The sequence below is a fragment of the Mucilaginibacter sp. P5_A6 genome, assembly GCF_056400585.1.
The window spans coordinates 57,672-105,455 of the sequence record NZ_JBFUKZ010000027.1 but is presented as its reverse complement, the minus strand read 5'-3'; the positions used below and the strand labels follow the sequence as shown (position 1 = coordinate 105,455).

At 40.7% G+C, this 47,784-nt stretch carries 47 protein-coding genes, 1 tRNA gene and 1 pseudogene; 28 read left to right on the top strand and 21 right to left on the bottom strand.

Annotated features, from left to right (window positions below; all coding sequences use genetic code 11):
* The 3 genes from AC1DO4_RS23915 to AC1DO4_RS23905 all read right to left on the bottom strand — a co-directional run.
* On the bottom strand, positions 1-1,395 hold a 1,395-nt coding region (locus tag AC1DO4_RS23915; protein ID WP_477420079.1), incomplete at its 3' end, for a tetratricopeptide repeat protein.
* 12 nt (positions 1,396-1,407) lie between these two features.
* A complete protein-coding gene (locus tag AC1DO4_RS23910) occupies positions 1,408-1,656 on the bottom strand; it encodes a hypothetical protein (protein ID WP_477420078.1) in 249 nt (82 codons plus the stop codon).
* Between the two features lie 38 nt (positions 1,657-1,694).
* Positions 1,695-2,996 (bottom strand): metallophosphoesterase family protein, encoded by a 1,302-nt coding sequence (locus AC1DO4_RS23905; RefSeq protein ID WP_477420077.1) that lies wholly within the window; start codon positions 2,994-2,996, stop codon positions 1,695-1,697.
* Positions 2,997-3,297: 301 nt separating this feature from the next.
* Between AC1DO4_RS23905 and AC1DO4_RS23900 the strand changes: the two genes are divergently transcribed.
* The 4 genes from AC1DO4_RS23900 (at position 3,298) to AC1DO4_RS23885 (ending at position 6,165) form a co-directional block, all read left to right on the top strand.
* Positions 3,298-3,855 carry an REP-associated tyrosine transposase gene (locus AC1DO4_RS23900; protein WP_477420076.1) on the top strand — a complete coding sequence of 186 codons (558 nt, stop codon included), beginning with the start codon at positions 3,298-3,300 and terminating at the stop codon, positions 3,853-3,855.
* A gap of 160 nt (positions 3,856-4,015) precedes the next feature.
* Positions 4,016-4,381 carry a hypothetical protein gene (locus tag AC1DO4_RS23895; RefSeq protein ID WP_477420075.1) on the top strand — a complete coding sequence of 122 codons (366 nt, stop codon included), beginning with the start codon at positions 4,016-4,018 and terminating at the stop codon, positions 4,379-4,381.
* 84 nt (positions 4,382-4,465) lie between these two features.
* Positions 4,466-5,452 carry a helix-turn-helix domain-containing protein gene (locus AC1DO4_RS23890; RefSeq protein ID WP_477420074.1) on the top strand — a complete coding sequence of 329 codons (987 nt, stop codon included), beginning with the start codon at positions 4,466-4,468 and terminating at the stop codon, positions 5,450-5,452.
* A gap of 98 nt (positions 5,453-5,550) precedes the next feature.
* The gene (locus AC1DO4_RS23885) at positions 5,551-6,165 is read left to right on the top strand and encodes a YdeI/OmpD-associated family protein (protein ID WP_477420073.1); all 615 of its coding nucleotides are present in this window, start codon (positions 5,551-5,553) and stop codon (positions 6,163-6,165) included.
* A gap of 1,184 nt (positions 6,166-7,349) precedes the next feature.
* Here AC1DO4_RS23885 and AC1DO4_RS23880 read toward each other — a convergent pair.
* The 5 genes from AC1DO4_RS23880 to AC1DO4_RS23860 all read right to left on the bottom strand — a co-directional run bounded on the left by AC1DO4_RS23880 (position 7,350) and on the right by AC1DO4_RS23860 (position 11,072).
* Complete coding sequence (locus tag AC1DO4_RS23880; protein ID WP_477420072.1) at positions 7,350-7,778, bottom strand: hypothetical protein; 429 nt, start codon at positions 7,776-7,778, stop codon at positions 7,350-7,352.
* 175 nt (positions 7,779-7,953) lie between these two features.
* Positions 7,954-8,817 (bottom strand): carboxypeptidase-like regulatory domain-containing protein, encoded by an 864-nt coding sequence (locus tag AC1DO4_RS23875; protein ID WP_477420071.1) that lies wholly within the window; start codon positions 8,815-8,817, stop codon positions 7,954-7,956.
* The gene (locus AC1DO4_RS23870; RefSeq protein ID WP_477420070.1) at positions 8,774-9,160 is read right to left on the bottom strand and encodes a hypothetical protein; all 387 of its coding nucleotides are present in this window, start codon (positions 9,158-9,160) and stop codon (positions 8,774-8,776) included. The genes AC1DO4_RS23875 and AC1DO4_RS23870 overlap by 44 nt, the downstream gene beginning before the upstream one ends.
* 339 nt (positions 9,161-9,499) lie before the next feature.
* Positions 9,500-10,495, bottom strand: a complete 996-nt coding sequence (locus AC1DO4_RS23865; RefSeq protein ID WP_477420069.1) for a DUF4407 domain-containing protein — start codon at positions 10,493-10,495, stop codon at positions 9,500-9,502.
* A 1-nt stretch (position 10,496) separates the two neighbouring features.
* Positions 10,497-11,072: a hypothetical protein gene (locus AC1DO4_RS23860; RefSeq protein ID WP_477420068.1), complete on the bottom strand. Its 576-nt coding sequence runs from the start codon at positions 11,070-11,072 to the stop codon at positions 10,497-10,499.
* 777 nt (positions 11,073-11,849) lie between these two features.
* Between AC1DO4_RS23860 and AC1DO4_RS23855 the strand changes: the two are divergent.
* Positions 11,850-11,975: pseudogene (locus AC1DO4_RS23855) on the top strand (peptide-methionine (R)-S-oxide reductase); the annotation flags it as partial.
* A gap of 706 nt (positions 11,976-12,681) precedes the next feature.
* On the opposite strand, the gene AC1DO4_RS23850 reads toward AC1DO4_RS23855, so the two are convergent.
* Positions 12,682-13,011, bottom strand: a complete 330-nt coding sequence (locus tag AC1DO4_RS23850; protein WP_477401809.1) for a hypothetical protein — start codon at positions 13,009-13,011, stop codon at positions 12,682-12,684.
* A 403-nt stretch (positions 13,012-13,414) separates the two neighbouring features.
* Here AC1DO4_RS23850 and AC1DO4_RS23845 point away from each other — a divergent pair, with 403 nt between their 5' ends.
* The gene (locus AC1DO4_RS23845) at positions 13,415-14,470 is read left to right on the top strand and encodes a HAMP domain-containing protein (RefSeq protein ID WP_477420067.1); all 1,056 of its coding nucleotides are present in this window, start codon (positions 13,415-13,417) and stop codon (positions 14,468-14,470) included.
* A gap of 405 nt (positions 14,471-14,875) precedes the next feature.
* The gene (locus AC1DO4_RS23840) at positions 14,876-15,613 is read left to right on the top strand and encodes an EcsC family protein (protein ID WP_477420066.1); all 738 of its coding nucleotides are present in this window, start codon (positions 14,876-14,878) and stop codon (positions 15,611-15,613) included.
* A gap of 35 nt (positions 15,614-15,648) precedes the next feature.
* On the opposite strand, the gene AC1DO4_RS23835 is transcribed toward AC1DO4_RS23840, so the two are convergent.
* From AC1DO4_RS23835 to AC1DO4_RS23815, 5 genes are all read right to left on the bottom strand, one after another.
* Complete coding sequence (locus AC1DO4_RS23835; protein ID WP_477420065.1) at positions 15,649-15,849, bottom strand: DUF2683 family protein; 201 nt, start codon at positions 15,847-15,849, stop codon at positions 15,649-15,651.
* 144 nt (positions 15,850-15,993) lie between these two features.
* Complete coding sequence (locus AC1DO4_RS23830; protein ID WP_477420064.1) at positions 15,994-16,494, bottom strand: VOC family protein; 501 nt, start codon at positions 16,492-16,494, stop codon at positions 15,994-15,996.
* A gap of 114 nt (positions 16,495-16,608) precedes the next feature.
* Positions 16,609-18,132 carry a Gfo/Idh/MocA family protein gene (locus AC1DO4_RS23825; RefSeq protein WP_477420063.1) on the bottom strand — a complete coding sequence of 508 codons (1,524 nt, stop codon included), beginning with the start codon at positions 18,130-18,132 and terminating at the stop codon, positions 16,609-16,611.
* 3 nt (positions 18,133-18,135) lie between these two features.
* A complete protein-coding gene (locus AC1DO4_RS23820; protein ID WP_477420062.1) occupies positions 18,136-18,819 on the bottom strand; it encodes a 3-keto-disaccharide hydrolase in 684 nt (227 codons plus the stop codon).
* 313 nt (positions 18,820-19,132) lie between these two features.
* A complete protein-coding gene (locus tag AC1DO4_RS23815; protein ID WP_477420061.1) occupies positions 19,133-19,366 on the bottom strand; it encodes a hypothetical protein in 234 nt (77 codons plus the stop codon).
* Between the two features lie 29 nt (positions 19,367-19,395).
* Here AC1DO4_RS23815 and AC1DO4_RS23810 point away from each other — a divergent pair, with 29 nt between their 5' ends.
* The 9 genes from AC1DO4_RS23810 (at position 19,396) to AC1DO4_RS23770 (ending at position 28,835) form a co-directional block, all read left to right on the top strand.
* Positions 19,396-20,430 (top strand): sensor histidine kinase, encoded by a 1,035-nt coding sequence (locus AC1DO4_RS23810; protein WP_477420060.1) that lies wholly within the window; start codon positions 19,396-19,398, stop codon positions 20,428-20,430.
* A complete protein-coding gene (locus tag AC1DO4_RS23805; protein ID WP_477420059.1) occupies positions 20,427-21,131 on the top strand; it encodes a LytR/AlgR family response regulator transcription factor in 705 nt (234 codons plus the stop codon). Before AC1DO4_RS23810 ends, AC1DO4_RS23805 begins: the two co-directional genes overlap by 4 nt.
* A 201-nt stretch (positions 21,132-21,332) precedes the next feature.
* Positions 21,333-24,134, top strand: a complete 2,802-nt coding sequence (locus AC1DO4_RS23800; protein ID WP_477420058.1) for a TonB-dependent receptor — start codon at positions 21,333-21,335, stop codon at positions 24,132-24,134.
* The gene (locus AC1DO4_RS23795; RefSeq protein ID WP_477420057.1) at positions 24,125-24,934 is read left to right on the top strand and encodes a DUF4249 domain-containing protein; all 810 of its coding nucleotides are present in this window, start codon (positions 24,125-24,127) and stop codon (positions 24,932-24,934) included. Before AC1DO4_RS23800 ends, AC1DO4_RS23795 begins: the two co-directional genes overlap by 10 nt.
* 558 nt (positions 24,935-25,492) lie before the next feature.
* Positions 25,493-26,098, top strand: a complete 606-nt coding sequence (locus tag AC1DO4_RS23790) for a hypothetical protein (RefSeq protein ID WP_477420056.1) — start codon at positions 25,493-25,495, stop codon at positions 26,096-26,098.
* A 65-nt stretch (positions 26,099-26,163) separates the two neighbouring features.
* The gene (locus AC1DO4_RS23785; RefSeq protein WP_477420055.1) at positions 26,164-26,685 is read left to right on the top strand and encodes a hypothetical protein; all 522 of its coding nucleotides are present in this window, start codon (positions 26,164-26,166) and stop codon (positions 26,683-26,685) included.
* Positions 26,686-26,700: 15 nt separating this feature from the next.
* On the top strand, positions 26,701-27,360 hold the full coding sequence (locus tag AC1DO4_RS23780; protein WP_477420054.1) for a hypothetical protein: 660 nt from the start codon (positions 26,701-26,703) through the stop codon (positions 27,358-27,360).
* Positions 27,345-28,160, top strand: coding sequence for a sensor histidine kinase (locus tag AC1DO4_RS23775; protein ID WP_477420053.1), 816 nt, complete (start codon positions 27,345-27,347; stop codon positions 28,158-28,160). Before AC1DO4_RS23780 ends, AC1DO4_RS23775 begins: the two co-directional genes overlap by 16 nt.
* A gap of 6 nt (positions 28,161-28,166) precedes the next feature.
* Positions 28,167-28,835 (top strand): response regulator, encoded by a 669-nt coding sequence (locus tag AC1DO4_RS23770; RefSeq protein ID WP_477401829.1) that lies wholly within the window; start codon positions 28,167-28,169, stop codon positions 28,833-28,835.
* Positions 28,836-28,909: 74 nt separating this feature from the next.
* On the opposite strand, the gene AC1DO4_RS23765 is transcribed toward AC1DO4_RS23770, so the two are convergent.
* A complete protein-coding gene (locus tag AC1DO4_RS23765; protein WP_477420052.1) occupies positions 28,910-29,272 on the bottom strand; it encodes a hypothetical protein in 363 nt (120 codons plus the stop codon).
* A 294-nt stretch (positions 29,273-29,566) separates the two neighbouring features.
* On the opposite strand from AC1DO4_RS23765, the gene AC1DO4_RS23760 reads away from it, so the two are divergent.
* The 4 genes from AC1DO4_RS23760 (at position 29,567) to AC1DO4_RS23745 (ending at position 33,878) form a co-directional block, all read left to right on the top strand.
* Complete coding sequence (locus AC1DO4_RS23760; RefSeq protein WP_477420051.1) at positions 29,567-30,358, top strand: CHAD domain-containing protein; 792 nt, start codon at positions 29,567-29,569, stop codon at positions 30,356-30,358.
* 127 nt (positions 30,359-30,485) lie between these two features.
* Positions 30,486-31,166, top strand: coding sequence for a vWA domain-containing protein (locus AC1DO4_RS23755; protein ID WP_477420050.1), 681 nt, complete (start codon positions 30,486-30,488; stop codon positions 31,164-31,166).
* Positions 31,163-31,945, top strand: coding sequence for a PP2C family serine/threonine-protein phosphatase (locus AC1DO4_RS23750; protein WP_477420049.1), 783 nt, complete (start codon positions 31,163-31,165; stop codon positions 31,943-31,945). Before AC1DO4_RS23755 ends, AC1DO4_RS23750 begins: the two co-directional genes overlap by 4 nt.
* Positions 31,926-33,878, top strand: a complete 1,953-nt coding sequence (locus AC1DO4_RS23745; protein ID WP_477420048.1) for a protein kinase domain-containing protein — start codon at positions 31,926-31,928, stop codon at positions 33,876-33,878. Before AC1DO4_RS23750 ends, AC1DO4_RS23745 begins: the two co-directional genes overlap by 20 nt.
* Positions 33,879-33,902: 24 nt before the next feature.
* Here the strand turns inward: AC1DO4_RS23745 and AC1DO4_RS23740 are convergent, their stop codons facing one another.
* Both AC1DO4_RS23740 and AC1DO4_RS23735 read right to left on the bottom strand, forming a co-directional pair.
* A complete protein-coding gene (locus AC1DO4_RS23740; RefSeq protein ID WP_477420047.1) occupies positions 33,903-35,006 on the bottom strand; it encodes an acyltransferase in 1,104 nt (367 codons plus the stop codon).
* A 238-nt stretch (positions 35,007-35,244) separates the two neighbouring features.
* Positions 35,245-36,108 carry an ice-binding family protein gene (locus AC1DO4_RS23735; protein ID WP_477420046.1) on the bottom strand — a complete coding sequence of 288 codons (864 nt, stop codon included), beginning with the start codon at positions 36,106-36,108 and terminating at the stop codon, positions 35,245-35,247.
* Positions 36,109-36,867: 759 nt separating this feature from the next.
* Between AC1DO4_RS23735 and AC1DO4_RS23730 the strand changes: the two genes are divergently transcribed.
* Complete coding sequence (locus AC1DO4_RS23730; protein WP_477420045.1) at positions 36,868-37,275, top strand: acyl-CoA thioesterase; 408 nt, start codon at positions 36,868-36,870, stop codon at positions 37,273-37,275.
* A gap of 277 nt (positions 37,276-37,552) precedes the next feature.
* Here AC1DO4_RS23730 and AC1DO4_RS23725 read toward each other — a convergent pair whose 3' ends face one another.
* The 3 genes from AC1DO4_RS23725 to AC1DO4_RS23715 form a co-directional block, all read right to left on the bottom strand.
* Positions 37,553-38,665, bottom strand: coding sequence for a hypothetical protein (locus AC1DO4_RS23725; protein WP_477420044.1), 1,113 nt, complete (start codon positions 38,663-38,665; stop codon positions 37,553-37,555).
* On the bottom strand, positions 38,665-39,300 hold the full coding sequence (locus AC1DO4_RS23720; RefSeq protein WP_477420043.1) for an ABC transporter ATP-binding protein: 636 nt from the start codon (positions 39,298-39,300) through the stop codon (positions 38,665-38,667). Before AC1DO4_RS23720 ends, AC1DO4_RS23725 begins: the two co-directional genes overlap by 1 nt.
* A gap of 114 nt (positions 39,301-39,414) precedes the next feature.
* Positions 39,415-40,395 (bottom strand): D-alanine--D-alanine ligase, encoded by a 981-nt coding sequence (locus AC1DO4_RS23715; protein WP_477420042.1) that lies wholly within the window; start codon positions 40,393-40,395, stop codon positions 39,415-39,417.
* A gap of 288 nt (positions 40,396-40,683) precedes the next feature.
* On the opposite strand from AC1DO4_RS23715, the gene AC1DO4_RS23710 reads away from it, so the two are divergent.
* The 7 genes from AC1DO4_RS23710 to AC1DO4_RS23680 all read left to right on the top strand — a co-directional run bounded on the left by AC1DO4_RS23710 (position 40,684) and on the right by AC1DO4_RS23680 (position 45,992).
* Positions 40,684-41,475, top strand: coding sequence for a PASTA domain-containing protein (locus tag AC1DO4_RS23710; RefSeq protein ID WP_477420041.1), 792 nt, complete (start codon positions 40,684-40,686; stop codon positions 41,473-41,475).
* On the top strand, positions 41,456-41,761 hold the full coding sequence (locus tag AC1DO4_RS23705; RefSeq protein WP_477420040.1) for a rhodanese-like domain-containing protein: 306 nt from the start codon (positions 41,456-41,458) through the stop codon (positions 41,759-41,761). The genes AC1DO4_RS23710 and AC1DO4_RS23705 overlap by 20 nt, the downstream gene beginning before the upstream one ends.
* A gap of 22 nt (positions 41,762-41,783) precedes the next feature.
* The gene (gene mltG, locus AC1DO4_RS23700) at positions 41,784-42,836 is read left to right on the top strand and encodes an endolytic transglycosylase MltG (protein WP_477420039.1); all 1,053 of its coding nucleotides are present in this window, start codon (positions 41,784-41,786) and stop codon (positions 42,834-42,836) included.
* Positions 42,836-43,243, top strand: coding sequence for an acyl-CoA thioesterase (locus AC1DO4_RS23695; RefSeq protein WP_477420038.1), 408 nt, complete (start codon positions 42,836-42,838; stop codon positions 43,241-43,243). Before mltG ends, AC1DO4_RS23695 begins: the two co-directional genes overlap by 1 nt.
* A 10-nt stretch (positions 43,244-43,253) precedes the next feature.
* Positions 43,254-44,228: a YihY/virulence factor BrkB family protein gene (locus tag AC1DO4_RS23690; protein WP_477420037.1), complete on the top strand. Its 975-nt coding sequence runs from the start codon at positions 43,254-43,256 to the stop codon at positions 44,226-44,228.
* 105 nt (positions 44,229-44,333) lie between these two features.
* A tRNA-Ser gene (locus AC1DO4_RS23685) sits at positions 44,334-44,420 on the top strand.
* Between the two features lie 429 nt (positions 44,421-44,849).
* The gene (locus AC1DO4_RS23680; protein WP_477420083.1) at positions 44,850-45,992 is read left to right on the top strand and encodes a site-specific integrase; all 1,143 of its coding nucleotides are present in this window, start codon (positions 44,850-44,852) and stop codon (positions 45,990-45,992) included.
* A gap of 770 nt (positions 45,993-46,762) precedes the next feature.
* On the opposite strand, the gene AC1DO4_RS23675 is transcribed toward AC1DO4_RS23680, so the two are convergent.
* Positions 46,763-47,653 carry a hypothetical protein gene (locus AC1DO4_RS23675; RefSeq protein ID WP_477420036.1) on the bottom strand — a complete coding sequence of 297 codons (891 nt, stop codon included), beginning with the start codon at positions 47,651-47,653 and terminating at the stop codon, positions 46,763-46,765.
* Positions 47,654-47,784 lie beyond the last annotated feature (131 nt).

Genomic DNA, 47,784 nt, shown 5'->3' with positions numbered 1-47,784 from the left:
CCTCCGGGCTTGTATTCCTTTGTTGAAATATAAGACGGCCTCGCTGTGGAAATTTTCCGTTTGCAAAGTAATCGCATATCCATAGTAGTTATTTGCCGTAACGTGGCTGTTTATTCCATAATATTTTTCATCAAGTTCAATGGCTTTTAATAAATAAGCTTTTYTGGAATCGAAGCCAAATGGCTTATAGGCGCTCAAGCTTCCTAAAAAGCTATAATATCGTGCTATTCCGTAGTGATCCTTGCCAAAGATCTTTTCATCCAGCTCAATTCCATATTTTATTAACCTAATCCCTTCTTCGAAATCATTTAAATGTGTCTTCGCACAACCAAGATTGAAATAGATGCTCCCTCCGATTAGCACGTCTTCTGCTTTACTTTCTTTTTCGATCGACAGAGACATTTCAAAGTATCGTAAAGCCTCAGAGAAATTATTTAGCTGGAAATGTGCGGTGCCCATACTTTCATAAAGGTCAGCTAAATAGACTTCTTTATATTCTGCTTTTTGAATCACTTGTAATGCTAATTCCAAGTAATTCAGATTTTGTTTATAACTAAAATGCATTTTAGCCAATTTTCCAAGTCCGAAATATGTTTCAATCAAAATTTCGTTGTTGTTTAAATATAGGCCAATGGCAAGGGATTGCTCAAGGTATTCTTTTGCTTGCTGCACTTTTCCAAGAGATATGGAAACTTCTGCCAATCGCTCATATTTGATACCAACAGATTCTGATTTTGGCTCATTAAACAACATTTCCAGTTTTAAACTTTTTTGTAAAGCTTCAAACGCATTTTCAAATTCCCCTATATTGTTGTAAATGACGCCGAGCTTATTCCAATAAGAAGACTGATTGGGGTCTAGTTTAATAGCGTTTATAATATTTTGCTTTGCTTCCTGATATTCAAATATCAGACTAAGTACAAATGCTTTGAAAGCAAATGTTTCCGCGAGCTCTTGTTTTTTTATGAGGAGGCGTTTTTCTTCATATTCCAAGGCATCAAGTTCTGTTTCGAGGTTTGTTTTATTCAATATCTCCAGGCTTTCCGCAATTTTACCGGACATGAATAGCGAAAAAGATACCTGGAAAAGGTGGCTGGCTTTTGAAAAATCTTTGTTATCAAACTCGATGAGCATATCTGAGATCCTTTTTTCCAAATGCGATTTTTCCATTCTGATTACACTCAGGTCAGCGGAAAGCTTGATGATCTCTTTATCATTGAAGAATTGTATTTTTTCTTTATCGACAATGGTCTTTTCTAAGAGTCTGATTTTGTCGGATAATTCCGTTGTTCTTTGTTCAATGAAAGCTGATATTGTAATCTCTACGATATCGCCATTAGCCTGCTGTATGACAAGATTGTTCTCGCCTACAATTTTAATGTAATTGATGGTCACGCTTGTTCTGTTTTAATCCTGTTCGATCCGGTTATTTTCACCGTTTACATTTGCTGAATTGTTCGAGGCATTTTTAGTTGCTCCTCCTGTATGTTGAATCACCTGATTGCCGCCTCCTTTCACCTTCGCCCGGTTTCTTCCGCCAATAGGCTCTGAATTCATGTTGAAAAACCGGGATTTTAAAACGATCTTCCTTCCGAAAATAATCCCTAAAATAGCGATGATCCCTATAACGATGATCGCGATATCTTTTGTTTCCATGGTATTTGGATTTAAGTGTGTTTTGCTGTTTATGGTTATCAGTTCCCCAGCACCACAAGCGAGTCCGCATCCCAGTATTGTCCACTGTTCCCGAAGGTTTCCGGATACCTGTTATGCCGATTGTGTACGACCCGGTTGTTAATGGTTGTGAAATCTACCCATCTGTCGAATTGATCTCTCGTCCTGAACCTGGAAAGGTTTTCGGCTAGCTGAACAGGATCCGTTGATCCGCGACCGATGGCCTCTTCGACTGTTTGGTGGTTGTTCCATTGGTTCTGCGGGTTGTTGAGGTCAAAATACCATGTTTCCTGATTGCTTATTGTCTTATTTACTGAATCAATACCGGCGACAATGAAGGCGGGGTTGTTATAGAATATGGGGCTGACGGATGGCACGACACGAATGATATTGATGGGTACATTATTCTTATAAATGATCCTGAAGTCATTGCGGTGGGTATGTCCGGCGATCATTGTTTTGATCGTTTGGTTACCTGCGGCGCCGGAATATCTGCCAATAGCTGTAAGAAACCTTTGAGTGTAAACAGGCTGCCACAGCGGGCGACCGGTATTTCCGTCCATTCCTGGCGGTATGTGCATGAGGATCCAGACCTTTTTCCCATTCTGATTCGCTGTATTGAGCTTTTCTTCGAGCCAAGTCATCATGTTGTCACCTGCATGCTCCGGTGCAGTGGGGTTAACCAAATTCGTGTTCATGATCAGGATATCGGGGCCTGCATTTATGGCTGACGCGTAGTATCCGGTTTGGCTTAAACTTGTGTCGAAAGCTTCCGGGGCATTCGTTTGCCAGGCTTCTTCAAAGGCATTTAAAAATGGAGCGCTTTGGATTTTATTATCACCTTCGTCGGTGTCGTTATTTCCAAGTACCGGCAGCACAAGGGTATTTGGAAACCTGCCCCGAATTTCAGCGGCAATGAATTTCAGGGCTTGTTTCTGTAGCAGGATGATATCGGAAAGCGGTTTAACCGGACCAGCATGCCAGAGCATGTCCCCAGTTATGATAATGAAGCGTGGCCGGGTGTGCTTATTGTCGAAAGTCTTTTTCATGGCATCCAATGCTGATTCCAGGCTTTTATAATTGATGTCTGATTTGAATTTCGCGTAATTGTTCGAACTCAGCGGAGAAGCTGTAAATGTTTGTTTCCAATTTGCGACATCAGTACTCAATAGTTGCTGTTTGATGACCGTGTCATAAATGGGATTGAAATGCAGATCGGATATGATCAGGCATTTTTCCTGACTGTGTGCTTTTAGGGTTAGTAATGCAACAATAAGCAACAGTATTTTGCTTAGTTTTCGGCGGAAGGTTAGGTTGATCATGGGGAAGGAGGATAAAGGTTAACTAAATATATATCATATTTAGTCAAAATGCAAATTATCAGTATTTTACTTGTTTTTAAGGGTAAGCGTTTCAATAAAAAGAATTTTCACGGGGTTGAATGGAGATTATCAAAAAAATATTGGATTTTATGTTTTGATTTTATATCTTGATTTCATAAATAACTGTAAACCAACCTTATTATACCCTCCCTTAGCGCAAGTCTTGTGTGTCGGAAATGTGCGCAGATGACTTGTGATTTTTTTTTAAATTTAGCTCCATCTTATTTTATATTTTTAAGCAATGAGCACAAAATATAAATTTAATAATCCCGAAGGAATTTACTTCGTAACCTTCGCGGTAGTAGAATGGATAGATGTTTTTACACGCCAGTTTTATAAAGATATTTTATTGGATAGTTTTCGGCATTGTATAAAAGAAAAAGGATTAGCCGTTCATGGATATGTGATCATGAGCAACCATGTTCATTTAATTATCAGCAGCAAGGGCGAGCAAAATTTATCTGCAATAATGCGCGATATGAAAAAGTTTTCTTCGGTTAAAATCATACAGGAAATTATAGAAAACCCGCAGGAAAGCAGGAAACGTTGGATGCTCCGGTTATTAGCTGATGCGGGCGAAGCCAATTCTAACAATATAAACTATCAATTTTGGCAGCAAGACAATCATCCAATCGAGCTCCATCCGAACTCCAACCTGTTTGCACAAAAGTTAGATTACATTCATCAAAACCCGGTTAAAGCAGGTTGGGTTAATGAGCCCGGCGACTATATTTACAGCAGCGCCAGTAACTATATGAACAAAGGCGGCATTCTAATGGAGGTAGAGCTTTTGGATTAAAAAGTCACAAGTCAGCCACCACACTGCCTCAACACACAAGACTTGCGCCAAGGGGGGGCAAGTCGTTCAGCGAGCCTTCTGCGAATAGAGGAGAACATCGCTTTGAAGATTCCCGAATAAATAAATTTGTACATTGCATTTAAAATACATCAATACACTCATGCTCGTTGAAACCGTTTTGAAAAAGTCATTGATGGCGATGCCATTCTTATTTTTTGTATTCTTGGTTTATGGGATAAATCATGAGCATGGAGATAGTAATGCAGGCTCGATGTATCCAATAGCTTTTGCATTGCCCGGTTTAGGTTTCACTGTTGTTTCCTACATCCTATACTTCTATACTGACAAACTTACTTGTAATTCAAAACTCAATGTACTAAAAAATTTCGTGCACTTGATTTTAGTAATAAGCTTTTTTGCCTTTCATGACAAAGGTGCTTTTGTGGTGATCAGTCTAACCTTAACTACAATATTAGCAGTAAATCTGATAATGATATTTGCAAATACTCTAAAGAAAGATATTTAATCTAAAAAGTCACAAGTCAGCCGCCACACTGTCCTAACACACAAGACTTGCGCCAAGGGCGGTGAAAACTATATAATAATATTAGTGGTTCCAGACGGCGATTTTTTGGTATCAGTAGGTGAAGAGATTTTCTTTCTCTATTTTAGGATCAACCCTTATGCGATGTATTTTATGGAGAAAATGAAAATTACTCTTTCTTATTACACAGAAATTAACGATTTCCTGGCCTCTATTCCATGGCCGGGACGAACAACTGATCCAGACTTTTACTGTTTGAGGTTAAAGCCACTCGATCAGGACTTGCAGATATACAGGCCACCTTTTAAACGTTCATTTTATTTTTTTGCCCTGCTATTCAATTCCGGTAAGATCGAAGTTAACTATGGCGATCAGACCATTCATGATCCTGATTCCTATCTCGTCTTTCATTCGCCCAATCTTGTGTATAGCTTTGCTCATAACAATGCACTGGAGGGTTATGTGATTTATTTTAAGCCGAAATGCTTCTCATTCTTCAAACCAGACTTTCACCAGCAATTTCCCCTATTTGATGTGTTACACACCAACCTGTTTAAGTTTGACCACGCCGCATTTAAACAGTTAGCACCACATTTTGAAGCTGTATTTGCTGCCTATGAAGGGTCGGCCAAAGCACAACATATTGAAGCAAGGTTAAAGTTGCTCGGTTTGCTCTACTACCTGGAAGACTTTGCGTTGGAAAAGAAAAAGGATATTCCAATGGCTACAGCGCAGCAAATCCTGTTGCGTAAATTTATTCAGTTAATTGATAACCATTATATCAATAAGCGCACCGTGCAGGAATACGCAGATCTGCTTTCGGTTACCGCTAATTATCTCTCCCAATCTGTCAAACATGTTTCGGGCAAAAATGCACTTACTTTTATTGCTGAACGCCTGGCCAGCGAAGCCAGGTCGCTTATTCAATACACCGATTTTGCGGTAGCCCAGATTGCCTATCAACTCAACTTTTCAGACCCTGCTAATTTTGGCAAATTCTTCAAAAAGCATGTAGGCTTGTCGCCTTCGGAGTTCCGGAAACAACGCAAGTAATTAAATTGACCTGTTTATCCAAGTTTTCGACCAAATCTTCTGCTCCTGTTTAAGTTTTTTTGTTCCGATAATCGTAAACACTTAAAAAATTAAATGTTATGAACTACAATTCAGCTGTGGATGCTTACATAGTTAACTCGGAAGATTTTGCAAAACCGATTCTTGAGCACTGGCGCCTACTTATTCATGAAAATTGCCCGGATGCCGAAGAAACGATAAAATGGAGCCTGCCTCATTTTGAATATAACGGCGATAATATGTGCGTAGTGGCATCCTATAAAAACCATTGCTCTTTCACGTTCCTGAAGGCCGAACTGATGACCGACCCGCGTTTGAAGGTAAACAAGGACTTAAAACCGATCCAAAGATTTTTAGGAAAGATCAGCAAAATAAGCGACCTCCCACCGGACGATGAATTTATAGTGATGCTTAAAGAAGCCGTGCAGTTAAACGAAAAAGGCATCAAGATAAAAAGGAACAAGCCGGAATCTGATAAACCCAAGATACTTGAAACGCCCGATTATCTGCTGGTCGCATTAGTATCTAACCCCAAAGCAAAAGAAGTTTTTGAAAGCAAATCCAACTCTTTCCGCAAGGAATATATTGTTTGGATTACCGACGCCAAAACCGACGAAACACGACAAAAAAGAATAAAAGAAGCTTTAGAATGGATAGCCGAGGGAAAAGGCAGGTTTTGGAAACACCAAAAATAGACATCCTAAAATACCATACCACCTGGCCTCAAAACTATTGGGAATTAAAAACAAGACCAGACTGATCATTCCTTGTTTTTATTTCCTGTATTGTCTTTGATTATTGCGGGAATCCCACCTTAGCGCAAGTCTTGTGTGCGGAAATGCGGGCAGATGACTTGTGATTTTCTACCGAACACCCATTTTGACAGATTAATTCAAATAATGCCATTCTGTTCACTGCATACTATTCGTTATGGAGTCATTTTTTTTATTTATCCTAATGAAAATCCAATCTTTAAGAAATATTAAGACCAAAGTGGTTGAAACACTATTCAGGGATAAGGCATCGGCGATTTCATTTCTGTTGTAAACAACGTTGTTAAAACAGATCATAAGCATAGTAGCGAGAAATAAACAAAACACGTCCAAAGCCAAAAGATATAGTATCATATATTCTTTAAGCATGCTTTTCCGAATGATCCTGTAATCAGCCCAGTAACATATTATTGAAAAAAACAATAAACCATTAAATACGTATTGTGACACCGATGCCGGGGTTACGTAGCGGTGGATTGATAACGATTCCACCAAAGCCTGCTGTGCGGGAAAATACGAACGGTCAACGATTATGTAAAAAAGAATGAAAACTGTGATATGAAATCCATATCGAAGCAAGGTCATCACTAAAAAATTATTTTTCAAACTGTCCATAAATAAATTTAGATAGCTGGCTATCTGTGGGTATGGTAATAGGGTATGCAGTTTTTGTGTTCAAATATTACTTTTTGTTTTACTGTATCATAAATTTGTTCAACCCTAATAATAAAAATAGAAACCCAAACTTTTTCCTCCGCTGTCGCAAGGCTCTTGCCTTGTGATCCGCTACCTTTAGGACTGCACGATGTTAGGCAATCAAAATATTGCAGCCTTACAAAAAACATCTATCCAAAAAACGGTTGCAAAACTTACAAAATATAATCCTTCCGGATTTCTGAATTTATAATTGCGGCTCATACGCTAAAAATACAAAATCCCGGATGAAACGTACATCCGGTATTTGCATATTCAATACTTAGCACGCGGGCCACAAGGCTGGAGCCTCATATCTTTGTAAATATTAATAAACAGGACTAAGGGCCGCACTTTGACGGGAGCCAGGGGGTGCATCTCATACCGGCTACTAATGAAGAACGTAGCATGAACTATTTAAGATTAGATATAACATCTTCCTTTTCTAATTTTTCTTTAAAAAGCTTATTGATTTGAATGAACTTCTCCCGCTCGCTGGGAACTTCTTTTACTTTATATATTTCTCCATTGAAATGAATCCTAATCCAAAAAAAAGGGTTATCACTCCAATAAGTAATTAACACGGTTTCTTTCAAAATTTCGCATATATAAATGGCAAAGTCAATTTCCTTTAACTCGGCCATTAAGTCATCACTTTTATATACTGATAATCGTGTAGCAAAATCTCCATCCAAATAATCGACATCAATATTTACATCTCCGCCAGGGCCTAAATCATAAATATTACCAATTGAATTGACGCTGATATTTAAAAAATCAGCAACCACGTTCTTGAGTCGATCTCCTGAATATCTCTTTCTTATTAATATATCATAGCTCATCACAGCGCAATTTTATTATATACCACTTAGCGAAAGTCTTGTGTGTAACAGTGGGCTTTCCTAACTGAGTTTATAGACAGATTCATTAGACGATCTGTTAAACGACAAATCGTTTATATACMCTCCAATCGAAATAAACAGTAAGCACCATCAGTATATGCACTCATGCAAAGTACTACTTAAAATAACCTAAGATTATCTTAATCCCTTTCCCTCGATTCTTTTGTAGAAAAAATCTATTTGATGTGTCGATCCATATACCATTGATCATCGGACCGTTAGAAGAAATAATCCCAGAACCGATGCTATATCCCCTTTCCTTAAAATACAAAACAATTTGACTAGAAACTGCAGGAGCATTGGAGTATTGTTCAGCCATAACCGTGATGTTATTCTTATTGAACCCTTTATTTTTTACCAAATCATCTACACTAGTGTATACTAACGAAAGAAAATCATCAGCAAGTTTCTTCTCAGTAGTTATATTTAAATCACCATTAATGCCTACAGAATTGCCAAATCCGCCAACAATATGACTATTATCCCCAACTATTGATGGACTAACGTCACCAAAACTCTTGTTGATATTTGGAACACCACCAATTGATGAAGATGGAATTTTCTGTTCACCTAATTTGACATTTGCGGATAAATTAGTGGGTGTCGTGATTGTAGCGGGTTTAACGTAATGCGGCAGTCTGCTTAACCTAATAGGTATAGAAATTGGTGATATAGTAATAAGCCTGGTACTGGTCTTATACCCTTCTTTTGAAACCCGTATAGTAAGTTGATCGCCTTTCTTAAAGTCCAAAGGCAATTTAATTGCAAATAACCCATTGTCATCTGTAGTAGTAGTAATACTATTGCCAACAAAGTTAATTGTAGCCAAGGAAATGGGGGCGTTCTTTAAATCGGCAACCTGTCCGGTGAGCGTTACTTGTTGAGCGTAAACCTGACCGGAGATTAAAACAAAAAGTATAACCCGAAGGCAGTCATTAATGGCTCTTGTTTTTCTTAAGTTGGATAAATATGTTATCATTTGGTAGGTTAAATGTTTTGTCATAAGGAAGGTAATCGGCTTTGTGAACTCTAATTCTAACTTCGGGCAAACTATCCTTAAGTATAATCTTAAAATTTCCACTTTGGTCTGTAGAGCACTGTTCATTCCTTCCAACTAATGTAATTTCAGCAAGGTTGATATTTCCATTGGTTGCTTCATCAACAACTATGCCTGCAACTATAGTTTGCGGTCTTGCGACTTCAGCCTTGCTGTCTTTGATTGACGGAAAACTACACTTGCCTATAAGTGCTGCGATAACAAGAGCTATTGCCCCTATGATAGCTACGGTTAGCTGTGTTTTTTGTGCAGGGCTTCGTTCCATAGTTAAGAGTTAAGGTATCTCCGTATTTCTAGGCCGAGAGACTGCAAAGGTAACCGGGCTGTCTTCTTTTCTAAGTCTCTCATTTCTGCATAATGCCAGTTACCACTATTGTCCTCTACAATCCTTTGATAGCTATCATTAAATGTTATATCGAAGAACTTCTTCTTGTCACGGTCTTGACTTACAATATAAAAGGTGCCCTTAAATTCAATAGTAAAACTCATTTCTAAAGATAGGTATGTCGTATGATAAATAAAAAGTATGTGTAAATACGCTAGTGTCGCAAATAGTTAGTATGATTGGAAAAATGATAATAAACTGTACTTGGTCTAAAAGCAACTAAGTGTTGCTACTGACTGCTAACAACGCAAGTTTTTTCTTTTGTATTTCCATTTGGTGGGTTATGGTTGCGTCATAATCATTAGGCTCTTCTCCAATTTTGCTAAACATAATAAAAAGTTCTATACACATTAAAAATATAAACCATAGTAGCCATACGGCTAATGCCACTCCCGATTCAGTTATTAAAGTATACATGACCTGTAATTCGTCTAAAAAGCCAACTTTAGATTTAATTTCGTTAGCAATTTTAGGTCTTAAGGCGAGTATTGCATTGTCTTTATTTGATTTTTGACTTCTCAACGATGCAATTTGTACATCTAATGGGGTTAATAAAGCCATCTTGGGGTTTTGGATAGAATTTACAGTAAAAGTAGTGGCACTCACTAACCGTGTGCTCGTTGTAGAAAGTTTAGAAGAATCTGTGGTAGTCGTTTTTAATTGCTGAGGCGAGCTTTGCGATGTTACGGCTTTAATCAATGGGTGTTGAGAAATATCTTCAACTATAGCTTTTCTTTCATATTCTTTTTTTGCGATTACTGAATCTAATTGATTGGCTTGTGCACGCAGCTCTTCTGCTTTAGCAGGTAGTACCCTATTAACTTTAGCATCAAGTAAATAAATCTGTTTTTGATCAATATCCTCTTTAAAAATTATTTGGTCTATAATAACGGACCCAATCATAGCCATTGTAATTGCGATTATACCTCGAAACGCAAATAACTTCCAGTTTTTATGACCAGCAAGAATTATCTGTCTTTCAATTTGAATTATGATTACGCAAAGAATTATAGCGCCGAGTGAGCACCCCAACAAACCAAGTTTTAAATAACGCTCAGTGAAAACATATCCTATAAACGACCATAGTATACATACGATTAATAATGCGGATGTATATCGTTTCACAGCCTTAGCAGAAATTTCACTTGAGGCATTCAAGATATTATAGTTGTAGCCCGTTAAAAAACATCCGGATTTTAGCCACCAATTTCCCATCTTATAATCTCCTTTTTAATACAGCATGGTGAGAGATTGCTGCTAACCCATTTCTAAACCCTTTTGCATAACTCAATAAAATGCCTTGGCTATCGCCGGTATTGTTGATTGCACTGGCTTCTATATCTAAAACCTTTCGAATATGGTTTTCCGCAATTTCTTTTTTCATCTTCAGTTCCTCAACAGTATCGACCATACCACTGCGACTTCTACTATCTATGTGATAATCAATTTCCTTTATAAAGTCCTCGTAAAACGTTTTTACCTTATTTACCGTACGGATGAGTTCGTTACGCAAGGCATCTAAATTTTGATTTAAATGATGTACATCGGGGTTTACTAACGCATCTTCGTAGCCTCTATTTTCGTGGTTTCTATCTAAAAAACTGAATAGTAAGTTGATATTGTTATCAACGGTTTGTTGAGTTGACGCTTCTGGTGTTGGACTTACATTTTCATTTGCTATGAAAATTCTTTCAGGGATATCTGGCTTTTCCTGCTGAATGTTTGTTATAATCGGCGTTGAAGTTGAATCTTCAAATGACTTATTTTTATTTAAAAAGTTAAAAATTCCCATATTATTGTATTGATATAGTTGGTACTTTAAATTTGCTATGCCCCTTATTATGGCATCCTTTACACAGAGTGATCAATAATCTGTCATCATAGTCCCAAGGCACTTTGAATTGATTTTCCATTTTAGAAAAATGGTACTGTCGATGATGTACTTGAAGTTCGTTTGACTCAGCGCATACTACACACTTGAAATTATCTCTCTTTAATATAGAAGCCCTTTTAGATCGCCATCTTTCGTCAAATAATAAGTGTCCATAAGAGCCATGAGATTGAACCGATGCTGAGTTAGAAGTCGGTATTTTTACCTTTATTGGAGTTTCAAGCCGATTTAAATTGCTAACAGTACGAATTTGACTGGTTATTTGCAGGTAAGGATACCTGCATTTACTTTCATTGTTCATTTATTGTGAGGTTCAGGTTTCAAATTAGCAAGATTACTTACTTCACTTTTGTTAACTTTTACGAAAAAAATTAGAAATAAGTTCATGAATATAGAAATAATATCATCTGGTTAAGACTAAAGTCGCGAGCCAGCTGCGAATAGAGCAATCCGTCTGTGAAGAGATATCTGCAAAGTAGCGGCATCATAGAATGCTTCACAAGAAAGTGGCGGAACGTTTGATAAATGACTTATGCGTTGGGACTTAAACGGTGTGATGAAAAGGATAGAACAGGCTTGTGGTTAATGACTTTTAAAAAAATTAATTAAATTAATTATATCCGAAGAAGAATATAACTATACTACATTTAGGTGTCAGGTGCTGAAATGCACCTGATTATTATTTGTACCAATTGCGGCGCGCATTTGGGTCACGTTTTTGAAGGCGAATACCTCACTCCAAAAAATACCCGCCATTGTGTAAATTCTGTGTCGATGAAATTTGTATCGGCCGAGAATGTTTAAATAATTTTTAACCCATTCAGTGATATCCGGGTAATGATTATCGTCCCGGATATTTTATTTTTCCACAACCGGGTTTTGAGATCGTATTTGAGACCTATTTTCGAAATCCWTGTCAACCTTTAGCAAAGGCGTTATGCATTTTTCAATAACCGCCTGTGTTAAGTAAAGTAAATTATAATGTTAAATTATTTTATCCGGCAAGTTTTTACACTACGCATTTTAGCGTTCAATCTTAATTAGCTGTAATCAAGTTCTATAATTTTCTGTTTCGTTAAATGGTTTCAAAAGTTATTGTGCTAAGTGTTAATAACTCAGGCCTTTGTTAAAAGATTGCATTAACGGCTTTCCAACGCAAACATTAACTTTGTTCTGTAGCAAAAAGGAGCTCACGCTCCCTTTTATGTTTTAGACAATAATATCAGCTCAGCAAGGCTGGTAGAAAAGAGAGTAAACATATCACAAGCAAGTAATATGGCAATCTTGGTTAACCCTGAAGTTCGTAGCTTCGGGGTTTTCTTTTAATTGCTCTTTCGTGTAACAAATGTACGGTACTATTGTCATTTGCCAATAGAATGTCTACACCTTTTTTCCACAGCATTTAATGCATTTTTGTGCCTGTAGGAATAAAATATAGCGTGAGTGTTGAAAATTATTGCCTTTGAGGAATGTTCTATTGTCCTCCTTATCCATGGATATATAACGCTATCTACCACTCTTCCCGCCACTCTTCCGTTACATCTCCATCATAAAATAAGCCTGCTGCTTCGGCTGCTTTTTGAATGTATTCGGCCAGGTCTTCGCGCTCCATGGTGTCAATAAAGTAGTCAAGGTCTATATTAAGTTTGTCAAATGCTTTTACCACAGCTTCAATGGCTTTCCAAATGGCATGTTCGTTTGTGGCTTTTTGTAATGCATCCAGGTAGTTATCTATCAGCTTATCGCTTTCAATAATAATCTCCTCGGTAAAAAACGCGCTGCCGTCATCCATTTGTTCTTTCCAGTTTATTGTGGGTCGTGGTATTTGTATCGGCTCCATAAGGCTTAAATTATATTTCTAATATACAGTGATTAGCAACACTTATGCAAAATAAAATCGGGGGTAGCAAATAAAGTGGGGAATTTTTTGCCGGGATAACACAAAGTGCAGCTGTGGGGGTTGTTTTATCAGGCAAACGATTTATAAATGCATGGGAATCGCTTTTTTAATTAAATTAAAACTTTCACCATAGCGATGGGTTTCAAACCCATCGCTATTTGCCAATATGCTGCGCCAAACAGTTTCATTTAATTGTTTTTTCCGGCGTTTGACCCTTTAAATATTAAAAAAGCGATTTCCTTGAATAAATGCCCCTATAAACAGCACATATTTTTAATTATCTTTACTTAAAATCCTTCTGCTGCCTAAATTAGGGTTACGTTTTAAATACATTATAATAGCTATGAAAATCAAAAATAAACTGCTGTTTGGATTTGGCCTGTTATTCTTCGTAGTGCTTATTTTTGGCCTTGTTTCTATATATTACATCAAGGTGATATCAGAAACCTCCAGCATTACTTTGAAGGATAACTATGCAACATTAAAATTCACCCGGCAAATGCGCGCCGTTTTAGATGAAAATGATTTGCCCCTACCCTCGCAGGCAGTTAAAACTTTTGATGAAACACTAAAAAAACAGGAAAACAACATCACCGAACCTGGTGAAAGCGTGGCAACAGGCAACCTGCGCAAAGCCTTCAGCTTACTTACCGACTCCTCATCGGCATTAACCCAAAAACAACAGGCGGAACGGAATGCGCGCTTACAGTTGAAAAATATTGAAGGGTTAAACATGCATGCCATTGAGCTTAAAAATAACTATACCCATTCAACTGTAGATAAGTCGGCCTTTTTTTTGGGGAGCATGGTATTTATCACCTTTTTAATCCTTTTTATTTTAATTGTCAATTTTCCGGGCTTTATACTGAATCCGCTGCAGCAACTGGAAAACGGCCTGCTGCAGGTGAGTCAAAAAAGATATAATACCCGGCTGTTTTTTAAAACAAGCGATGAGTTTACCAGTTTAGCCGAGGAATTTAATACCATGGTGACCAACCTTAGCGAACTGGAAAATGCCAACCTTTCGCAATTAATAGCGGCCGAATTGCGGATTAAATTACTGATAGAAGAAATGCCCGGGGCGGTAATAGGGCTTAATGAAAAACAGGAAATATTGTTTATTAACCAGGTGGCGAAAAATATATTAAACCTGGGCAACAAGTCTGTTACCGGCCAATCTGTAGCGGAGTTATCAAAAAGCAACAAATTGCTTAAATTGATACTGGAGAATAAGAATACCGAAAACCCTTTTAAAGCCAACCTGTTCGACAAAGCCTCGCATTTTCAACAAAAAACACTCGAAATTGTGGTACCCAATTTAAACCCCGACATGGACGGCCTGGCGATTGCAGGTTACTCTGCCGGCACTATTTTGGTTTTCAAAGAGGTGAAGGCTTGATTGGTGTCGTGTTAAGATTGAATTGATACGTATATCGCATGGCAGCGAGTCGACTCACCCCGACGAGGCTACGCCCGTCTGCCCCTCTCTCCGACTGCGTCGCATAGAGGGGCAATAAAACAAAAATTGAGCTTCACCCTCTTTGCGGCACAGCCGGAGAGAGGGTCGGCCAGCGAAGCGTAGCCGGGGTGAGTCGTGGCCAGCGTTTAAGCGGATGTTTGTGTAATACCAAACACGTCATGGGTAGGCACGAAGCAATCCCCCCTTACAGAGTAGCTTCGCAAATCCGATCTGTATTTTGGGGGTTGCTTCGTCGTACCTCCTCGCAATGACGATCACGAGGAGGTTGTGGCATCCACATTACCGTTTAATAACGCTCCTACTACTAAAAGTAATGTTAACTGTATGACCGCCTACGAAGAAAAAGCCTATTTACTGCTGAACGACTGGCAGCAAAAGATGCAAAAGAAACCATCTTTTACCAACCGGATAGCAAAGGGCATACAGAACAGGATCAACAATTTAATACCCGAAAAGGTTCACAAGGTAATAACAGTAACTATCGAAAAAATGGTTAAGGCAGTACTTTTCGGGGCTAAATACACAACCACCCAAAAGCTTGCTGCCGATGCTTCCTTCCGATTAAGAGAAAGTTATATAAAACGACAAATAAACTTTTATCAAAAAACTGCCACGGTAGAAGGCGCCGTTACAGGTGCAGGAGGCATACTAATGGGATTTGCTGAGTTCCCTATCCTTATTGGTATTAAAATGAAATTGCTTTTTAATATTGCGGCTTTATATGGTTTTGATGTAATGGATTATAAAGAAAGGCTATATATACTTTACATTTTCCAGCTTACCTACTCCAGCCAGCAACGGCGAAACGAGATTTACCATTTATTACAAAACTGGGAAGCCTACAGCGTTCTGCTGCCTGCCAACGCTGATGAGTTTGACTGGCGCACCTTTCAGCAGGAGTACCGCGACTATATCGACCTTGCAAAAATGGCCCAGCTAATCCCCTTAATTGGAGCTGCCGTTGGCGCCATTGCCAACTACCAGCTAATAGCCCAATTAGGCGAAACCGCTATGAACTGCTATAGAATGCGCATGCTGAAACCGGGGGAAATAGGGAATTAAGGCTTTTAAAATTTTGGTGTTTTTTGTGGCCGATTCTATTTCCATAGATTCTCAACATCAACCTTTACACCCTTGCCAGCTTTAGACGCTTTTTCACCTCTTTTAACTTTTGCAACAAACTCAGGGTTATAAGGACTTGAGGGTTCTTTTTTGAAAGAAACATCCAATGCCTTTAAAAATGCTTTAATAGCTATTAATTGCTTCTGATCTTTAGGATGTACAATTAAACTTTCCATAAATCAAAAATAATAATAATTCAACATATCTGCATTATCAACCTTTTTTTCCTTTCCCCGCGCAAGTATGAAGCAACGACACGTGGATTGCCGCATTTCTGTGTGCCGGATAGTCCCCCTTCCTTGTTTTGACAACATGAGTAGCTATTTCGTGGTAATCGTACCCATCTTGGCATATTCCACATCATTGGGTTCCCAAAGTTCAATCTTATTGCCTTCCGGATCCATTAGATGGACAAAATTACCATAACTCACTCTTTCTACCGAATCTGTAGGTAAGATGCCGGAGGCTTTCAGTTTGATGAGCAACGCATCCAGCTGTTCAACCCGGTAATTGATCATGAATTGCTTTTCTGATGGCTGGAAATACTTGGTCGTTTCTTTAAATGGCGCCCATAACGTAAAGCCTTTTTTTGTACTGTCGATACCCTGGTGCCATTCGAAGTTAGTACCAGTTCCCACCATACGCATCCCCAGGTTTTTTTCATACCAGGCCTTTAGTACCGCCGGGTTTTTAGCCTTAAAGAAGATTCCGCCGAGCCCTGTTACACGCGGACCAGCGATAGGTTGGCGGGTTAATTGACTGAAGCCATAGCCCAACAAAAAAGCAACCGACAATAAAGCGACGAGTGTGATTTTTTTCATCAGCAATAATTTTATTATTAAAGATAGTTAAATAATGCGCCGTTTAGTGCAGGTCTTGTGTGCCGGGAAATACGGGCAGCTGACTTGTGATTTTAAAAATCTATGTCATCTCCCCTACAGCTTCAACTCCCCCCACCCCTGCCGGTACGCCCGGCGGATGTACTGGTTGGCGGGTTCAAAGTTGGTAACCTTCATATTTTCGCCGTCCCAGGTTAGGCCGGTATAGCGGCCGGTAAATTTGTAGCCTTCCATGTTGCCGTAAACGGGGTCGTTGCGTTTTATTTTTTCGCGCAGGTTAAAGGTGCGCAGCAGCAGGTTGCCCATCAGTACAGTCTCGGTAAGCGGCCCGGCGTAACCCACAAATGGCGAGTCGACCTCCATTTTGCCATAACCGGCTATACTGGCATCAATCCATTGCCACCAGTGGCCATCCATACCACCGGGTACCCGCGGGTATTTCTCGGGAACATGTACATCCTTATTCAAAGCAAGCGGCAATAACCGGGGGTGGCTCCCTCCCCATCCGCAGGAAACCTTGCCTTTGGTGCCTATAAACAGCGTGCAGCCCTCAAAATCATTTTCGGCGGGCACATCGCCAAGGGCTTCGTTCATATTTAAAGCAGGGTCAAGCTCTGCAAGGCGTTCGGGTGTAATGCCCCCGTCCATCCAGTACAAATCGAGGTCCTTACCGCTTTGCTGTTTAAATTTAAATTTGATGGAGCTTGATACAGGGCCGCTTTCGGGGTAAATACCTTCTTTAAAGATGCCCTGGTAAACCGTGCTGGCACTGCCCGATATTTCGGTTGGGTAACCCAAACCCAGCAGTTTAAATGGCGGCCCCATAATGTGGCAGCCCATATCACCCAGCGCGCCGGTGCCAAACTCCCACCAGCCCCGCCAGTTAAAGGGCACCAGGTTATCAATATAATTGGTTTGTTTGGCGGTACCCAACCACAGGTCCCACTTCAGCTCTTTAGGTACGGGCGGACTTGCCTTTGGCCAGGCTATGCCCTGCGGCCACACGGGGCGGTCTGTCCAACAGTATACTTTTTCAATCTCACCAATCAGGCCGGCTTCAAACCACTCACGCATGGTACGCATGCCATCGCATGATGCCCCCTGGTCGCCCATTTGGGTAACCACCTGGTATTTTTCTGATGCCTGGGTTAATATCCGGGCTTCGTAGATATCATGTGTTAAGGGCTTTTGCAGGTACAGGTGTTTTTTAAGCTGCATGGCGCTTAAGCCTACCGGCGCGTGGTTATGATCGGGTATGGCTACGGTAACGGCATCAAAGTTTTTGTGCTGTTTATCAAACAGTTCGCGCCAGTCGTGGTAATAAGGCGCCTTCGGGAATTCTTTGCGGCGTGGGGCTGCCTCGCGGTCGTCAACATCGCACAAAAAGGCAATAACGGCATTCTTTTTAGGGGTACCTGCCAGGTGGCGAATATCATTTTCACCCTCGCCGCCGCAGCCTATGGCTGCAATGTACAGCTTATCGCTTGGTGCGGTGTAGCCATTGCCGCCCAGCACAAAACGGGGTACAATATAAAATCCGGCAGTGGCTATGGCCGCTTTTTTTATAAAATCGGCCCGGCTTATGCCGTTGGCACCGGTTGTTTCCTCAGCTTTTTCCATAAGTTATTTACGCAGCGGTTTAACAGATACCTCCTTAAAAAATACTACATCATCGTCGCCATGGTTTTGTATACCGATATAACCTTCATTGGGGCGGATGCCGCGATAGGGCTCAAAATCAAACTTGCGTGCCGGCGTTGGGTCGCCCTCTTTATAATCAGTCACTTTTTGGCCGTTCACGTATACAATAGTGCGCGGGCCATCCAATGTTATCTCCATGGTGTTCCATTGCGGCCCCGGTTTACCCGGCTTGGCCAATGGTTTGGTTAACGAGTACAAAGCACCGGTAATGTGATAATCATCCTCCTTTGATGTTTCGGGGTGATTATCTATCTGTACCTCGTAGCCGTAAAATACCGGCATCCACTCCTCCCTGGGTTCCAGCGGAATGCGGATAAAAACCCCGGCATTACTGTTAAACTTTTGCATTTTGTAAACCAGCCGGATGGTGCAATTGCTGAACTTTTGTTTGGTGTAGTATAACAAGCCCATCCCTCCATGACTGCCGGTTACGCCGTCTTTTACATACCGGCTGCCCTTGCCTACCTGTTTCCAGCCGTTAAGGTCTTTCCCGTTAAAAAGTTGTCGCCAGCCGTCCTTGCTTTGCGCATAGGTATTGCTTGTGGTAAATAAAAAAAATACAGATAAAGATGCCACCAGGCATTGTTGCAGGTGTTTTTTGATCATGGCAGATGGGAATAGATGGTTTATAATTGGTAATACTAATTTAGAAATATTTATTTGATAAAAAACAGGTTTATCGGCTAAGGGGCAATACAGGGGATAATAGAAACGGGGGATTAAGAAATATGTTTGCTAACCGATTTCTCTCCGGCCCAGCCGGTACAAATAAAAAAGGCCGAAAAACTCTCGCAGTTTGTCGGCCTCTACATCTACCTATGAAAAACAATCCTTTTGAGAAGGATATTAAGTTAAATTCAAATGCAGTGCCAACTATTAAATACTGGTTAAAACGCATAAAACGGCACTTAATATTAATTTAATTATTGGTTTGTGGAAATAATTCCACTTTAATCGTGTAATAATGACTCAGGTTGTAATTGGCAGACCCTTTGACGGTAAACAACCTGATAATAAGCAATTTTGCAGGATTGACTTTATATTGGCGATAAGCCTGCATTTGCAAACCGCAAAATGCCTGCTTCAATTTAATAGCCCCTAAAAAACGTCCTTCGTCGGCACAATTAAGCCCCTCGTCTATTCTATTTAACACATGGCTTAAATGCGGTTACCTTAGCTTATATGTTCAACCGCATAAAACCGGCACTTGTTATCGAGGTGTGTATTCACCTATTATTTTGGGCACTTATTATCGGTACACCTATCATTTCCCGGCCAGATATGCGGGGAATGCCGCAGCATTTGTTCTCGCCGGCACGTATCATCACCTTTAACCTGGTACTCGCAGCCGAGTTTTACCTCAATGCTTTTTTATTGATCCCCAGGTTGTTAAAAAAGAACGCCTGGCTGTACTTTTTATCATTAATAGCATCATTTGTGGTATTTAATGTATTGCTTTTGTACATGCGACCACATTTCCCGATGCAGGAGTTCAGGGGAATGGCCGGTCATATATCGCCGCCAAGGCCTAATTTTATCCTGTTCCCATTATTATCCGTTACCGCGGGCAGCTTTGCCTACCATTACCTGGCCGACCAGTTTAAGGCAATGGACAAAAAAAAGGATATCACCAATGCCTCACTCCTGTCCGAACTTGCTTTTTTGCGGTCGCAGATCAGTCCGCACTTTATATTTAATGTAATAAACAGCGCAGTTGCGCTTTCGCGCTTAAATCCTTCGGCAGTTGAGCCTACGCTGATACAATTATCCAAATTATTACGTTACATGCTGTATGTTACTGATGCCGAAATGGTAACAGTACAAAAAAAAGAGGATTACCTGCGCAGTTATATCGAACTGCAGCAGCTGCGCTTTGGCGACCAGGTGAAAATATATTTCCATTCCGAGATAAAAGCACCCGATAAAACCATTGAGCCTATGCTGCTGATCCCTTTTGTGGAGAACGCTTTTAAACACGGCACCGGCGACATAGCCGACCCCGATATAGCGGTAACCCTTATAGCCGATGAACAAACCCTGCGGTTTAGCGTGCAAAACGTTTACAATGCTGCAGAAGAGCAAAAAGATAATGACAGCGGCATTGGCTTAACCAATGTTAGAAGGCGGCTTGAGCTGCTTTACCCCGATAAACATAATTTATATATCAATAAAAACGAGCAAACCTATATTGTTATGCTGCAACTTGAACTTAAATGATGCGATGCCTTATTATTGATGATGAGCCCCTGGCGCTCGATTTGCTGGAGGACAATTTAAAACATGTGCATAGCATACAGGTGGCTGGCCGCTGCCGTAACGCAGGCGAGGCCATCCTTGTCATGCAAAAAGAGCATATCGACCTGATTTTCTGCGATATATACATGCCTGGCATCAATGGTCTACAGCTTATCAAGAGTCTTACCAACCGCCCTATGGTGATATTTGTAACCGCTTATGAAAAATTTGCCCTTGAGGGCTTTGAACTGGATGTAATTGATTACCTGGTGAAACCCGTGCCGCTGGACAGATTTTTAAAAGCCTGCCACAAAGCAATTGATTTGTTTGAGCTTCGCAGAAGCTACCTGCCCCAGCCTGTAGTTAAAAACTATTTCTTTTTACATGCCGACTATAACCTCATTAAAATAAGTTTCGACCATGTGGAGTATATTGAGGGATTGAAAGATTATGTAAAGATCCATTTTACAAACCAGCAAAAGCCGGTATTATCGCGCATCAGCCTCAAGGCGGTTGAATTGCAGTTACCTGCCGATCAGTTTTTCCGCGTACACAAATCATTCCTGGTAAACCTGCAGCATGTATCCCAGCTGCGCAGGGCCCGTATCAAGCTCATTAATACCGAAGTACCCTTAAGCGACAGCTACCGTGATGTAATTAACCGGATGATTGGGAAGGTTTAATTGATGGTGAGTTGTGAATAGTGAGTGGTGAATGGTTTGTCTATTTAAGAAAATAAACTATTCATCACTCGCCACTCACTATTCACAACTCACCACACTACACAATACCCCTCTTTATCTACACAAGCCCTGCCAATGTCGCTTTTATTTTAGGGCATTAAAAATAGGGTGCAATTTCGGCACAAAGAAAATACCCCCCTGATGAAGAGATTTTCCTTATTGTTATTTATTAGTATCGGTTTAGGTCATTCGGCCGTACAGGCGCAGCAAACGCAAAAAAAATTGAAAGACATCATCGTTAACCATTTTTTTGCCTGCCCGCTCGATCAACTGTTTGATACCCTGGCCATGAATTACCAGGTACGTATTGTGTTTGACCGCGAACCGCTGAACGCCATGGATGTGGTGGAACATTTTTTTGAAGAGCCGCTTAAAGATGTAATAAAACAGGTTTGTAGAGAAAATGATCTGAAATACTGGATTGAATCTAACGGTACTATTTACATCCTCCAAAATACCGACGATCTGGCAAGGCTTAAAAAACTCAACCAGCTATCATTGCAAGCTGCCAACGCCAAAATAAAACGCCATAAGCGCGATGATGATGAAGACGAGCCCAAACTGGTACCCAAACACTTTATGGTGAGCATTAACGGGCGGGTGGTTGACCAGTTAACCGGCGAGTCGCTCCCTTCTGCCACCGTTCGGGTCCGTAACACCGATCTGAATACCATGACTAATGCCGAAGGTTATTTTACCTTTCTTAGGGTGCCATCAGATACCTGCATTGTTGAGGTATCGTATGCCGGCTATCAAACAGATTTTTTCAGGCTCAGCAGCGAAAAGATTAATTCAACCCTTATCTGCGGCATGTACTCATCATTAAACACCTTAAATGAAGTTAGCATCACCGGTAAAAAAAGCGGGGTAATGAATACCGATAGCAGGCAGGTGGGCGTATTACAGCTTTCGCCGGCCAACCTGGATAAACTACCAACCATGGGCGATAAAGACATCCTTCGGGCATTTCAGCTGATGCCGGGGGTAAGCGGCACCAATGAATCGTCTTCGGGAGCTTATGTTCGGGGCGGTACACCCGACCAGAACCTGGTACTGTTGGATGGCTTCACGATTTACCAGGTAGATCATCTTTATGGTTTCTTCAGCGCCTTTAATGCCAGCGCGGTAAAGGATGTACAGCTATATAAAGGCGGCTTTACCTCCAAATACGGCGGCAGGCTATCAAGCGTTACCGAAATTAATGGCAAGGAAGGCAACAAGAACGAAACCAATATGGGTGTAGATCTGAGTCTGCTGAGCGCGAGCGGCTTCCTGGAAACCCCACTATCAGATAAATCATCCCTGCTGCTGGCCATCAGGAGATCATACCAGGGACCTTTTTACAACAAAATATTTAACCAATTTAACCAAACTACTACCTTCCAGGGCGGTGGTGGAAGTGGCCGCGGCCCGGGCGGGCCCGGCGGTGGCTTTGCCAACCAGGTAACGCCAAGCTCGTTCTTTTACGATGCCAATGCCAGGTACACTTACAACATCAGTCAAAAAGATAAGGTTTCTGTAAGCTATTACTCGGGTACCGATAAAACCGACAATAGCCGCGACCTGGGCCTGCCGCCGGGTTTATCATCATCGGGTGCCGGTATTGGTATTACCGATTATACCAAATATGGCAACCTGGGCAGCAGCATCAAATGGTTCAGACAATGGAATAAAAAGCTGTATTCCAATAATTACATCACCTACTCCTCCTATTTTAATAATCGTAACCGGGGAAGTTCGGGCGGATCATTGCTGGATAGTAACGGGATAGCGCATACCTTTAGCAACAATACTATCGAAAACAATAACCTGAAGGATGTTGGCTATAAATCTGAATGGGAATGGCAGGCCAGCAACACTTATAAATTGCTGTTTGGCGGATTTATTTCTTATAAGAAGATAGATTACGAATACACCCAGAATGATACCAGTAAGCTGATAAATCAGCATAACAATGCCACGCTGGAAGGTGTATACGCCGAGCTCGCTATCGACCCAAATAACAAGCTGCATTTACAACCAGGTTTACGCGCCAGCTATTACGGCCCTACAGCAAAACCTTATTTTGAACCTCGCCTATCGGCCAGTTATAACCTTACCGATAGGTTCACCGTGAAGGGGGCCACGGGCCAGTTTTACCAGTTTGAAAACCAGGTGATCCGCGAGGATATACTGGCAGGCGACCGTAATTTTTGGGTGCTATCCAACAACAGTAATATCCCGGTAGGCAGGGCAAGGCATTTTATAGGTGGTGTGAGCTATGAAACCGACGAATTTTTGATAAGCGTGGAAGGTTATTATAAAACCCTGAGCGGCCTCACCCAATATACGGTAAGGCAAACCCGAACAGGCGGCCGCTTTATGAACCCAAACACTACCCAAACCGTAACCGAAGATTTTTACCAGGGCACAGGCCGTGCCAAAGGTGTTGAAGTGCTGGTACAAAAAAAGATGGGTAATTATACCGGCTGGGTAAGCTACACCCTGGCTAAAGCTCAAAACAAATTCAGCGCCTTTGGTGATTATTATTACGATGCCAACCAGGATGTGAGGCATGAGTTTAAATCAATCAACATGTATCATTACGACAGGTGGAACTTCGCGGCCACATTCCTGTTCAGTACCGGCAGGCCGTACACCGCCCCCCTATCAACCTACACCATTAAAACGGCCGATGGCAACAGCACAACGTACCTTAATATCAGCGACAAAAACGGTGAGCGCCTGCCAGCCTATCACCGTTTGGATATGTCGGTATCTTACGACCTGCTGAAGATAGACGGGCATAAGATAGGCTCCATAGGGCTCTCGTTCTTTAATGTTTACAACCATACCAATACCTGGTACCGCGAGTACCAAATGCAAAATAACCAGGTGATAACCACCAATGTTAATTACCTAGGCTTTACCCCCAACCTAACTTTAAGTTTAAGATGGAAATAAGAACATACATCCGCCATATAGTATTAAGTTTAATAGCAGGCCTGTTCCTGCTGGCATCCTGCAAAAAAAATCAGTCGGATATATTAGCTACCAACAAACCTGTGGTTGAAGCCTACCTTATCCCCGGCCAAACATTAAGCGTAAAGGTTTATCAGCAAAAAGATCTTGCCGACACCGCAACGTATGGGGCCGCACTTACCGGTTTAAGCATCAGTGTATCTGATGGCAGCCAGCGTGTTAAACTTACCGAGTCGGCAAGCGGCACTTATACCTATGCCAGCTCATCGTTTGTAACCAGTGGTAAAACCTATACTATGCAGTTTAATTATGATAATGTGACTATCAGCGCCAGCACGGTAATGCCTGGCAAGCCGCAGAATTTCGCCATATCGGATAGTGTTTTTCATGTACCCAGTTCTATCAACCCGCTTTATGCCGATGTGGTAAGGGCAACCATTAGCTGGTCGAACCCGGATTCATTATACCACCTGCTGGTATTTAAAAACCTTGATAACGACCCCTATTATATATCGTACATCCGTAGTAATAACAGGCCCAGCTTCCAGATCAATACGGAACAGGCCTCTTATTACAACCTTCTGCAATCGTCATTTAAATATTACGGCCACTACCAGGTGATCCTCATGCGGGTAAATAAAGAATATATCAATATCCTCACCACCAATATATCGCGCAATTCGCAGGCCCTGGTTAACGAGCCTACCAACGTTATCAACGGGCTGGGCATTTTTACAGCTATGCAAACGGATACTTTGAGTTTGAGGGTTACTACGCAGTAGGTACCTCATTTATCGTTCGAATATATTGTGTTTAACAACTACCCACGACGATATTGTGGGGCTTGAGCCTATTCCCGTAATTGTGTTCCACAAACTATAATAGCCGCATTACTTTGTGCAGGCTGTTTACTATATTAAAGAAAAAACAGTAAATCGATATTAAAGATTTATATATAAAATCATCTTATATAATACAACAACTTTTTATTTACTTATTTCGTAAAAGCCGTTGAAGAATTATTTCTTAATAATTAAGAAAAGTCCTTTATTTGTATAAACCAAAGTTATAATGTAAACCCAACTATTTTTTTACTTATTGTAATTAAAGTTGTTTGCGCTGTTTTAAAACTCCCCTATAAACAGCGTCTCACACGCCTGAAGTCTGCTTTTTATTTTATAAAAGCAGGTAAAAATACCTGTTTCCAAAAAGGGGATTTTTTACTCATTCCCTGGCGCGGTCAGTTAAATATATTTGTATTAATAGTTAAGAAATATTAAAATAAGTTATAAGTTTAAAAACCAATTACAACAAGTATTAAACACCTAAATTATTAAAAAATGGGACAATTCGCTTCGGTTACAAACTTAACTATGCCCGAGATTGTGGCATTGGTTGTGCAATCAGTTAAAGATACCACACTGGCGCTTTCTGATTTAAATGTTATTATACAAGGGCTTACCCCCCGTTCGTCTGACGCACCACCACCAACCTATTCTAACCTGGAGCTGGCCGTACCGGCTGCGATTTTAGCTGCGGAGAGCGATTCAACTTTTATTTTTAATGGACTATTTCCCACCATTACACTCCCCTCTTCATCGCAGGATGCCGGTGTGGTATTAGGCTATAATGTAAACGGAAACATTCAGGCTTTAACAACGCAAATAACGGTCGACCTGATTAACTGGGGCATCCAGATCCCGGGCGATGATGTTGCTTTAATAGCCGCCTGCATACAAGGCCAGGTTGATAACAGCGACCTTACACCATCAACAACATACGGGCAGGTAAATATTGCTGATAGTAACCAGCTTGATGAAGTTTTAGGCTGGGTTGCATCATTCGGCGTGTTCCGCACCGGTTACAATCCAGATGGTACCATTAACCAGGCTGTTATTTACAGCTTTTGTGCGGCTGTTGGCGTACCCGAAGTTGTAATAATTTAAATGACTAATACTATTATACTTTAAACCAGTTAACTTAAAATACAAACCTAAAAAACATTATTATCATGAATAACATCGAAAGTACAACTTCTGGTCAAAGTGCTGTCAGCAGCAGATCATCATTATCCGATAAACCCCGTATTCCGTTGGCCGAGGCAGTATCAAGAGCCGAAAACTGGCGTAATCTTGTTGTTAATTTGCCTGCAGAAAATACATCAAATGCTTCGGGAACAAATAATGGGATAGATGTATCCAAACAACGCATTTTTAGAGCTATTAATATTAACATTACCGATGTAAAGGATCTGATGGAAGACCATCCGCAAGCTAAATCAATCCGGCTTTATTTAAGTTTGCAGGATCCCGACTATCCCTATCAGATCACCGGTATGCTGGTGCCGGTTGATGCCAACAACCATGATATGCTAACCAAAAAATCGGTGAGTGAAGGTTTAATAAGCGAGGGTGAGATAGTAAATAGCGCAAGTGAGTCAACCATTTACGATTTTACACAGCCTTGTCCGTCCTTATGCGATACATCAAGCCCGTTATTTAACAGCACCAATAGTTTAGAAAACTATATATAAACCAATAAGCCCGTTATGCCTTCAGCCAAATTTATTTTTATGGGCTTAATTGTTCCGGTTTCCGTTTTAATCCCTATCAGTTTCGCCGTTTTTAAATATAAGCATGCTGATAGGGCACTTTTGCTCATCTTATACTATTTATTATTGGATGGTTTGGTTAACATACTAACAGCGGTTCTGGCGGATATCCGGATAAATAATCTTCCCCTTTTACACATATTCACCATATTGGAATTTTTGCTGCTTTCATTTTTTTATATAAAGATTTTAAAGGAGGGATTGATTCGTAAAATCATCAGGTTTTTAATTGTGGTATTTCCGCTGATCTGTATCATAAATCTTATTTTTTTCCAAAGCATTTTTCGCTTTAATACCTATACCAGGCCTTTAGAAGTATTGATGATAATGGCCTATAGCCTGGCTTATTTTGCCCAGATAAATGAAGCCGACAACGAAAAAAGCTGGAGCAGTAACCCCTTAAACTGGATTAATACAGGAGTACTTTTATATTTTTCGGGAGCATTGTTTGTGTATTCCTTTTCAAATTTAACAACCGCTTATACCAGCCCCAAATATTACTTACTTAATCTGTTAATATGGAATATACATGCCGCGTTACTGCTGGCTATGTATCTTTTGTTTTCGTGGGGGTTTTATATATGCAGAAAGACGTAGGCGAAAATATTTATGTGCTGGTAATTATGTGTACAGGAGGTATTGCCTTATTGGTGATATCATTTGTTATTTTGTTTATACGTAATCAAAACAAGCTGCTGCAACAGCGGGAAAGCTTGCACCATGCTGCTATGGATCATCAAAAAAATCTGCTCCATGCTGTAATACACTCCCAGGAGGAGGAAAGGAAACGCATTGGCCAGGATCTGCATGATGAAGTTGGCGGTTCGTTATCAAATCTAAGAATGCTGATTAACCGGCTTAATAATAATGATGTAGCTGAAAATGATGTGCTGCAGGCCGGGTTTTATAAGCAGCTGATAGATAAGATCATTGAAAATGTGCGTAACATATCTCATAATCTTTCGCCGCCGGGCCTTGAGTTGTTTGGGTTTTCGGAAGCATTAGAAGAAATGCGGGACGTTATAAGTAAGGGGCACGATTCGCTTATTTCTATAACCAACCATGCGGCCATGTCAACAGACACCTTACCTAAACACGTAGCACTGGCCCTGATAAGAGTGTTGCAGGAACTGGTTACCAATACACTAAAACATTCCGGGGCTAATTATATAGGCATATCACTTTTCATGAAGAACAATTTGCTATCTATTCATTATACCGATAATGGCATCGGTTATAATATGGATGATAAAAAATTAAAAAAAGGCATGGGCATGCAAAATATCGAGAGCCGGCTCATGATGATCAATGCAAGGTATTCGGTTAAAACACGCGCCGGTGAAGGTTTTTCTATGTTTATTTACCTTGACCCTCAAAAAGACATCGGCCCTAATTAATATKATATGAAAAAGATCCGTATTGTTGTTGCTGATGATCAGACCCTGTTCCTGGAAGGGCTGGTTAATTTATTGAGCACCAATCCCGAATTTGAGTTGGTTGGCCATGCCGAAAACGGACGCGTTTTGCTTGAGCAGCTTAAAAACCAGGCTACACTGCCCGATATTGCACTGATAGACATGAATATGCCTATCATGAACGGGGTTGAACTGAATGCAGTTTTACATCATAAATATCCTTCCATAAAAGTTATTGTACTATCGGTGCATGGCGAAGAGCGGTATATGAGTAAAATGATTGAAGCCGGGGCATGTGGTTATCTCAAAAAAAATTGCGAAGCACATGAGCTCTTTCAAACAATCATCAATACCCACCAACTGGGTTTCTATTTTAACAGGGAAGCTGTTAATGCCATGAGGAACGCGGCGCATCATCGTAAAGCAGGCATTCAAAATCTAAATAATATCCCTATATCATTAACCGAAAGGGAATCGTTGATATTAAGGATGATCTGCGACGAATTAACTAATACCGAAATAGCAGACAAGCTATTTATCAGCAGCCGCACTGTTGATGGGCACCGTACCAATTTACTCGCAAAAATTGGCTGCAAAAACACGGCAGGCCTGGTCATTTTTGCTATCAAATACGGCGTTTTTGAAGTAGAGTTTTAAATTTCTGAACCCTCTTATTTTCTAAGCAACTATTAAATATAAATCAAAGGTGTTTGTAAGAGAAGCTATGAACATTAATTAGCTGCCCGACTCAACGTATAATGTACCCTGGAGCCATTCAAAATAATATTCATGCCAATGGAGTCAGCATAAACAATACCGTTATGAGGAATATCCCGCCCATTCACAGTAACCTTAAAATGCAGCCCGCTGGTATCCAGTTTCCCTTCCTGGATGCGGAACTCGCCGAGCTTACTTTTGGCCGTACCGGCAACGGAATCGCCAAGCAGGGTAAAATTATAGGTTAAGGGATATACCGTGCTATCGGCAGTCATTAGCTTACCGGTCCATGTGCCTGAGAGGTGCGGTAGAGTGACGGAAAGTAAGATTACAAGGCAGGCAATGGCTTTAACAGCAATAAGTATGGTCCTTTTCATCAATTGCGATTGGTCAGGTTGTTATCAATAGTTTACAACCACAAAAATAACATTTACTGTTTCATCTGCAATCCGTGTTTTCACGGTATTTGTACCCCGTCAAAATTCAGGTTTTATTTTCAATCGCCCCATTTGTTATAGGTTTATTGCAATTAAAAGCCGCAAGCGTCTTCAAGTATACAGCTGTTTTTAGTATATTACATTTATATTAATTAATTTCACATAAATTGCTATAATTATATTGTAAATCAATGTATTGATTTTAAGCTTTGTGCATACTGCTTTAATATTGTTATGAAAAAAAAGGAAGAAATAAAGTACATTGATAAAGAATGGAAGGACATGAAAACCAGCCTTGAGTTGTATTTAAGCAACGAAAGGCCGGAAGACCTGCATCATTTCAGGGTACAGGTTAAAAAATTACGCGCCTTTTTTATATTATCGGATAGTGCAAAACGTCATCCCCAGTTAGCCAAACACTTTTTACCTGTGCGTAAAATTTTTAAACAGGCTGGTGAGATCAGGAACGCTTATACAAACCTGGAATTGGCTAAAACTTATAAAATAGATAACCAGGAATTTTTAAACAACCAGCAGTTGCTATTTGATGAAGCTAACAAAAAATTTAAAGCGAATGCAAGCTCGTATTTAAAGAAACTCAAAGACTCGCATCAAACGCTTAAAAGAAAAATAAAACCCATCAGCGATTGGCATATCAACCAGTTTTACCTGCATCAGCTACATACAATTGCGGGCTTGCTTACCATACCTGAGTTTGACGATCGGTTACATGATTCCCGTAAGCAGATAAAAATTTTAATCCACAATCATAAAATAGCCCATACAGCACTGCATACAGGTATAAACGGCGACTATTTGGACCAGGTGCAAATAGCCATAGGCGACTGGCACGATAATGTACTGGCAGCAGAGCTGTTTGCCGGTGATAAAGCAAAAAGCAATGTGGCGCTTAACAAATTAAAAAAGCAGCTTGTAAAGCTTAAAAATACGGTAAGCGATATTATCACAGATTTTTATAACCGGGCAACAATTGTGGTTGACTTACCTGTGGAACAAATAAGCTAAAAGCTAAGGAAGCATTACGGTCTCCTTTCGCAATAAAAAACTTAGTACTCTTCCCAAAACCAAGGCTCACCCCTGCTGGTTTCCAATTTTTCGTAATTTAGCGTTTTATAAAAAACAGAAATATTATATGAGTATGGATGAATATGTTTCGTTTGAACAGATCCCCTTTGGTTCGGATGATTTCGCCAACAACCCCGAGTCGAGATGCCCTTGCCTGTTGCTGTTGGATACCTCTGGCTCTATGGGTGGGATGCCCATACAGCAACTAAACGAAGGTGTGTTAACCCTCAAAAACGAACTGGTGCAGGATTCTTTAGCATCAAAAAGAGTGGAGGTGGCTATTGTTACCTTTGGTCCGGTTAACCTGCAGTCTGACTTTACTACCGTTGATAACTTTTTCCCCCAAACCCTTACCGCCGAAGGTGATACTCCTATTGGCGCCGCCATTACCATGGGGATTGATATGATTGCCCAACGTAAACAAGTGTATAAGGAGAATGGCGTGGGCTATTATAAACCCTGGATCATCCTGATCACGGACGGCGCTCCTACTGATAGCTGGTCGCACGCGGCGCAGCTGATCAAAGAAGGGGAAGAAAAGAACGCCTTTGCCTTTTTTGCTATTGGTGTAGAGGGTGCAAGCATGGATACGCTGAGCAAGCTATCTGTTCGCAGCCCCATCAAATTAAAAGGACTGATGTTCAGGGAGTTTTTCCTGTGGCTATCCTCTTCTATGAAAATGGTATCAAGTAAAAATCCGGGCACTCCAACCAAATTACTGCCGCCATCGGGCTGGGGAGAGGTATGATCTGGAAGGTGATTGCACAAAGCGTTATCGGTACATCACACATCGCGGCAGGAAAAACCTGCGAGGATGCAGTACATTTCAGCCTGGCAGAATTGCCGGGCGCAGATGAGGCCCTCATCTGTTTTGTAAGTGATGGCGCCGGCAGCGCCGCCTATGCCGCCGAAGCATCTGCTTTAGCGGTACAACAGGCTACCGACATTATGTACAACTGGATCCTGGCTGAAAAGCACATAGACGACGCAGCTTTAATTGAACTTGCCGAAACGATATATGACCGGCTGGACGCGCTGGCGACAGAAAGAGATGCATTGCTTAATGAATTTTCATGTACCCTGCTGGGCTTTGTAATACTGCCCCAAAAAGCTTGCTTTATGCAGATAGGCGACGGAGCTATTGTACGCAATGATGGCAGCGGTTATTTTACGCACCTGTGGTGGCCACATAATGGCGAGTACCAGAATACCACTACTTTTTTGATAGATGACCCGAACCTGCGGAACCTGAAAACCAAAGTAATAAACGAAAGCATTACCGAGGTAGCCATTTTTACCGATGGCTTGCAGATGCTGGCCCTGAACAACGAAACCGAAACCGTTCACCAGCCATTTTTGAACGACCTGTTCAAAGTGCTGCGGATGGCAGAGAGCCCGGAACATATAGAGATCCTGAACAATAAATTATCCGGTTACTTAGCCGGCGATACCATTAACAGCCGCACCGATGATGATAAAACATTGCTGCTGGCCACCCGATTAACACATGGCAAACCAGGCATATAAGGGAGCTACAGATACCCCTTACCTGGCAGGCCGCCAGATTGGCGAGGGCGGTGAAGGCACTATACACGAAGTACAGGGCAACCCGGCGCTGGTGCTTAAAGTGTACAAAGAAGCCGTTGACCGCGACAAGGCGGAAAAACTGCTGCACATGGCCTCCATAACCGATGCCGAACTGACCAAATTTGCGGCCTGGCCTTTGGATGTGATCCGGGATGGCGCGGGCAGGGTATCGGGCTTTGTAATGAAAAAGCTGCTGGGCTTTGTTCCACTGCACATGCTGTTTAGCCCTATGGACCGTAAAAAACTGTTCCCCGATAAAGGTTATAACTTTTTGGTACATGTGGCACGCAACCTGGCTACGGCCTTTCATAAGATACACCAGTTGGGTATAGTGGTAGGCGATATCAATGAAGCCAATATATTGGTGAACGGAACTGGTATGGTAGCGCTGATAGATTGCGACTCGTTCCAGGTAAAGAACGGCAAGCGTTATCATTTTTGCGAAGTGGGCATCCCAAGGTATACCCCGCCCGAATTATTGCAGATGCGATCATTTGAGAACGTGGTGCGTACAGTAAATACAGATAGTTTTTCTTTAGCTACCCTCATTTTCCAGTTGTTGTTTATGGGGAGAGCGCCTTTTACAGGGGTTAACCGCAGTAAAGAGGATTTTGAGGAAGACCAGGCTATCCGGCAAAAAGAGTTTGCCTACTCGCTGCACAAAACCAATAAGAAACTGACACCAGCACCCAACAGTTTAAACCTGAAGGATTTTACACCAGGTCTTATCAACTCTTTTCATGCCGCATTTGATGGCACAACACCCAGGCCCACACCAAGACAATGGGTGGTCGATCTGGAAGAACTGAACAGGGAAATGATCAATTGCAACCGCTCACGGCTGCATTATTATTCAAAAACTATGCAGCAATGCCCCTGGTGCGCATTCAGGGACAGGGCCGGGATAGTTTATTTTATGGAGGATAGCCACCTGAAAGGCATCCCCGAATTGCAGGATATTGAACAGTTTGTGAATGGTTTTAAGCTGGAAAACCTGGAAATAAGGAAACTGGCAGACACCTATACCTCCGGCACGATAAAGGCCGCCCCTGTGGAGCAAAAGTTTAAAACCCTTGCTTACATCAATATAACCATACAAATCATTACTTTACTGGTTACATTAAGTGTTAGCATGACGGAGAGCTGGTGGTTTGCCTTTGCGGGAGCACTGTTCCTTTTGCTATATAACACCATGGCGCCTGCCCAAAAACAACTTAAGGCCGAACTCAAAAACAGGAAAGCCAATCATGAAATCTTAAAAAACCGGTTCCAGGCGCTGGTAAAAAAGCACAACCAGCCAACCGAGCTAAACCGCTATAACCAATCGGCAAAAAATCTGACTGACCTGATTACGGCCTTCCGATCGTTACCGGCAGATTTCGCGGCTAAAAAAAGGATGATCGAGGAAAAATATTATAATATCAAATACCAGGTACACCTGCTGCAATTTGATATCCGTAACTACCCTATCCCCTCCTTTGGTGCGGCGAAAAAGCAACTGATCTTTACCAATGGAATCCGCACAGCGGCAGATATGTATAAACTAAAAACCCATAAGATAAGCGGCATCGGCCCCAAAAACATCCAGGTGCTGCTGGATTGGCAAAGGCAAATGGGGTCTGGTTTTACTTATACACCGGATACAGAGGCAATCGACCGGGAGATCAATTTCATAGCCAACGAGATCTACATCAAAAAACGCAAACTGGAAAACGACATTAAAGCCGAATACAAGGGATTAGCAACACTCAGAGCAAGTATTATCACTGGCACCGGGTTATTGGAGCGGCAATATCTACAGCTCGGCACAAAGCTATACCAATCACAGGTTGATCTTGAGGCTTTTGAAAAGATTGCAGGAAAGTGGTTTTAATGCTAATCAGCAATGCCCCCTCTTCTACCCTGTAACATGTTTAACCAGTGGCAATTTGCTCATGGCATAAATCAACAGCCACGATAACAGGAAACACAATAAAGCTACCAGCGGAATACTTAATATGGGGATAAAAAGTGTATAATTAATATCGGCCAACTCAAGCAAGGTCAATATTAGGGCATGGCTAAGGTAGATGCCCAGTGTATATTTCCCCGCATTATCGAAGATGCGGCTGATTGTCGGGTTTAATTTGATCACAGTATATTTTGCCATTATAAACGCACATGCCGAAAGTATCACTATAAATGGACCTATGGGTTCATAAAAAAAAGTGCTTAGTGCATTATCCTTTACCTGCAGGTAATAAGTTCCCCAGGAAATTAAAGCAACAAGGCCGATAAATAACAAACCGGCAATAACCGGTAAAGCACTCAATTTAAAGCGTTTGTAAGTGAGGTAATGCCCCAGCACCAGGTAGCCTATATAACCTGTAAAATTATGAAGATCAACAGCTGTGTTAAAAACACTTAGGTATGGAGTGCTTAACAGCATAGCTAAAAACCAGATGGCCAGGAAGTATAGCAGTTCCTTTTCTGTAGCATTCCGTACAAATTTGCCCAAAACCGGGGTAAACAGGTACAAACCTATCAACAGGTACACGTACCATAAATGATAAAAGCTACCGGTTTGTAACTGGTATATTACCAGTTTAAGATCGGCGCCAATATTGCCGTTAAACGCAATCTCTTCGTTATATAATTTGTACCCTATATAAACCAGGCTCCAGAAGATAAATGGCAGGATGAGCCGGCCGATACGCTTTTTTAAAAAATCACCTAATTCATACTCCCGATGGAGTGATAATGCACCGGTTATCATTACAAAAACCGGTACAGAAAAGCGCACCAATGCGTTGTAAATATCACCAACCAGCCAATTCTGTACAGGGGTGCCTTTATATGCAAAAAGCAATGGCGAAGCAGTATGTAATACAATAACAGCAAACATAGCTATCAGCCGTAAATTATTTATCCAGTTAATGTTTTGCTCTTTATACTGCAAAACGGCTTCGCTAAATTTCATCGGATAAACATATGCAATATTTTGTTTGAGCGGATATTTCATTTTTATTTTGCAGGTCCACTTTGCAATTATTACTCTTTCCTGTTCATCACACTAAAAGCCTATTCCCCTCTCCCACTTTAAAAATCCAAATATTACTATAGTTTAATTTTATATAACATAAAACAAGGCTGTATCATAACCATGATCCAGCCTCGTTTTATAATGATTATACTCTTGCGCTAATATTGTTTTGTAAACTATAATTCGACGTCAGTGACTTCGATTAGCGTAAGTATTTTTAAGGTTTAACTGTATTTGCAATCATAGTAACCGCCGTTTGTGCAAATAATTTGCCTGTAACTTTAGCGCCTGTATTTAAAGAAATCAGTGTTTTACTGATAATAATGCCGCTGAATTTAGTATATGTTCCAAGTGTAGCCTTACCAGAAACTATCCAGAAGATATTTTTGGCCTGGGCTCCGCCTGTCAAAGTAATGATGGCGCTATTGTTTACGGTAAGGTTTTGTGCAATCTGAAAAACCCATACATCATTAGGTCCCCCATTTAAAGTTACACCTGCATTTGTTATTAAAACTCCTGTACTCCATTTGTACAAGCCGGCAGGTAAAACTTTGCCGCTGATATCGCCTGCGTATTTATTAACTAAAGGTGAAGGAATTGTTATTCCATTTGCCGTGGTAAAAGCGGTTTTCATGTCGTTTACGGCTGTAGTCATTTTTGCCGGTGTGGGAACCGCGTAATTGGGTGCATAAACCTTTCCCGTTACAATGGATGTATGTGAGGATTGATTATTAGTATCCATTATTAATCCAAACCCGGTTATTGCTGTGGAGGCAATTGGGCTTGTGCCTATATCACCGGTAACCGAGGTAACGCCCGTAGTACTAATACCTGTTGCTGTTAAAATTGTAAAATAATTTGCTGTTTTGAGGTTTATTGGTGCAAGGCTGGCAGTTGCCGCTAAACTTGCCAACAATGAGGAATCGGGAAGCGAAGTTGTTGCCCCTTCAGTATTTTCCTTTTTACATCCGGCTGTAAAGACAACAAGCAATAACATTAATGACCAAATGATGTTGAACCGTTTATTATAGTTACGATGCACCTGGGTACTGTTTTGGGTGAAATTGTTTTCTTTACTCATGATTAAATGAATTAAATAATGGTGATTTTTTTACGCTAAAAACGTTAAAGGTTAAAATTCAGAAGTTTACAAATCTGCCTTTCATTTGCAGCAGAAGAGCAAAGCAAATGCCTGCAATTTGGACCGAATCAATACTTTTTATTTAAATAACTTAATTATTATTTAATAATATTTCCAAAATCGACCATTCAATGGTTGTTAAGTCTATAAAGTATAGAAAAGATCAATTTTTATTTTTTTCAATAGTTAGGCTGGATAGGAAATAATAAACACCGCAGTTAATTAACTCAATAGTTATTACTGCTTTATTTTATTACCCAATCAATCGCCATTATTTCGTTTGAATTAAAACCAGGAAGGTAAAATATATTTTAAGGGGCCCGATTGCTATGTATGAAATAATAAGTGTTCTATAAAAATATTGGGAATGGTTAATTTAACTTTTAAATTGATTATGATTAGTATTGAGGATATACTGTAGGCATTGAACTAAAATTGCATTAAATGCAATACGCTATTTAAAATGAGACACCTATGGAAATATTTTTTCAATATTGGCCGTAAAAATAGAAGCATTGATATCGTAACGTATTGCAAATGCAAATCTATAATGTTTAATATCGGGTGAAATATAAAGCCGTTTTAAATTACTTCGGTAATAATATAGTGCATTTCATTTTTTAATTTTCGCGTGTTGTCGTACTTTTAACGCGTTCGGGAGTGAGGCGCAGTTTTTACTTTTTGAATTTTAACTTTCCTATGTATTCTACTTTCGAAACCGAATTACGTGTACGTCCTGATGATATCGACATGTTTCAGCATGTGCACAACAGCAAGTACTTTGATTATGTGCTGGCTGCCCGTTACGACCAGATGGAACGGTGCTACGGCATGGCCATGGAAAAATTTATGGAACGCGGTTTTGGCTGGGTAGTGCGTGTGGCCCATGTTGACTATAAGCGCGCTCTCGCTTTGGGCGATTACTTTATTGTAAAAACCGGGATTGAAGCCATCGACGATAAAGGCTGCCGCGTAGCCTTCTCGCTCCGTAACAAGGCCACCGGCAAAGTATGTTGCGATGGCTATTTTGATTATGTAATGATTGATATGGTAACTGGCCGGGGTACTAAGATTCCGGAAGATGTGATTGCGCAGTATACTGTGTAATGGACAATTTTAAGTTAGCAGTAACCGCGGAATATTGACATTACATGAAGATATTAGCAATGCCTGCAGCCCGGGCTGTACGCTCATACTGCACGGGCCTTATCAGCCAGCCGGCTGACGGTATCCGCTGCCATCCCTATTGCGAAAAAATTGTTTGAACCGTGATTCATCGGATTAAGAGATTACCAGGATTTTTTATTAAATTGTATATCCCTTTAAAAAAACCACTCACCACTCACCACTCACCACTCACCACTCACCACTCACCACTCACCACTCATTGCTCCTTACTCACCATCCCCTGGTAACTGTAATAGTTAAAGTAAAAAAACGAGTAGGCGATCCCCAAATTCAACGGTATCAACACCCATAGTAACCGAAACATGATCACCCAAAATAGGATTACAAACAGGCCCATTATCCATTGAATGTATTTATCCATATTTAACCCGAACCAGTATAGCAGGCTATGGAATAACATAGAGGTACTTAAACCGGCAAGCAGCAGCTCCGCAGCTATGAGCGGGTTAAATCTGCTGAACAGCCAAATGCACTCTGGCAGTAAAAAAAAGGAATACACGCCCACAAAATTAAGGAACAACCAGAATCGGCTGTAGGGCAGGTTACGCGAAAAGCTCAGGCGGGTTTCTTCAAAGCGGCGGGTTTCAAATATTAAAACAATGTGGGCTGTTATTACCGCAAGTATCGCTATGCCCGCTACGCGCAGATCTGTTTTAACATCGGCAAACAAATAAAACACGCCGGTAATAATAAGCCATGATAAAGCTTTGGTTACAAAATACTGAATTTTAAGACTATCAAATACGTGATAGATATACAAGCTAAAATACGGTTTGCGCCATTTGCTGCTCAGTTTTAACAATAGCGATTGCTTACTTCCATCAATCAAACGATTTAACTGGTGTGTATACAACAAAGCGCTGCAATAAATTATCCCTGCTATAAACAACAACATAATTACAGGCATTATATAATAATGGTGCATAAGCCCTACCCCAACTGTCAACAGTGCATAAATAATGATTGGAAACAAAATATATGCTTGTGTATAAAGCCAGCTTTTTAATTGTTCGTTTCGGCTTAAAGCGTTGCTGCTATAAAACAGGAATTGCTTTTCGGGCGCAAGTAATTGTATCAACACGTAATGCCAGCTTTTAAATACATAAATAAGCCATCCGCCAAAAACCATCATGAGCATTACAGGACTACTGCACATAGCCATCATCAACGATTCATGGTAACTGATGAGCATATTACCCGGCACACATCCTACCATAATAAAAAATACGAACAACAATATTGGCGCATGCACCTGGTAAAAACCATTGGCAAGTACTTTCAGCAACACGTTAGTTAACGGCCGCCCCATTATGTAATGAATTTTAGAGTTTGTTCCTCAACCAACAGTTCGCGTGCAACAGGCAAGGCATCATGCTCCAGCGTTTGGTGTGATGACAGCAGGAAACTGGTCCCCTGTTCATTATAACGTTCGGCAATCCAGTTATTCAATATCTTTAATGATACGGTATCGATAGTGATAAGCGGTTCATCTAACAAGATCAATTTGGGGCTGCCCATAAAAGCCAGAACCAGCGAAAGCTTTTTGAGCATCCCGCTGGAGTAAGTACCCAGCGGCTGGCCTACATAGGCTTGCATTTGCATAGTTTTTATGTAGTGCTGCTCCTGCCCTGCCGGTGCATCTTTGGCCTGGGCAAACAAGGCAATCATTTCGGTACCTGTTAAAAACTCCGGAAACACAGGCTCGGCCTCGGCGAAGTTTACCAGTTTGCGATAAGCCACCGGTTGTTTTTTGATGCTGATACTGTTATCAAGCAAAATATCGCCCTCAAATGATAAAATACCGGCAATGGATTTTAGCAGTGTGCTTTTACCTGACCCGTTAACGCCTTTTATCCAATATACGCCGGGATTGATGGAAAATTTATCAATTTTAAGCGCCGGAAAACCACCATACAGTTTCTTGAATTTTATAAGTTGCAGCATTGCTAATTGGATAAAAAAAAGGTCGGCATTGTTACAGGTAAAATAAAAAAGACGCAAATATGCGTCTCTATATTTTTAAATTAAATTTCGAAATCGAACCTCCGATTTCCGAAATCATATAGCTCCCTCAATCAAAGATCCATAAAACTCACCCACATTCATACCGGCCGCTCTCACCTGCTGTGGAATCAGGCTGTTTGCAGATTGACCCGGCGTGGTGTTGATCTCGATAAAATAAAAATCATTGGTACCTTCAAGCAAAATAAAATCAACCCGCACCATCCCCCTGCAGTTCAGGCGGATGTATACTTCGGTCACTATTTCGGCTATCAGCTTATTTTGCTCTGCAGGCAAATCTGCGGGGGTTATTTCTTTGGTTACCCCCGATGTATACTTAGCTTCGTAATCAAAAAAATCTTTAGTGGTAAGTATCTCCGTAGCCGGCAAAACGGTTATTTTACCGTTGAGGCGGGCAATACCAATGCTAAATTCGCGGCCTTTAATAAACTCTTCTACCAGGATCTGCTCATCTTCATGAAAAGCCTTTTTCAATGCATCAGGCAATCCGGCTACATTATAAACCTTACTCATACCCACACTACTTCCGCCATTATTTGGTTTAATGAACAGCGGGAATTTCAGCGTAGCAGCAATAATGGCCACGTCATGCATATCCTTCTCAAACAACCGCATAGAATGGGCAGTATGTAAGCCATGTATCCCATTCACAATAGTTTTGGTATAAGCCTTATTCATGGTAATGGCCGATGTGGTAGCATCACAAGTATTATAAGGAATACCCAGCATATCTAAATAGCCTTGTATCTTACCGTCCTCGCCAGGGGTGCCATGTATGGTTATAAAGGCAAAATCAAACTTAATTTTTTCTCCGCCTATAGTAAGGCTGAAATCATTTTTATCAACATCAACAGTTCCGTCTGTAATTTCATGAAACCACCTATCGCGGTTTACATATATGGTATAAACTTTATACTTTTCGGCATCAAGATTACCGGCTATATTTTTCGCACTGTTAACAGATACTTCATACTCACCGGTAAAGCCACCGGCCAAAAGGGCTATATTTTTCTTCATATTTTATGGTCAGAAAGTCCGGAAGTCAGTAAAGTCCGGAACTGATTTTTTCAATTATTACGGTCTGAAAACAAATAGGATCAAATCCGAAAGCAAATCCCTCAAATTTAATAATTATATGACGTGGTAATAATTTTTTTGACTTTAGATACAGGCGACTAATCTTATTATAGTTCAGTACACTGATAACTATCCGACTTACATACTTTCCGACTTTCGGACTCTCCAAATCCAAAATAATCACTATGTTTGATACTTATTTGACTGTAATTATCCTTACATATACTGATGAGCAAATTTGGGGCTTACTTAAAAACAAAATCATTTCGTTATAACCTTATAGGCGCTATTGTTACCGTAATAGTGGTTGTTTTAATAGCCTTTTTTAGCTTAGGATATTACACCAACCATGGCTCGGGCATACCGGTACCAAAGCTTAAAGGCGAGAAGATAGACAGGGCTATGGCCTTGTTAAAAGAGCAAGGATTTGGCTATAAAATAGATTCTGTTTACGTACCTGACGCCGAACCCGGCACCATAGTAGAACAGGATCCGGATGCCGGAACCAATGTTAAAGAAGGGCGTGTAATATACCTTACCATGGTAACATTACAGGCGCCTCCCGTAGCACTGCCCGATCTGGAACAAAGCACTTACCGCGAGGCTACGGCTACCTTATCCAACTATGGTTTAAAAATTGGCGATACAACCTACCGCTCAGACATTGCGCGCGACCGGATACTGGAAGTTCGTTATGGAGGTGAGGTTATAAAAGCGGGTTTCAAATTGCCTAAAGGTTCAAAGGTTGACCTTGTATTGGGTGATGGCGAGGGAGCCAGTGAAGTTGAGATACCTGAATTGATAAACCTTGATCTTGATGCCGCGCGTTTTGCAATAAAGGGTGCAGGCCTATCTGTTGGTACTATCACCTACCAGGGAACTATAACAGATTCGACCAATGTTGTGGTTTCTGGCCAATACCCTATGAAAACCGATTCGTTAAGTAAAACCAGTATAGGTACACGTATTAATATTACGGTTACACAAGGTACAAAAACTGATGCAGCCCCAACAAATTAACGCAGCAGAACTGCTTGCCCGTATAAACAATGGCGAGCGTATAAATTTGATAGATGTACGCGAAGCTATTGAATACCACACCTTTAATATAGGAGGCAGCAATATCCCGCTATCGGCCCTTGCCGATAGCATAAATAAATGGGCTTACAACAAAACAGATGAGTTAATCGTTATCTGCAAAGTTGGTTTGCGCAGCCAAACCGCGCAAACACTATTACTGCAAAATGGTTATCAAAACGTTAAAAACTTAGCTGGTGGATTGATGGCCATCCAAAAACTAAAATAATTACTATTCATACTTATTTATCATGACTGAACAAAAGTCAAAATCAGGATTATTAAAGAAATTCATTATAGCCTTGGCGCTGGTAATAACTATATTACTAATTTTTACGGGTGTAAACTATTATTATAAATACTTTGGCGCCAATGTTACCGGCAAACAGGAGTATTTGTATATACACACCGGTGCAACTTATGCAGATGTTTTAAAAACCATAAAAGAGCAGGATATGGTTAAGGATACCGTAACATTTAACTGGGCTGCTACCAATATGAACTACATCAGGCGTGTTAAGGCTGGTAAATACCGCCTTCGCGAGGGCATGAGCAACCGTAAACTCATCAATATGCTGGCATCCGGTACTCAGGAGCCAATCCAGCTGGAGTTTCATGGGCTTAGGATGAAGGAACAGTTTGCCGGTTTTGTATCTAAAAAGATCGAAGCCGATTCAACATCCATCATCAACCTCCTTGATTCGGCAGGTTATGTAACTAAATATGGTTTTACAACCGATAATGTGTACACCATGTTTATGCCAAACTCCTACCAGCTATACTGGAATATATCGCCCGATAAATTCTTTAAAAAGATGTATGCCAGCTATGAAAAATTCTGGACACCGGAGCGTAAGCAAAAAGCCGCAGCCATTAATCTTTCGCAACAGGAAATATCGGTTTTAGCCTCCATTGTTGATGCCGAAGCTTTACATGATAACGAAATGCCGGCAATTGCGGGGTTGTACCTCAACCGCCTTAAAAAAGGCATGAAACTGGAAGCCGACCCCACGGTGATCTTCGCACTTAATGATTTTACTATCAAACGGGTGCTCAACAAATATCTTTCTTATAATTCGCCCTACAATACTTACCTGCATACAGGGCTGCCTCCCGGCCCAATCATGATGCCTTCGGTTAGTGCGGTTAATGCCGTACTTGACTATCAAAAAAGCGAATATATTTATATGTGCGCAAAAGCCGATTTTTCGGGATATCATGCGTTTGCAACCAATATGACCGATCACCTGGTAAATGCCCGTAAATTTCAGGAGGCACTTAACCAGCGCAACATTAAAAGGTAATGTTTGAGCATATCACCAAAATAAGGGTACGTTACGGCGAAACCGACCAGATGGGCTATATGTACTATGGTAATTACGCCGAATTTTATGAGGTTGGCCGTGTAGAGATGTTACGCAGCCTGGGTTTAACCTATAGCGGAATGGAGCAATCGGGCATTATGATGCCTGTACTGGAATTAAAATGTAAGTATTTAAAACCCGCTTTATATGATGAAGAGATCAGCGTAAAAGTGATCATGGATAAAATGCCTGGCATTCGCATCCATTTCAGATACGAGCTGCGGAACGAAAAAGGTGAGCTCATTAATACCGGTGAGACGTTGCTGGTATTCATCAACATGCAAACAAACCGCCCCAGCCTGCCCCCAAAAGATTTTATGGATAAATTATTGCCATTTTTTGAGTAAGTTTGGTTAAATGAGATGGCTGCACCACTTTTTGTTGCGTTTTAAGTTTTACCAATACATTATCGAGTGGACTAAATACATCATTATCCCAGGTTTTCGTCCGTTGCCATTGTATACTGTTATTGATTTCTTTATAACCGAAATCTCTAAAAGTTCGCTCATAAACCGGGCATATTCACTTGCCTATAGTTTTATGATGGCTATTTTTCCGGCAACCATCTTTTTATGCACATTAATACCTTATATACCAATAAATCATTTCCAGGGTAATTTGCTAAGTGTATTGGCGTCTATAATGCCTACAGAGGCGTATCTGGCCTTTAGGGAGACTATTATAGATATCATCAAGAACCAGAATGGCAAATTGCTTTCTTTTGGTTTTTTGCTAACTATTTATTTTGCCACAAATGGCGTGATCAATTTAATGAAGGCATTTAACAAGGCGTCGCTAATTACAGATAGACGACGCTGGTTAAAAAGACGTATGGTAGCCCTTGGCATTACTATGGCTATCGCCATGGCTTTTTTAATTTCAATAGCTATCATGATAGCCGGGCAGGCGGTTATAAGCTGGATACGATCACGTGTAGACAGCGAGAACCATTTCTGGATCTATCCAATCATGTTATTCCGCTGGCTTATGATCATCGTTATATTTTTTGTTACCATAGCATGCCTTTATCGCTACGCCCCTGCCCATAAAAAACGTTGGAAGTTTATAAATCCCGGCTCCGTTTTAGCAACTGGTCTGGCTGTATTAACCTCGTTGGGTTTTTCTTACTATATTAACAATTTTGCATCATACAATAAGGTGTACGGATCGTTAGGAACTGTGATAGTCGCGATGCTTTGGATGTACATAAACTCGTTAATTTTGCTCATCGGATTCGAATTAAACGCGTCCGTGGAGCTTTCAAAACGAAATTTACGGGTAATAAAACCCCGTTATAACAGCTTCAGGCAGAAAAAAACAGATGATTTTTAAAATTAAGCTATTGACACTCAAAAGCTTAAAGCCATATATTAAGAAATTAAAAAAAAATCGTTATCCCGGCTTGCCAATTCGCTTCGGATTTGTACTTTTGTCCCCGGAGAGCTGGCAGAGTGGTCGATTGCGGCAGTCTTGAAAACTGTTGAACTGTGAAAGGTTCCTGGGGTTCGAATCCCTAGCTCTCCGCTGAAAATATAAAGCCCTGTAAATCAAGAATTTACAGGGCTTTTTTACGGAGAGCAAATCTCCCGAACCTAACTTTTCAAAAATGAAAAACCCCCTAATTATTGAAATTAGGGGGTTTTTCATTTTTAAGATCCTTTTAAAAACACGAAAAAATGCCCGAAATCACAAAACTCTACAGCGTCATTCGTAGCGTCTTTTGCTTACAAAAAAGACGCTCTCTTATTCTATTTATACAGATAAAACAGGGCAATAAAAGACCGATAAAACGGGCCTGATTAATACCTGCCAATTACCTTGCTTTTTTGATTTGACATACTGCTTTAACAAATTTGACGACATTAAAAAAACGATCATGCTAGAAAAAAGCTTCGGTTTGCTTTATTTTTTAAAACAAGCCAAAAATCAAAAAGATAAAAAAGATATGTTTACCTGCGTATTACAGTAAATGGCGATCGCCGGGATATATCAACCAAAAGACAATGCCTACCTAATCAATGGAACTCACAGTCAGGCAGAGCGGTGGGCGATAACGAAGAAACAGAAGAATTGAACTCCTACTTAGATCTGATTTCATGTAAAGTTTATCAGGCGAAAATCAAACTACTTGAAGGTAATAAACTTGTAACTGCAGAAAATATAAAAGACGTACTCATTGGAAAAGATGAGAAAAAACACTTCATCATGGAAGCATTTCACCTTCATAACAAACAAATGAAGGTTTTAGTAGGACGACAAATCGCTCCAGCTACATTAACTCGTTATAAGACCGCATACGACCATGTAAACAACTTTATTAGATGGAAGTATAGAAAAGATGACCTGGAGGTAAAGGAATTGGATTATGAGTTTATATCACAGTTTGTATTCTGGCTTAAAACAGAAAGATATTGCCGTAACAATACGGCAATAAAATATTGGGGGAATTTCAAAAAAATTGTCTTAGAATGTAAACAAAAGGGGTTGCTAACCAGCGATCCGTTTTTGGGCTTTAGAACAAAACGAGATGAGGTAATCCCAGTTGTTTTAACCAAGGATGAGCTAACCAGAATAGCGAATAAGCAATTCGACACAAAAAGGCTCAAGCATGTCCGGGACATATTTCTTTTTAGTTGTTATACCGGGTTAGCTTATAGTGATGTTTATAAACTGCGAACTTCCAATATTGTGATTGGCGTAGATGGCGGTAAATGGATCATTACAACCAGGCAAAAAACAAAATCGAGCACAAGACTTCCATTGCTTCCGTATGCCCTGGCTATTCTTGACGAATACAAAGATCATCCCAAATGTATAATTAAGGGTACTCTCCTACCCGTCCTGACTAATCAGAAAATGAATTCTTACTTAAAGGAGATTGCCGATGTGGCTGGTATAAATAAAAAGCTAACTTTCCATACCGCCAGACATACTTTTGCCACTACTATTACGCTTACCAATGGAGTACCAATGGAAACAGTGTCAAAAATGCTGGGACATAAGTCGCTTAAACAAACACAGCATTATGCTAAAGTGCTCGATGTAAAAATCAGTAAGGATATGAAATTATTAAAAAGAAAGTTGAAGCGTGTTTAAATTGGTTATCACCCTCCTTGGCAATGGCTCGTTAGTAAACAAGGAAAGCGCAAGTTTCGCTTTCCTTGTTTATACTCTTAACTTATCCAAACAGATGATTAAACGGTTAACTGTATTATACATCCGGAATTAATTACCCACTGATTATAAAAATAAAAAAGCCGTAGTTCAGAACTCTCCCTCTCCTTACCAATTTCATATATTGCTACAATTAATATCAAATAAAAAGTTGTAGAAAAGCCCTTATCCTGTTTATTAAAAAAACTTATAGACGTCTTTAATGGTAAGCCCTCATGATTCTAGTCCAGTCTATGAATCCGGGCAACTCCTGCCTTTTATCACAGTTTTTAACAGATGGTTCATCAGGTTTTTGAAATGTTGCGCCGTTAACGCTTTTTAAAAAGTTTTCAATGACCTGATGAACCATAAATAATATATTGTAATCTCAAATAAATAAACACGTTCGACCGTTTAAAGCCGTTTAATTTCTATTATTGTCGCTATCGTTGGTTCGTGGACAGCATCCAGTTCGGGTACGCTGATATAAAGCAGGTCACGGCTCCGGCTGACGGGTACACACACCGCATGGCCGTGCTCATTGGCGAAACGACCGTGACTTTTGAACCGGATGAAGCAGGCGGCTACCGCGCGCTGACCCAGGATCTAAAAGATTAGAAGTTACAGGATACAGCTTTGCTACGGGCTATTGTCGAACGCCTGCAAAAATTATAGTGGATGATTATTCCGGGATCTCCAGGGGAAATAATGTTTTAAGTGACCACTGCGGTTCCCGTTTGAATAACCTGTTCCGCTCCTCCGTTACATCTTCGAACAATATCGGCGCTTTTAACAACCTCATAAATGTTCGTCATTTTATCGGTCACCTTCTCGAAAAAGACTTGGTGCTTGGTCTTCCCCGCCATCAGATCCGCATACCCCTTTCGCAATGCATTCAATTCATAAGTATCGATTAACTTCTCCAGTTTATCTGCGATACTTGCCGCTTTTTGCGCCTCGCCCATAAAATCCAGCAGCTGATATTTAAACATCAGGCAGGCATATAGATTTTCAATATGCATTAACCTTTCGTAGGCTTCTTCTACCTTATCCACCATTATCATGCCTTTTTCCAGCCGCTTCCTGGTTTGAGCGTTGATGGGTCCCTCAACCTTAAACGTTTCCGGGCTCCAGTTTTCAAAAGCATAAAAATGAAAAGCTTGCTCATAGTCCCATTCTACCTGATCCATCATCAGGTTGTTGATGGCTAAAAAGTCATACTTTTTAAATGCAAAATCGGTTAAGGTTTTGTATTGCGTTCGCAACTGCCGGTCAAAAACTTCCCAGTCCCTGTTGATCGTGTCCCGTAATACATCTTTCTTTCTGCCCAGTGTGAAGGAATAATTATTGGTTAACTCATGCAATAACAAATCAGCTTCTATACTCAACAGTTTAGAATAGGCCATGATCCGCGTCACAGGGTTATGTTCCTCTTCCGTGATCAGTTCCCTGCAATTCTGATAAAACCGGGAGATCATTTCTTCCGGCGTACCGTCGTTAGCCGTCAACAGATGGTAGCTATTGTCCAATTTGATGAAGGTGCCCACATTTTCAGTTGCTACGATTTTTGCAGTAGCCGCATGAAGGGTATCCTGGTCTATCATGCCCAACAGGCAGCGGGAGTGCAGCAGAAAATAATCGACCAAACCTCGACTGTGGACATTCCGGGAGCCTTGATCAACTTATTCCGAAAACTGCAAACAGGCAGTTCCGTAACACTTTGATCATATTAATT

What these genes read in the sequence shown, in the direction of transcription:
- AC1DO4_RS23880 (WP_477420072.1), bottom strand. Translation starts at nt 7,778, where the DNA reads ATGAGCTATGATATATTAATAAGAAAGAGATATTCAGGAGATCGACTC.
- AC1DO4_RS23750 (WP_477420049.1), top strand. Translation starts at nt 31,163, where the DNA reads ATGATCTGGAAGGTGATTGCACAAAGCGTTATCGGTACATCACACATC.
- AC1DO4_RS23790 (WP_477420056.1), top strand. Translation starts at nt 25,493, where the DNA reads ATGGGACAATTCGCTTCGGTTACAAACTTAACTATGCCCGAGATTGTG.
- AC1DO4_RS23770 (WP_477401829.1), top strand. Translation starts at nt 28,167, where the DNA reads ATGAAAAAGATCCGTATTGTTGTTGCTGATGATCAGACCCTGTTCCTG.
- AC1DO4_RS23825 (WP_477420063.1), bottom strand. Translation starts at nt 18,132, where the DNA reads ATGGAAAAAGCTGAGGAAACAACCGGTGCCAACGGCATAAGCCGGGCC.
- AC1DO4_RS23695 (WP_477420038.1), top strand. Translation starts at nt 42,836, where the DNA reads ATGTTTGAGCATATCACCAAAATAAGGGTACGTTACGGCGAAACCGAC.
- AC1DO4_RS23805 (WP_477420059.1), top strand. Translation starts at nt 20,427, where the DNA reads ATGATGCGATGCCTTATTATTGATGATGAGCCCCTGGCGCTCGATTTG.
- AC1DO4_RS23715 (WP_477420042.1), bottom strand. Translation starts at nt 40,395, where the DNA reads ATGAAGAAAAATATAGCCCTTTTGGCCGGTGGCTTTACCGGTGAGTAT.
- AC1DO4_RS23840 (WP_477420066.1), top strand. Translation starts at nt 14,876, where the DNA reads ATGACCGCCTACGAAGAAAAAGCCTATTTACTGCTGAACGACTGGCAG.
- mltG (WP_477420039.1), top strand. Translation starts at nt 41,784, where the DNA reads ATGACTGAACAAAAGTCAAAATCAGGATTATTAAAGAAATTCATTATA.
- AC1DO4_RS23865 (WP_477420069.1), bottom strand. Translation starts at nt 10,495, where the DNA reads ATGGGAAATTGGTGGCTAAAATCCGGATGTTTTTTAACGGGCTACAAC.
- AC1DO4_RS23835 (WP_477420065.1), bottom strand. Translation starts at nt 15,849, where the DNA reads ATGGAAAGTTTAATTGTACATCCTAAAGATCAGAAGCAATTAATAGCT.
- AC1DO4_RS23900 (WP_477420076.1), top strand. Translation starts at nt 3,298, where the DNA reads ATGAGCACAAAATATAAATTTAATAATCCCGAAGGAATTTACTTCGTA.
- AC1DO4_RS23800 (WP_477420058.1), top strand. Translation starts at nt 21,333, where the DNA reads ATGAAGAGATTTTCCTTATTGTTATTTATTAGTATCGGTTTAGGTCAT.
- AC1DO4_RS23725 (WP_477420044.1), bottom strand. Translation starts at nt 38,665, where the DNA reads ATGGGGCGGCCGTTAACTAACGTGTTGCTGAAAGTACTTGCCAATGGT.
- AC1DO4_RS23885 (WP_477420073.1), top strand. Translation starts at nt 5,551, where the DNA reads ATGAACTACAATTCAGCTGTGGATGCTTACATAGTTAACTCGGAAGAT.
- AC1DO4_RS23710 (WP_477420041.1), top strand. Translation starts at nt 40,684, where the DNA reads ATGAGCAAATTTGGGGCTTACTTAAAAACAAAATCATTTCGTTATAAC.
- AC1DO4_RS23775 (WP_477420053.1), top strand. Translation starts at nt 27,345, where the DNA reads ATGCAGAAAGACGTAGGCGAAAATATTTATGTGCTGGTAATTATGTGT.
- AC1DO4_RS23735 (WP_477420046.1), bottom strand. Translation starts at nt 36,108, where the DNA reads ATGAGTAAAGAAAACAATTTCACCCAAAACAGTACCCAGGTGCATCGT.
- AC1DO4_RS23755 (WP_477420050.1), top strand. Translation starts at nt 30,486, where the DNA reads ATGAGTATGGATGAATATGTTTCGTTTGAACAGATCCCCTTTGGTTCG.
- AC1DO4_RS23870 (WP_477420070.1), bottom strand. Translation starts at nt 9,160, where the DNA reads ATGGAACGAAGCCCTGCACAAAAAACACAGCTAACCGTAGCTATCATA.
- AC1DO4_RS23830 (WP_477420064.1), bottom strand. Translation starts at nt 16,494, where the DNA reads ATGAAAAAAATCACACTCGTCGCTTTATTGTCGGTTGCTTTTTTGTTG.
- AC1DO4_RS23895 (WP_477420075.1), top strand. Translation starts at nt 4,016, where the DNA reads ATGCTCGTTGAAACCGTTTTGAAAAAGTCATTGATGGCGATGCCATTC.
- AC1DO4_RS23780 (WP_477420054.1), top strand. Translation starts at nt 26,701, where the DNA reads ATGCCTTCAGCCAAATTTATTTTTATGGGCTTAATTGTTCCGGTTTCC.
- AC1DO4_RS23875 (WP_477420071.1), bottom strand. Translation starts at nt 8,817, where the DNA reads ATGATAACATATTTATCCAACTTAAGAAAAACAAGAGCCATTAATGAC.
- AC1DO4_RS23810 (WP_477420060.1), top strand. Translation starts at nt 19,396, where the DNA reads ATGTTCAACCGCATAAAACCGGCACTTGTTATCGAGGTGTGTATTCAC.
- AC1DO4_RS23705 (WP_477420040.1), top strand. Translation starts at nt 41,456, where the DNA reads ATGCAGCCCCAACAAATTAACGCAGCAGAACTGCTTGCCCGTATAAAC.
- AC1DO4_RS23785 (WP_477420055.1), top strand. Translation starts at nt 26,164, where the DNA reads ATGAATAACATCGAAAGTACAACTTCTGGTCAAAGTGCTGTCAGCAGC.
- AC1DO4_RS23850 (WP_477401809.1), bottom strand. Translation starts at nt 13,011, where the DNA reads ATGGAGCCGATACAAATACCACGACCCACAATAAACTGGAAAGAACAA.
- AC1DO4_RS23745 (WP_477420048.1), top strand. Translation starts at nt 31,926, where the DNA reads ATGGCAAACCAGGCATATAAGGGAGCTACAGATACCCCTTACCTGGCA.
- AC1DO4_RS23675 (WP_477420036.1), bottom strand. Translation starts at nt 47,653, where the DNA reads ATGATAGACCAGGATACCCTTCATGCGGCTACTGCAAAAATCGTAGCA.
- AC1DO4_RS23760 (WP_477420051.1), top strand. Translation starts at nt 29,567, where the DNA reads ATGAAAAAAAAGGAAGAAATAAAGTACATTGATAAAGAATGGAAGGAC.
- AC1DO4_RS23910 (WP_477420078.1), bottom strand. Translation starts at nt 1,656, where the DNA reads ATGGAAACAAAAGATATCGCGATCATCGTTATAGGGATCATCGCTATT.
- AC1DO4_RS23845 (WP_477420067.1), top strand. Translation starts at nt 13,415, where the DNA reads ATGAAAATCAAAAATAAACTGCTGTTTGGATTTGGCCTGTTATTCTTC.
- AC1DO4_RS23740 (WP_477420047.1), bottom strand. Translation starts at nt 35,006, where the DNA reads ATGAAATATCCGCTCAAACAAAATATTGCATATGTTTATCCGATGAAA.
- AC1DO4_RS23690 (WP_477420037.1), top strand. Translation starts at nt 43,254, where the DNA reads ATGAGATGGCTGCACCACTTTTTGTTGCGTTTTAAGTTTTACCAATAC.
- AC1DO4_RS23795 (WP_477420057.1), top strand. Translation starts at nt 24,125, where the DNA reads ATGGAAATAAGAACATACATCCGCCATATAGTATTAAGTTTAATAGCA.
- AC1DO4_RS23720 (WP_477420043.1), bottom strand. Translation starts at nt 39,300, where the DNA reads ATGCTGCAACTTATAAAATTCAAGAAACTGTATGGTGGTTTTCCGGCG.
- AC1DO4_RS23905 (WP_477420077.1), bottom strand. Translation starts at nt 2,996, where the DNA reads ATGATCAACCTAACCTTCCGCCGAAAACTAAGCAAAATACTGTTGCTT.
- AC1DO4_RS23730 (WP_477420045.1), top strand. Translation starts at nt 36,868, where the DNA reads ATGTATTCTACTTTCGAAACCGAATTACGTGTACGTCCTGATGATATC.
- AC1DO4_RS23765 (WP_477420052.1), bottom strand. Translation starts at nt 29,272, where the DNA reads ATGAAAAGGACCATACTTATTGCTGTTAAAGCCATTGCCTGCCTTGTA.
- AC1DO4_RS23820 (WP_477420062.1), bottom strand. Translation starts at nt 18,819, where the DNA reads ATGATCAAAAAACACCTGCAACAATGCCTGGTGGCATCTTTATCTGTA.
- AC1DO4_RS23860 (WP_477420068.1), bottom strand. Translation starts at nt 11,072, where the DNA reads ATGGGAATTTTTAACTTTTTAAATAAAAATAAGTCATTTGAAGATTCA.